Genomic DNA, 57,671 nt, shown 5'->3' on the forward strand with positions numbered 1-57,671 from the left:
CAATTATAAGATAAACCATATTAAGCAGTTTGTCAATTTCTTTATCCGTTTTTTAAGAGTTATTAGAATTAAGATTTATTATACCTAAATAACTTCAAGTTTTTAATTATTAGCCTGTTAATAAAGTGCAAAACTTGTAGGTTTCTTAATCCTTCCACTAACCTTAAGGTATTTTTAAAATTTCTCCTCAAGATTATGAAGCAATTTAAAAATCATTACTCGTTCGCCTGTACGGGAGCTTATATCCGTATGAAAGCTTTTCACTTTTTCTCCAGTTAATTCTAGTATAATCTCTTTCAGATCATCAATTCCAGATTCAACTAGCTCCGAACGATTTTTCTTTATCGTTAGCATACCGTCTTTTGTTTCGCAAACCGTATATTCAGCCGGCGTTAAAACACCTTGTAAATTTACGATAATCATATCCCGTAATATATCTGTCTTAACGGATATAGACCCGCGTCCTAGGTAGTCCTTTTCCCAGTGAGTAATTGCTTTGCTTATCTCTGATTCAATAGAGCCTTTTGAGTTTTTCATCTTTGTATCCTCCTTCAATAAAATGTAATTACAATAACAATATAATAATCTGGATTGATTTTATTTTCAATTATTGAGAAGAATTTATAGGAATCGTTGTCATGTATCCTTTAGTATTAAAGTGAATTTTTATATTGCAATATACGTTTTTTTGATTATCTCCAACATAATACTCTTACTATAAAGACTCTGTTGCATACATTTCTAAAAAGGACATTCCGGAGAAAATAAGAAAACTCTTGTAACGTAATATACAAACGAAAAATCCTACACTTATAAGTAGGATTTTTCTCTTTTTATATTAGTCAAAAAACTAAAAGTATACCTGTCCTCCAAACATATTAACGATTGGGTTTATGCATATTTCCTTCGAATTTTGCCAACCACCAATAACAGTAAAGGAATCCCTAGCTCATAAACGGGAAATGCAATTGGAATTACGAAAAATATGTAGTAATAATGGGTAAATGTCTGGATATTTTTAACTGACACAGCTATGATGAACGAAATAGGAGCAAGAACTAACGCTACTTTTCGCCAATCCTTCAAATGAAATATTTGCGCTGTTCCATAACAAGCGATGAACATGTATAACGCCAATTTCACAAAAATACTAAAAAACCAAATAATAACTATCAAAATATCCACATTTTGAATGAACTCCATGACAGATATGTATCGGCTCAAATCGTAAACCGGATACAAAAAACTTGAAGATAAATTCGGACCGAATGTTAAAATGACCGCTAATGTTCCGATCGTTACCATGAAAACGGCTAATCCTACCCCCAACATCGCCCTTGATGACGCTTGCTCTGGTTTATCCATAAAGAAAACGAACATCATCATCATAACAGCCTCTCCAAAAAATGCGGCTACAGGAGTATAGGAACCTTTAAGTATGGGAAGCCAACCAGAATCGTGATAAATAGGCTGCATATAATCCCAATTCATATTGCCAACATTCAAAATGATTACAAACGTTATCATTAAAAGTACAATTGGCCCTATGATTTCACTTAAACGTCCAACACCTTCCACCCCTCCTTGGTAAATGATAAAAATGAGCAATAATATCGCAGTAAAGACAATGACCCACAAAGGTGTATTATGAAACAAAGCGATAATAATGAACTCACCAAATTCACGGACGGTTATCCAAATTATCATGTACCACCCAAAGAAGTAAGGAATCATCAGCAGCTTTCCTAGCCATTTACCAAGAATAGTTTGACTAAATTCAATGAGAGTTTGTTTCGGATAAAGCGAACCAAGTGTAGTTGCCAAAAAAGTAAGAGCAACCCCTATCGCTCCTGCAATCAAAATCGAGATCCACGCATCTTGTTTGACCGTACGAATCGTCGCTGGAATAACTAGAAGAAGGGATTGTCCCACTTCAAATGTGAACATCATCCAAAAGATTTGCCTCCCAGAGATTTTCATCGAATTTCTCACACTCTATATCCCTCCTTATTTTTTCATTTCATTTTTCTTCAACTGAAACGGTGGTCCAGTCAGTCCTACTCGCCGAATAGTAAGCTTTGTACGAACAGAAACCTCCACTTTTCGAAATTGTTTACTCCAATTCTTTTTTAACCCTTTCCATTCGGATGGATATTTTTGATGAATGGCTTCTCCAAATCCAAAGATATCGGTTCCGTATTGTTTTTGAACCTTTTTAATAGTTTGGAGAGCTTCCTTTTCGGACTGTTTTTCCAATACTTGTTCTAAAAGAGTAAGATTTTTTGGCTGCGAAAGATCTAAATTCGTATTGTTCTCCTGAATTGTTCCTTCACCAGAAAAAACAATGTCACACTTAATTGTGTCCCCTTGTATAGTAGGCATGATTTTTCTATTGATCTTTGTCATATATAAACTTGCACTACCATTTCCTTTAGAGGCCGTTGCTGTAACTGTCTGTTTACTTAAACGATTCACTACCCAAAGAGTAGTTAACCATTCCTGCATGTTTAAGTATCCTACCAATTTGAAATCGTTGTTAAATATAGCACCGCCTACAATTTGAAACCCTTTGACCTCGGTTTTACCTTTTTTATGAGACATATTTAGTTTAATAACGGGCAAAATCGGGGTGATTCCATGACTCGTACCAGCAATAAGAAAATTTAACAAAGACATATCTCCCGCTGCCTCTATTTGCATATGCTCTTTAAGTGCCCCAAGTGCCGGGATAGACTCTAAAGGGATGGACGCTTTCAGAAAATCTTTTGCAGTATTCCCTTTTATGACGAACACACCTACTCGTAATCGAATATCAGGATCGCGGCTATATGCATCTAAAACTGGAGCAAGACCACTTTTAGCCATTTTTTCTCCAATCAATATTACACGCTGGTGCCCTCGAAAAATTTCTCTCGACATTTTTGTTTGCATCATTTGTATAGCTTCATGTGTATCCTTTCCCGTTCCCGATTCTGTAAAAAACGCTTTTCCTGCATTACTTCTTCCGCTCTGTCCCATTCCCATTTTTGATGGAATAATAAACTGAGCACTAATTTCAATCTTATTATTCTTGGCTTGATCAAGTCCCCATCCTAATTCTATTGCCAAATCATTTAATTCTGTCCGATCCCAACATCCCGTCAAGAAGCATAAAGAAATGACCAGTATCATACAGAGTGCCTTGTGCAGACTCATTCTGTTTCCCCTCCCCGTTTCTCATCTGGCTTTTGTCCACCTGGAAAACGGACTTTCTCTTCACCAGATACCATTATTGGGCGGTGGGTCATATTCCAACGAGGTGTTCGGAGAAAAACATCCTTTAAATCACGAGGAGTCTGAGGTGCAACTGGACTTAAATACGGAATGCCAAAAGAACGAATGTTAGTTAAATGAATCAAAATCGCAAGGGTACTTATTGCAACACCGTATAGCCCGAGCATTCCTGCCAATAACAGCATAGGAAAGCGTAACATCCGGTAAGCTGTTCCTAAGTTGTAGCGCGGGAACGCAAATGACGCAATACCGGTCGTCGCCACAACAATGACCAAAGGTGCCGAAATAATACCTGCTTGCACAGCAGCTTGCCCGATAACAAGTGCTCCGACAATACTAACTGCGGATCCAACAGGTTTTGGTAACCGAACCCCCGCTTCCCTCAAACCTTCAAATAAAAACTCCATCATTAGCGCTTCTATGACAGCCGGGAAAGGAATGCCTTCTCGCGCAGCTGCAATACTAATAAGCAAATTTGTCGGAATTAATTTAGGATGAAAGGTTGTAATAGCAACATAGAGAGAAGGAAGAAATAATGAAATATTAATTAATATTAAACGAATCCATCGAACAAAAGTTGTGTAGATGGAGCGTTCATAATAATCCTCCGCTGCTTGCAGACCTGTCCAAAATGTCATAGGAACGATCAAAACGAAAGGTGTGTTATCTACTAAAATGGCGACTTTCCCCTCTAATAAACTTGCACAAACCGCATCTGGCCGCTCAGTATTTTGAATTTGTGGAAAGGGAGAAAAGGGTTGGTCCTCAATAAACTCTTCAATGAAAGCTGACTCCAACACTCCATCAATTTGAATTCGCTTTACCCTTTGGCGAACTTCATCCAAAACCGAATCAGGTGCAATTCCCTCAATATAGGCAATTACCACATCTGTCTGTGACAATTCCCCAATCGAATAAGGTTCCATTTTTAGTTTTTGGCTTCGAATTCTTCGGCGAATCAGGCTCGTATTGACCCTTATTGTTTCCGTAAACCCGTCCCGAGGGCCACGAACAGAGATCTCGGCAGCCGGCTCTTCAATACCTCGTTTTTCAAAACCTTTTAAATCAGCGACTAGAGCTTGACTCTCTCCTTCTGTTAAAATGACGATATTCGCTTTCAATACTGCTTCTATAACCTCACGAACTTTAGAGATTGTCTTTACTTGAGAAACCGCAATTAGCTGATTTTGTATAATTTCTCCTACCGAATCCACACTCTTTACTCCACTAGGCAGACCTTCGAACATCATTGGTTTCAAAACAACTTGTTCCACAACTTTAGTGTCGACTAATCCATCTATATAAATAAAAAGAATTTCATTTTGACTATCTATGATTATTGGACGAAAAACAATATCGGAACAATTTTCAAAAACTTGTCTCAAAACTTCTTCATTCGCAGATACATTCTGCTTGAGTTCACACTCTTGATTATTATGGAGCAGCATACTTGCACTCTCAAGTTCCTGAATATCTTTTCTCAAACGCTTTCTACTAAGTTTTTTCATCATACTACCCCATTTATCGAGTGGTTTATGTTTTTATACTTGAACTTTAGTGTTAGGATTTCTTGACAGACAAGCTTTAGAAACCGTTCCACTATAATGTTTTGGGTAAGTAATCATTTATCTAGAAAACAAAAGGAAAATATCCCCTCTATATCCTTCTTAAAATCTCCTTACACATGAAAATTATTCAATTTTTTCTATAAGTTAGTTATTCTAAAATGAGGTATCCATAAAGTAACTTGTAACTGATGCTTTGTTAAATTGGTACTAATGAGCTTATAGAAACAAGCAAAAAAAGCATGTCCTGAAGAAAGATGAATCAGAACATGCTCTTAATTTATTTATTTGATACTATAGACGTTGATCTTTCTGGAAGTTTAGTTGAAAATGATCCGCTTCATTGTATACCCCGAATTCATATCCTTTTTCCTTATAAAATTTAATAATTTCAGGAAGCGCTTGTAATGTTTGTGGTTTTTCATGCATTAGAACTACTTCCACATCTTCTGTTGTTGTACGCTTTACATTCTCTATAATTTGCTGTGGATTACCTTTTAATTTCCAATCATTTGAATCTATCGTCCAATCCCAAACTTTTATTCCTGCTTCTACAATTTGGTTACGAATTTCCTCGCCCTTTAATCCTGGTGCAGATCCATATGGCGGACGAACTAGTTTAGGAGTTGTACCCGTAATATTATGGATAAGAGCTAACGTTTCTTTCATCTCCGGTACAAATTGTCCTTTTTTGTATAACTTATCACTATTATGTGTCATACTATGAGCACCAATATAATGTCCTTCTTTTACTGCTCGCTTTACGTTTTCCTGAAAAGCGGTATTCTGTAAATTGCTACCTTGCATAAAAAATGTCGAAGCAACATGTTGCTCTTTTAGTACATCTAAAAATTTCCCAGTTAATTCGCTAGGACCGTCATCGAATGTTAAATAAACAACCTTTCCTACCGGTTTTCCATCAGGTCTTTTCTGTTTTGCTGGTGGTGTTTCCTTTTTCTTTTCTTGTTGTTGCGTATTAACTTGATTACTACTTTCATTAGCTACTCCCTTCGCTGGGATAGAGTTCCATTTCCCAATTAAAAAGAATGTGAAAAAGGTCGTTGCTAAAACAACCCCTAGAGATAGTATTGCCTTAGTTCCTACATTTGTTTTTTTCTTATTTTGTGATTCTTTCATTATGTTTCGATCCTTTCCCTACTAATTTTCATATTCATTATTTATACAGCTAAGCATTAACTCCAGTTGATATTTACAATAAATAGATTAATAGAGGAAGGTGAAGATAAAATGCAGATAATGTCGAAATTAGTTAAAGAATAGCGTACTGCATCCACTCTTTAGAAAAATATTGTTTTCTCTAATACAGTTAAATTTGAAAACTGGATATACATCCAAAATAAAAAATACTACTCTTTCTAAACAAAATTTTTATATCAAGATAATAGTATACTGTTATAAAGATAAAATACTGAGTTAGCCATACTATTGAAATTCTATTATAATTTTGTAATTGGAATTAATTTGAATCAAATAAAGAACTAGAAGAAATATTATTATGTGGAGGTGCTCCGATGAATCTTTTAATTAGAGAGTTAGAAAAAAATGATTTAGACAATTTCCCGAAGATCGATGACAGTTTTATAGTGAATGCTCGGTTAATTCTTTCTCTTTCCAAAGTAAATAGACGCATAGAATATACAGTAGAAGACGTTCCAAGTTATGAAAAAAGTTATTTACAAAATCAAGATGATAATGAAGAACTGGCTTACAATGAATATATAAATAAACCTAATCAAGTCATTTACATAGCACTGTTACATAACCAAATCATTGGATTAATGGTATTGAAAAAGAATTGGAATCACTATGCTTACATAGAAGATATAACGGTGGATAAAAAATATCGTACACTCGGAGTTGGTAAAAGATTGGTTGATCAGGCAAAGCGATGGGCAAAAGAAGGCAACATGCCCGGGATCATGCTTGAAACGCAAAATAATAATGTCGCAGCATGTAAATTTTATGAAAAATGTGGATTTGTAATTGGTGGGTTTGATTTTCTTGTTTATAAAGGTTTAGATATTGAAAATGATGAAGTTGCAATTTATTGGTATTTATATTTCAAATGAAACTGTTTTTAGCATTAAACAAAGTCAAAATAAAAACCCCAATTTCTCCATATTAAAATTGAGAAATTGGGGTTAAGTTATTTAACAAGATTTTTTATCTAAAACAGATAACTAATTAATAATCCTGCCGATAATAAGAAGCCAAAAATCGTATTTGTCATTGCTGTTGATTTCATTGCGATGCGCATATACCCAGGGTCCTTTGCTCCTTTTTGGAAACTTTGAATAGCAGAGATTGGCTTTCTCAAACCTAGGAACATAACTAATGCCCAAGGGCTTATATAACCCATCAATACAATCACCGCAATCCATAAATAAGCAATGAAAAAGGCTACAGCTAGTGTTACTATTGCTTTTTCTCTCCCAAGGAGGATTACCAACGTCTTTCTTCCACCTTTAATATCTTCTTCGATATCTCGGATGTTATTCGACATGTTGATTGCACCTACTAAAATCCCAATTGGAATGGAAATCAATACACTTTCAATCGTTATCGTATTTGTTTGAATAAAGAAAGCAATAAGTACAAAACATGTCCCCATTAACAATCCAGAAACTAATTCTCCAAACGGAGTGTACGCAATTGGTAATGGACCACCTGTATATAAATAGCCAACCGCCATTCCAATTAAACCAATAACCACTAACCACCAACTACTATTCATACAAATATAAATGCCAATAAAAGCTGCTACGACATATAATAAAAGCGCAACTGTTAACACATTTTTTGGCTTCAATCCATGACGGACAATTCCGCCACCGATGCCAACGGATTCAGCAGTGTCTAATCCACGTTTGAAATCATAGTACTCATTAAATAAATTCGTTGCGATTTGCAATGCTAAACATGCAAGCATCATCGCAATAAATAAAAGCCAATCAATTTTGGCAACATAAAGTGATGCCACTGTTCCTAAAATTACAGGAGAAAACGTCGCCGTTAATGTATGTGGGCGCGTCATCTTCCATATTAATTTAGCGGAACTAATTTCTTTTTCATTCCCCATAACTCTGTTCAATCTCCCTACATTTTAAGTATAAATTACTAGCAGTATCTTTCTATCTATTTCCTGCCACGCATCCATTCATTATATCAATAAATGATTATCCTTTCTAACAAATCTACTTTTAATAAAGTAAAAATTATAAAATGAAACTTTAATTAGTAGAAGTTTTGTCACCCCCACTGATTATTAGTACATATTCAGTGGGATTTTACGGGCAGCCCTCCCTCCCATTCGCTGAATTTTTAAGGAGGAAATCTTATCCGCCCGCAAATATTGGGATAAATAAAAGAGCCAACTCATATGAGCTAGCTCTTTCATCTCTTATTTTATAAAAATTCAATAGTTACGCTACATTGAAAAACAGATAAATCCTACTTTTGTAGCCCATTAATAATGGTATCTATATTCCATTTCATCATTTTTAAGTAAGTATCTCCATCCTCACCTGATTTACCTAGTGAGTCTGTAAAAATTGTCCCTGCAATTGGCACGTTTGTTTCTTTTGAAACAGTTTCCATACTACGTCGATCTACACTTGTTTCAACAAATAAAGCTGGCACTTTGTTTGTTTGAATTAAACTTACAACATCTCTAATTTGATCTGGCGTACCTTGATTCTCTGAGTTAATTTCCCAAATGTATCCCGTCTTAATGTCATATGCTTTTCCAAAGTATTTAAAAGCACCTTCGCTAGAGATTAAGAAACGTTTTTCTTCAGGAATTTGATGAATTCTGTTTACTGTCTCATCGTGTAACTTTTGAAGTTCTGCTACATACTCATCAGCATTTTTAGTATAGAACTCTTTATTTTTAGGATCTTCTTTAATTAATGCCTGCTTCACATTTTCAGCGTATAAAATACCATTTTTAATATTCATCCAAGCATGTGGGTCTGGTTCTTTTTCTAATCCTTTTGTTTCTAAGTAAATAGCTTCTACACCTTCACTTACTTTATAAACCGGTGCATCTTTCGCTGATTTATTTGCCGTTTTTAATAGCTTTTTAAACCACGCTCCACCTTCTTCTAGGTTTAGCCCATTGTAAAATACCATATCTGCATCTGTCATTTTCATAACATCTTTTGGTAGTGGATCATATTCATGCGGGTTAGCTCCGATTGGAACAAGACTATGAATCTCAACTTTATCTCCACCAATTTGCTTCACCATATCATATATAATGGAGTATGTAGTTACAACTTTTAATTTTCCATTACCCTCTTCTTTTCCATTTGTGTTACTCGAACACGCTGTTAATGCAAATACAAAAATACAAATTACCGATAATACAACATTTTTAAATTTCATCATTATCCTCCAATCAATTATGACAACTCTGCTCTATTTTTTCTAATTTTGATAGCTCTCCAAAACAAACCTTGTGACGGTGAGAAAAAGAATGCCAATCCGAACAAGAATGTTGCGACAAGAACAATTGTTGCACCTGAAGCAAGATTATAAGAGAAACTAAAATATAACCCTACTACAGATGAAAGCGCACCAATGCCTGCTGCTAAATAAATCATGACCCATAAACGGTTTGTTAATAAATACGCTGTAGCCGCTGGTGTAATAAGCATCGCAACGACTAGAATAATTCCAACAGTTTGAAGTGAAGCTACTGTAACCATTGTAAGGAGAATCATTAAGCCATAATGAATCCATTTATTCGGTAATCCATAGCTTTGCGCCATCGTTGGATCAAACGTGGATACGAGTAATTCTTTGTAAAACAACATTACAAGACCAATAATGACCACTCCAATAATCAGTGTCATCCACATATCAGAAGAACGAACGGATAAGACATTCCCGAATAAAATATGATACAAATCAGAACTACTCTTCATAAAGGTAATTAAAATAATCCCTACAGCGAAAACAGATGTAAACATAATTCCTATCGCCATATCATGTTTAATACGACTATTTTGACTTACAAATCCGATTCCTACTGCAGTAATAACACCTGTTAAAACCGCTCCTATAAAATAGTTCATTCCAATCATATAAGAAAGCGCTACTCCTGGAAGAACAGCATGTGAAATGGCATCACCCATTAATGCCATACCTCGTAAAATAATAAAACATCCAATGACACCACAGATAATTCCTACCATAACGGAAGTTAATAACGCCTTCTGCAGAAAACTATACTGCGTTAATGCATCTATAAATTCTACAATCTTCATGATGAATGTACCTCCGCTGCATTATTAAACAATATTCCTTGATTCACATACGCTTTTGACATAACAGTTGGTTCTAATACTTGGCGTACTTCTCCGTAATGAATTAAACTTTTATTCATTAATAGTAATGTATCAAAATACGATTCTGCTTTACTTAAATCATGATGGACAACGACAATCGTTTTTCCTTCTTTACGTAGTTCCCTAAGAATTTTAATGATTGTCTCTTCACTTGTTACATCAATTCCGACAAACGGCTCATCTAAGAAGAATATTTCCGCCTTTTGCGCTAAAGCTCTCGCCAAAAAGACACGTTGTTGTTGTCCACCTGACAACTCACCGATTTGGCGATTTTTAAACTCTTCCATTCCGACTTTTTTTAAGCAATCAAACGCCCAATCCCGATGCTCTTTCTTCGGTCTTTTCATCATACCTAAAGATGGATACGTTCCAATTAGCACGACATCTAAAACTGTAATCGGAAAGTCCCAATCTATATCACTTCTTTGCGGTACATATGCAACACTCTTTCTAACGCTTCGAATATCCTCTCCAAGAATTTGGACATATCCCTTATCATTTGGGATTAAATCTAATACAGCTTTCATTAAAGTAGATTTCCCCGCTCCATTTGGACCAATAATTCCAACGAGCTTCCCTTTTTCAATATCGAAGGAGACATTTTGAACTACTTGATTCCCTTGATACGATACAAACAAATCTTTAACAATTATAGCCTCACCCATTTTTTATGCATTCCCCTTTCTTTTTTTCGTGTATATAATTATTTTGCGCAAAGGCAACTTTTAAGCAAAAAAATATAAAGCGAATGTAAACCCGCGCTTAAGTTTCCTTAAGGAAACTTTTTTATATGAGTCAAATTATATAAGCTATATGAAAATTTGTAAACTAAATTTTACTAATTTATAAATATATAAAGAAAATAATTAGAAATGTGGAACAAAATATATTATCTATTTTATGATTTTTTGAAAAAGATATTACTGTGAAAAAATAAGCAATATAGTATATAAATGAAAGAACCTACTCGTATGAGTTGGCTCTTTCTCTTTTACAATATTTGATACGCTCTGCAGCAAAAAATATAATTAAATTACTTCCAAACAACACCTCGCCTCTCATATTCCATTCTATATTCAACAGCAGCTGCAATTTTAGAACTTGCGAACTTTTCCGTAATCCAAAGAGCTAAATCAGTTCCTGAAGTAACTCCTCTTGCAGTAATAATATCGCCTTGATCTACAATTCGGTAATAAAGAAGTTCTGCCCCATATTTACTCATTTCACCCTGTGCCAAATGGTGCATCGTCGCCTTTTTACCATTCAATATACCTGAGGCTGCTAGTAGCATACCTCCTGTACAAACTCCCGCAACAATCGTTCCTTCATTATGCATCTCTCTAATCGTTTCTGTCAGTGTTCCAAGCTCTGCTTGCTTTCGTGCCCCATGTTCAGCTTTATGATTCCAGCCACCACCAGGTACAATTAACAAATCTGGGCGATTATCCATTCGTAAAAAATCATGTAGTGTAACCGTAACTCCAAACGAGGTAGTAACTTCTTGTTTTCGTTCACTTGATACGAGTTCAACTGTAAACGGAGCCCCTTCTTCTATTGCTCTTTTCAGTACTTCAAACGGCGCGAAAGAGACAAGTTCTCCGAAGCCATCAAACAATACAATTTGTATTTTCATTTTCGGACACCCCATATAGTTTCTTTTTTGAATCGTAAATTAGGACAATAAATGTTATCTACAAATTAACAATGAAGATAGTCTTTCTCCTCTCACTCTATAAACTTCAAAATGTTCCTCTAGCTGCCCCGCATCTTCTAATACATTTAGCGTTTTCTTCACAAAATTCCAATTCAAACTACCAGATAACCATAATAATGAAGACAGTCTTTTATAATCGTTTGAGGTTAAAATATTATTAGCCTTATATCCTTCTAAAAATGAACTAGCAACACTTGAACATACTTCATGCGAGTGTATTCCTTCTGTTCGAGAATACCACTTTATTAAAAAGGCTAACCCTTCAACGCGGTCAACATAACTAATAGATTCAAAATCCACAATTCCTTTTACCTTTTGACTTGATCCCCATAAAACATTCAAAGGATTTAAATCGGTTTGTACAATAAACTCCAAATTATTCGTATATACACATTCTATATGACACTTAGCGAGCTCTATATACCCCCGCAATTCCTTACATGTACCACCTTTATTTTCTAATAGCTTTATAAACTCACCATATCCATCTAAATGCGATTTCTTTTGAAAAGTCGAGCTTTGAAATGTACTAGAAATATCATGTATATTTCTTGCTTCCTTTCCAAAAATCTCTGCCATTGTTTCTGTACAATGAGTAACATGCTCCCCTTCAATCCAAGTAGACAATACAAACCGGTACTGTTCATCATTCCAAGTAACAAATGTAAATGACCCTCCCGCCTGATTCTCCTTAATCTGCATAAATGGGATTCCATGCTCTCGTAAATAATACGTAAATCGTACTTGCTCTTTCAATTGTTCATTTGATAACGGCCCAAAAGCTGGATTGATTGTTCGATCGCTATTGATAAACCGTGCGGAATACCGATCTCCATTTACGATAATTTTATAGTGTAGATCGGTATGCCAACTGTTCTTATGTAATTCTTCTTCCACTATTAGTGAATGAATTTCTTTAAAATAATTTATTACTACATTTCTTATTATACGTTTCACCCTATTCCCCTTTCATGCAAAAATTCATTCTTGTACTTCCGAATAAAAACCTTTTAAAGTGAGGATTTTTAAGATACACCTAATGTATTCAAATAAAGAATTCTATCCTACTGTGGAGTAATAATAAAGTTATGTAATTTTGTCGCCAAAATTACAATAGCCTTCTATCTATGTAGATGAAAGAAGGCTACTAAATCTTTTTAAAAATCTAGTTATTTCATAGTGAATGTATTATTGATTAAATAATACATTTGTTTAATACAAGTACTAAATAAGAAAAAATAACCGTTATAATGCAATTAACAAATTGAGGATTTTCATTTAAACTTTATAAAACTCAAATGTATTTTTTTCTATACATATTGTTTCATCAGAGGTTTTGATAATGATATCAAAACGCTGACTATACGAATGCATAAATACTTCATATTGAATCCGGCGTTCTTCATGAGACTGCCTTAAATAATTTATATCGGCTCCCCTTTCAGCTATATCCCGGCTTGATCTTCTTATTAGTTCCGTTTCGCCATCTGTATAAAAATAAATTTTCAAATCAAATAAATCAGGATTAATAAATGCGGCGCTCATTCCTTCCACAATCGTTACTTTATTTTCCGAAGAAATCAACTTACTTTTCATATAATGCGTATCTATCGTATAAAAATCTATCCCAGCTCTAACCATATGAATATCTCTTTCTAAAGCTGCCAAATGGTGCGCAGCTGGATGACAAGCTGTCATTTTATAACGATGATTTTCATTTTGATATGTATAGTGAATCACTGCATGCTTACGGATATCCGAACTAACAATGTAAGGATCTGTATTAATATAATTTACTTCATTTTGATTTAGTAGGTTTACGAGTCTATTAGTAAACGTTGTTTTTCCAGCTGCACCATGTCCTGAAATACCGATAACAATTTGTTCATCTCTCATCTTTAACCAATTTATGATTTCTTGTAACAACTTATCCATCATTATCCCCCTTGCGCTAATATACTACCCTTTATTTCAATATCCAAAAATCCCTTTATTTAATTATACATAAAAAGGGAAAGATAGTGTGATTATTCATCATACCACCTCTAATTCTAAGCAACTTTATTATCTTTTATATGACTTTATTATTTATGAACACCTACATGATTAAATACATTTCTAACTTTATAAACCCAACAGAATATCCTCTGCTTTTCGGTAATTTATGCGAACCAATGCAGTCATAACTATGTACAATAAAAAAAGAGCCAATCATACAATAGAAGATTGACTCTTTCCTTTATTTACTCCCCTGTTTCAGAAAATCTCTTTATACGTTTTCCAATTTCATCGCGAACACGTTGAAATTCAGACCACCCTTTTCCTGCCGGGTCATCAAATCCCCAGTGAACACGATTTACGTGCGGAGGTGTCGAAGGACAAACCGAATCCGCATGACTACAAAGGGTAACAACTAAATCAGCGTTATTTAAAATATTTACATCAATTATATCTGATGTTTGATTCGTTATGTCAATATTAACTTCTTTCATCGCTTTAATAGCATTTGGATTTACTCCATGTGCTTCAATACCTGCAGAATATACATTCCACTTATCCCCTACATATTGTTTGCCCCATGCTTCTGCCATTTGGCTTCGGCATGAATTTCCTGTGCATAAGAAATAAATTGTCTTTTTATTTTCCATGTTGTTTTCCGCCTTTGTTTTTAATTATACTGGTTGATTATTAAAATATTTACGCTTAAACCAAAAAGCGACGTTTACAAGTGCAATCATTACAGGTACTTCCACTAACGGTCCGATAACAGCTGCAAATGCTGCGCCCGAATGAATACCAAACACACCAACTGCTACAGCAATTGCTAACTCAAAGTTATTACTACCTGCTGTAAATGCTAACGTTGTAGTTACCGGATAGTTGGCACCAATTTTCCTTCCCATAAAGAAAGATACAAAAAACATTACAATAAAATAAATGAGTAACGGAATCGCTATTCTTACCACATCTAGTGGCACACTAACAATCATCTCCCCTTTTAAGGAGAACATGATGATGATTGTAAATAGTAATGCAAGTAATGTAAGTGGACTAATCTTCGGTATAAATACCTTTTCATACCACTGTCTACCTTTTAACTTAACGAGTACAAATCGCGTCAACATACCTGCTATAAAAGGAATTCCCAAATAGATAAACACGGATTTCGCTACTTCTACCATTGTAATATCGACAATAGCCCCTTCAATTCCTAACCATTCTGGAATGACTGTTACAAACACGTATGCATAAACGGAGAAGAATAGCATTTGGAATACTGAGTTAAAAGCCACTAAACCTGCTGCATACTCTTTATCCCCATCTGCAAGATCGTTCCAAACGATTACCATGGCAATACAGCGTGCTAAACCAATCATAATGAGCCCGACCATGTATTCTGGCTTATCAGGAAGAAAAATAATTGCTAAAACAAACATAAGTACAGGTCCGATAATCCAGTTTTGTACTAAAGATAAAACCAATACTTTTACGTCTTTAAATACTCGGCCCATTTCCTCGTAACGAACCTTTGCTAATGGTGGATACATCATGACAATTAAACCAGCAGCAAGCGGAATAGACGTCGTTCCAACTTGTAATGTATTCAGTCCATCTACTACACTAGGAAACACAAACCCTAAACCAATTCCAACTGCCATAGCTAGAAAAATCCATAGTGTTAAATATCGATCTAGAAAAGATAAACGTTTCATTTTATCCCCCTTCTTCTATGAAAAACCAAAATATATTTCATAGATAATTTCTCTCTTTTATATGTAATTAATCAATTTTTTTTGATTAATAGAATAAAATTTTAACAGCAGCTACCTTTGCCTGTTTTTCTAAAGATACAGCATAATTCTTCTGATAATAAATTATTTACTTCCGCATCATTTAAATCATAATAACTCCACGTACCTTTTGTTTCTTTTACAATTAAACCTGCATCTAATAAGATTTTTAAATGATAGGACAACTTGGATTGCGTCATTTCAAAAACTTCAGTTAAATCACATACACACGTCTGACCTCGCTGACAAAGCTCATACATAATTTCTAAACGTTTCTGATCCGCCAACGCTTTAAATTTTTTCTCATAGAGCTGAAAATCTTGTGCCATTTTAGTTCACTCTCCCTTCATCAATTTTTTTTGATATTTATAGTATATATGTAGTTTAGCTCTTTATGCAACTAATTAATCAATTTTTTTTGATTAATATATTCTTCTCTTCTTTCTCTTAACAGAACTTTTAAGTTATTAAATTACAAAATGCCCTGCATAACAGGGCTATTTTGTAGAATTATGCATGTTTGTATTTGAAATCATACGAAATACTTTCACATAGAAAACTGCACTAACAAGGGTACAAAGCAATATAATTCCGAACACAACAATTGGAGATAGCCATGTAGAAAATACAATCATTATTGGTGCAATAAAACGCCCAATGGTAAATTGTAAATTAGATGCTGCCATATACTGTCCTCTAGAATTTTCAGGTGCATATTTACTGACAAAACTATGTACAACTGGCGAACGAATCAATTCCCCAATAGTTAATATTGCCATAAAGCCAAATAGTAGCCATATATTCGTTGTTAACCCTATTAGAAACATACCCATTCCAAATAATATATTAGAGACAATTAAAACGTTTCGGTCGCTCCAATTCTCAAAATATTTTGCAACAGGTAAAGAACATAAAACAAACAAAATGCCATTTAACCCCATCATCCATCCGAAAATTTCAGTATTACTCAAAGAGAATGAACCAATATTCCATGAGAAAAGAGATTGAGTTGGTACAAATTCCTTTACATATAATGCAAGATAAAGATCTAGCTGCATGAAAGCTATCATAATCAAAACTCCCGCAAATATGTAAAGAGAGAAAATTTTATCACTAAAAATTTTCATATAATTATTCCATTGTTCTTTAAAGATTTTTGATATTGGATTGTTATCTCCATCATTTTTAGAAGCTTCGGGCAGCGTTTCTCTAATTATGAAATAGATTGCTATAAAATAAATAAATGTAACAATTGTACAAGTCCATAACAATTCACTTCGATAATGAAAGAAGAAAAATGAACCTAACACTGGTCCAAATACAGCACCAATATTATTTGCTGTAACAAAAGTGGCAAAGACCACCCTTCTATCCTTTTCTGGCACTATATCAGCTATCATTGCAGAACTTGCTGGACTGTATATTGCCCCGCTAATTCCAATACCGATATAGGCTAAATAATTAATCCAATGTGAATGAGATAAAGCAAAAACTGCAAACATTGCTACTTGTATGATTGTGCCTAATAGCATGACAGGTCGACGCCCTAATCGATCAGCTAAATATCCACCTAACAAATTACCTATTATGCCTACAAGAGGTATAATTGCCATTAAAATTCCGCCAATTGCTTTACCAAAAGCATCGCTATAGTATATTGCCATAAACGGAAAATACATCCAAAACAATGTATTGAACATAGTTTCGCCAATCAATCTAGTTTTTAAATTTCTGTCCCAAGATAACCATTTCAACGTAATACATCCCCTATTTCAACTTTTCAAATATTCACTATACATTTTATAAACTGTCAGTCCAAGGGAAATATAATAACATAAAGTGAATTTATTTTACAAATTAATATAGAAATATAAATTTTAATTACAACACATTCTCTAGTTATTATCCTTTAATGCAATTCGAACTCACAGATCACCGTTACTATTAAACTAGACTAGACCAGATCCAAGATATCACTAAAGAAATTCATCCTCAAAATTAATGAAGAAACAAATGATTCATAAATAGAAAAGAACATTGATTTTTTTCAATGTTCTTTTCTATTATTTCTGCATATGAATTAGATTTATATTCGAAAAAGTGCCTTACCCCTGATTCCTCTGTGCCTCTCTAAACTCCTCCTTCACCTTCTCTAACAACCCTTCTTCCGTAATTAATCGATACGCCGTATTTGCTAATGCTTTTGCCGATGTAATTAATGCCTTATCTCCAAGTTCTGAACGTGCTGCTTCTCTAAATTCATTCGTATGTGCAATTAAGTCATCTGGTCCGATTTTAATGTACGGATGAATTGTCGGTACGACTTGACTTACGTTTCCTGCGTCGGTTGAACCGATCCCTACTCTTTCTTTACGATTTACCTCTTCACCTAATAGTTCTAATTCTTCCGCTACGATATCGTTATATGTTTTTGTTACGAGTAATTCATCGATTTCATTTTGGAATTGATGAATTTTTACTTTTGCACCTGTTGCTAACGCTGCTCCCTCAGCAATGTTTCTTACTTTTTCTGTTACTTCTGCACATCTTTTTCGCGTTGCTGCGCGGATGAAGAACCTTGCCGCGGCGTAGTCAGGAATAATGTTAGGTGCTTTTCCGCCTTCTGTAATAACGCCATGAATTTTCACGTCTGACGGAAGTTGTTGGCGAAGTGCGTTAATACTGTTATAAAGCTGAATAACCGCATCTAATGCATTAATCCCTTCTTCTGGTGAGGCTGCAGCGTGAGCTGTTTTTCCGTAAAAATGAAAATCAAGTGGATCGACTGCTAATGAAGGACTCGTTGTCGCTGTCTTTGCGCTCGGATGAATCATAAGCGCCGCATCAATGTCTTTAAATAAACCTGCCTTTACATAACTTGATTTCGCGCTACCATTTGGCCCGCCTTCTTCTGCTGGTGTACCAAACACGACAACTTCCCCGCCAATTTCTTCAAGCGTTTCTGATAATGCGATTGCTGCTGCAACGCTAATTGTGCCAATTAAATTGTGACCACACGCATGACCTAGTCCTGGTAAAGCGTCATACTCCGCTAAAAATGCAATGACTGGTCCTTGTTTTCCTGAACTTTTTCGCGCGATAAAACCTGTTTCATGTCCAGCTATATTGTGTTGCAGCTGAAATCCTGCACTACCTAGTAATAAGCTTAACGTTCTGGATGCGTAAAACTCTTGGTTTCCAATCTCCGGATTCGCATGAATATCATGACTTGTTTCTATGTACTTTTCCTTATTTCTTTCGATACTCTCTTCAATTGTTTTTCTTTGTGACGTTACTCCTGTCGCTCCCATTGTTCTTCCTCCTTTTATTTTCACGTAAAAAAGCCTCTTTCTAAAAGATAGAAAGAGGCTTCTGTATATACAATCAAAATGAGCTTCTTTCTTATCTTTCAAGTTACCTTGCTGGAATTGGCACAGTATTCATAACGAATCCGCTGCCGAGGTATCATAGGGCCAGTCCCTCCACCTCTCGTGATAAGAATTTTCATAAAATTATATTAAATTACATTCATTCTAAGTTCATTCCAAATAAAAGTCAAGGAATTCCTATCCGAATTTACCGAATATCTAAAAATCCTTTTAATACACCAATTGTTTCTGGCGCTTGCAGTCTGGCACATACGTACGGAAATTCTGTACTACCTTCAAACATCATTTGAGATGTAAGCGGTGCGCCTGCCCAGAAGATTTCATCATCAATTACGATAAACGGGAATGCTTTATTTTGTCTTTGTAACTTTACATTTTTCAGTGGAACTGGTCCATCACTATAAACTGTTATCTGTGCATTTGTACGCATTAACGCTTGCCATACTCGCTTATCCACTTGTTTTGTACTTGGAAGTGAAATAATAATTTTTCGTTTTGCGGCTAAAATATCTTTTAATAACCCTTTCGGCTCTTCAAGATTCATTTCCATAAACCAGCGTAAACGTTTCGAAATTTTCCGTTCCCACAATTGTCTTGATGTCGTGCGATCATACACATCTCCATGACGTTCTATATGAGCTGTTAATTGTGATAACGCTTGTTTTCTCGAAAGGTTTTTACGCATATAATGGCAATCTGATAATTGAATGAACTTCCCTCTCGCTCTTGTCACTGCTACATTGACGAGGCGATGGTTTTTGTGATCAAAGAATAATACGCCAGGTCGTTCTTGCGGATAACTGTCAACCGTATCAAAGATCATCATATCTCTTTCAGAACCTTGGAACTTATGAACTGTCGCCGCTAAAACTGGTATGTTTTGATATTTCGTTCTCTGCAACATTTCTCTAATACACGTTGATAAAAAGCGTGACTGCGCCCTGTAAGGTGTCACAACACCAATCGACTGAACACCGTCTAACAATCCGATTAACATCATTTGCATCGCTACTAAACCAGACATAATGTTAAAACGTGAACCAGAAGCCGCATCTTTTAACGAAAAAGCTCCCATTTGGCTCGTATCAAATAAAACACTCGCTTCATTTGCGAACGGCTGCAATTGCGCAAGTTCTTTACGCTCTGAAACAGAAGGATGATCGTATACTCTATTTTTATAAATAAACGAATTCGTAAACTTCGATATATCCGCATGCATACGTCTTTGTTCCTGCAACATAAATAGGTTCGGATGTGCTTCTGATTTATTAACAGACTCAACAATCCCAGCATGGTAAAACATATCTTCCCCAAGCCATTTGCGAACAAGTTCATGGTTCGCCATCGCAATTGGAGGTAATTGTAAAAAGTCGCCACAAACAACGATACGTTTTCCAAGTGAAGCAGCTAATGCGATTTGCGGAACGAACGCCATACTCACTTCATCTACGACAACTAAATCAAATGTACGCTCATAAATTAGCGCATCAATTGCACATTTTGATAGAGTTGCACCAATTACTTTCGCATTTTCAATATATTCTTTTTCTACTTCTTTAATTTTCGCTTTTTGCTTTCGAAGATCACTTTCAATCTCTTGTATACGCTTCTTATCAGCAGAAGTCGCTTTATATGATAAAATCTTTTCACGAAGATCTTGTCGTGTTTCTTCTAAATAGAGTCTTTCTTCTCCCCAAGATCCGTTCGTCGTTTCAACTAGCTTCGACGTAAGTAATGTTTCATGATTTCGTATATGTTCATGTTGACTATAACCGTAACGAACAATTTCGCCAGGTGTCCATTTCTTTTTCTTCTCAATTTGTTTCGTTACTTCGCTCATTAATACGTCCACTGCCGCATTACTATGAGCTAACACAAGTACCGATTTTCCTTTTTGGTAATGAGCCGAAATAATACGTGATAAATTGTACGACTTCCCTGTTCCAGGCGGTCCCCATACGTACGTTGTCGGATTGTAAAACGAACGATATGCTAGTTCATTTTTCGGATTTTTCATCTTCTCAATATGCTTCGGACTGCTCGTCCCATCAACGAGACGCTTTATACGATTACGTTTTAGCTTATCTTTACGTGCTTCTTTCAATCGCTCTTGCAGTTGCTCTAAAAGTTGCCACGGTTCACTGTATAAAACCGCTTCTCTTATTTCACCTTGTATATAATCATTTAATTTCAATTCTATTTCTAATCCATGTACAGATAATACTTCTCCTGTCGCTTCCTCACCATCGAACTCAATTCGAATTGGTGAACCTTCAGGTAAACTTACTTCCGAAATAAGCTGAAATACATACACTGTATTCTCATAATCTGTATATAAAAAACGACCGTTCATGATAGAAATTTTACTACCACCTATCGTTTTCCAATGTTTAATTTCATATGCTAATGCATAATGCCACTCTTTCATCGTTTCCGATAATGAAGGAGTTTGAGTAGGTATATTCATCGTATAATCTCCTTCCTTCTCCCCAAACATACTTTCTCACTATACCATACAACACGCTTAAATTTGTAAGGTTTTTATCTTGCTTATTTTCTTAATTTTCAATAATATATTGTATATAATTTTCAGAAAGAAGGAATCTACATGCCAGTTAGAAGAATTGAACACGTAGGACTTATGGTTGCAAACTTAGAAACATCTATTACTTTTTATGAAAAAGTAGTTGGCTTACAGCTCATTAAGCGAATGGGACACCCAAACCCAGACTTAAAACTCGCTTTTTTAGGTGTAGAAGAATCGAAGGAAACGATACTTGAATTAATTGAAGGCTACAATTCTTCTCTTCCGGCAGAAGGAAAAGTACATCACATTTGCTTTAAGGTAGATTCATTAGAAGAAGAAATCACAAGACTAAAGAAACACACAGTAACCTTTTTACTAGGAGAAGAAGTCGAAACATTACCAGATGGAACACGTTACATATTCTTCGCTGGTCCTGATGGAGAGTGGATTGAGTTTTTTGAGACGGAGAGATAAAGCAAACCTTTATTTTGCGGGATAGAAAAGGAGCCGGAATTACGGTCCTTGTTTTTAACCAGTAACAATGAAACATACCTCCAACCTAAGAATTTACCAAGATTAAAAATACAATCATTTTGTTAGGAGGAGAGAATGGGAAATACAGTCTTTATTATTGTTTTTTGGATACTGATACTATTTCCAATCCTTTATGTAATCAAGATAAAGGATTGGAATATAAAAACAGCTGCCTTATTTGTTGGAAGGATTCTATTAAGTATTGTCTATTTTATAAATGGAATGGTATTAGGTCTGCAACGAAATTGGGTAGAACCTCCCTATGAAACAGAATGGGATTTCTTTGTAAAGTCTTTACTAAACGGAAAAACTGATGCACTTATACACTTGTTACTTCTAATTATTATCATTACTTTGGATCTATTCATTACATTTTATTATATCAATAAAAAGAAATAGGATATTCTCTCCTATTTCTTTTTTATGAGTAGCGCCATATCGTTATCAAACTAAGGTTTTATGTTGCCCCTAAACAATAATTTTTTACATTTTTACTCTGGAGATGTCAATTTTACTATATTTTAGGTATTTATTTTTACTAGCTTGATGGACATGGGGGTGATTTATTTTCTTAGGCTGATAGGCATGTGGTGCTATCCCATTGCTATTAAGCTAAGAATTTAATTGTAATATCATTTAAGGTAATACTTAAGATACAAATAAAATATCTTTTCCATGTCGCACTGTTTTATTGAAGTCTATCCCGAGTTGTAGCTAGTTCAATGCGACTGTAAATTCGGAGTTCGGTGCGCCAGCAAATACAACCGTTCCGTTCTCTGGTAGTTTCACTTTGTTATTATCACTAACGACGGTAAAATTGACGCATACTCCATTCTCATCATACACCGCGAATGAACTTCCTGATGGCAACTCCACATTCATCGTTTTCCCTGCTGCCTCTTGCGGGACCGTAAACCATTTCGCATGCCCATTTTTTTGCAATGTAACTTTCGATAATTGACCTGTATCAAGGGGTGTTACGTTAGATTCACTGACGTATAAAAAGCTGGACATCTCCATATATTCAGTACCATCCTCTGTATAGAAATGGGCTTCCTTTGTATCCCGCCCATTCATCACAGGAATTTGAATTTGATGCGTCGCCATATTCGGACCTGTAATTTTTTTGCCGTCCCAATATCCATCCTTGATCGTAATTTGTGTGTTAAGAGGCATTAGTTGCCCTAGATAGTTCATAGAATTAAATTTTTCGTTAACGAGATAGAACTTGCCACCCTCGCGCTTCGCCCATGCAGCAGCTGTTTTCTTCGGTAACACATTGTTTTCTAATTTCTGGGCTAAATAGTGAGTCAGCACATTTTGCCCCAATCCCGGTGATAATTCATATGTGCTCTCTCTCAAATAAACTTTTCCATTCTTCTCTGTGACGAAGTTAAGCTTGGAAGTACCCTTCTCATTTATAAAGCTTCCATCCGCCGTATATACATATTTTTCTTCCGGTTTAGTTGGTAAAACCAGTTCTCCCTTCTTCGTAATTTCTATTTTGAAATGGCTATAGCTATTTCCATAAAATCCTGCTTTTTTTACCACGTCTTGAGGTACTTTAGCCTTGACGGGCTTGCCGAAGGATTTATCTGGCTTTATATCCTTAATTGTCCCTTTCTCTTTAAGCCTAGCTAGCAGTAATTTATTTGCCAACAGTTGATTTGTCATGCTGCTGCCGCCGGAGGACAATACAGCTGCTGCCATCTTCTGTTCTGGAAGCACGACCAATGTAGCATGTTGCAGTATCGTATCCCCACCCTTAGTCAACGCTTTTATCCCATATTCACTGAATGGGTATAGTTTCACACTATCCCAGCCAAGTCCATAGTTGAACACATTTCCGCTATCTCCCGGCCACATTCCTTTTTTATATTCTTCTTGTTCCATCGCCTTGACTGCTTTATTAGAGAGAATTTCTTTTCCCTGTCCCATAAATATTTGTGAGAATCGCACCACATCTTCTGCAGTAGAAGAGATTCCTCCCGTACCAATTAGATTCACCATTTCACTTGGTAGCTGTCCCTGGTATGTCGGAGAATACAGTCCAGCCCGCTTTTCGTCTTCCCATTTGTCTTGCGATGTTATCGTATGATTCAGTTTTAATGGCTCTGTAAACTTTTGATGTAGAAATTCAGTAAAACTCATACCGCTGACTCTTTCTACCAAGATCTCAGCCAGTGTAAAACCGTCATTACAGTATACTGAGAACGCACCAGGATCTGCCTTCAAGTTTTGGTTGGACAATTGTTGCAATAATATATCATGGGCATAAGCATCATTATCTTTAAATAAAAATGCATTATTGAACGTCGAACCTTGCAAACCCGAGGAGTGATTCAACAGCATACGCGGTGTAATACGCTTATATCGTTTATCTTTCATTTTGAAATCAGGAATATAGCGGGCAACAGGAGCATCCAAATCAACTTTTCCTTCGTCTACCAGTTTCATAACAGCCGCAGCTGTATATACTTTACTGGTTGAACCAATTCCGTATAGAGTATCTTTGGTTAGTGGCTCTTTCCCTTCTATGTCGTTCTTACCTGTCTGCCCCGACAAAATAAGTTTACCATTATCAATCAGCGCATACTGTACACTAGTCGTCTCATAGGACTTCGTGAGCAGTGCAGCGTTCTCTGCAGCAATCTTCTCCAAATCTTTGCTAGCAACTTCTTGGCTAGATACAACCGGAGTCTTACTGCTAGAAGACGCTATCGCTCCTGTTGGTAGACTCATCGTTAGAGCTAAGGTAGCGGCTAACAATCCAGATAATTTATTTTCCATAAGAAAAATTCCTCCTTAGATAAATGATCGATTTCATCTTTTATTTGTTCAATTACAAACATCACATAAACTATTATTCTGGCTTTATCCCTACTGTCTATATTCAACAAGTAAAATACTTTTAAAAAGACCAGTATTCTCGGCTCTACCCATACTGTTCAAATTGCCGTCAACATATGCCCCTCCAGCAAAAGTATCAAATCCTAGAATAACATCTGTATGTTCCCATATCGGGACACCGCTAGGAAATATAATTTCATAGATTCCTAGACCATATCCATTGATTCTTCCCTTTCCTGTAGGAACTGTAGTGAGTATTCTGTTCTTTCAGTAATTGCCACCAATAGAATGCTCTTATTACTAGTTTGTTTTTCGTATAAATGTATCCTATTTACCCTCCCTCTTTTACGCTTCTCTATATTTGTATCCTACACAATAAAAATTTCTTTTTTCTTATCCATTTCTTACAATTTCCTTACGTTCAAATCACTTCTATAATTAGATAGGTTTTATTTTAAAATCTCCAGGATAATAAGTACATATATAATCCCACGATTTTATAGAAGATGGATTAATAACCTTTCATGCACATCTCTAATATTCCCTTAGATTCCACCCTCAACCTTTACCACAGTTCCAACTGGCATCAACACTTCTTCACATTCTTATAAGTGGAAGTCATTATTTCATATTCATCATTGTAAAAAGATAAAACGAGAACTGAAACACCCCCTAATATAATTGACGTTGTATGAGCTTTGATTGATAGCGACGGGGTACCGCCAGTATTTCGGAAAAAACCACACTAAGGGTATACAAGGTTTTATACAGTTTTTCAGTTAATCCAATAACAGACAAGAACCCTAAAACCGCACCAGGATAGGAAAGTATAAAAAATGCATAGATCCATAGAACAAAAAAAAGACGATTCCCTTGTAAAATTAGGGAACCGTCTTTTTCTTCGCTATCGATAACAAAAATCAAGTACGTAATATTTTATTTGTCGATATTTTTTCAATCTTCATTATCGATTTCTATTGTACCCGTTCTAGCACTAACCTTTAAAATATTTAACAGATTATCAGGTGTCTTAATTTCCACTTCATATTCAAATTTTGATTGTGCTAAGTTGTCATCTTCTAATTCGAATTCTTTTTTCACATTAATAATTTCTCCATTTGTATGAGCTAAAGAAATTTCACGAACTTGTTTCTCTGTGTAGTTTTCATTCTTTTTTGCATAATTGTAACCCATACCATAATATCCACCAACAATAGCAATACCACTTACTAAAATAGTAATTACACTTATAATTATTTTCTTTTTATGTTTTAACATTTTCATCCACTCCTTATAGATTAATCCTCTATTCCAAATCTTGCTTCAAGTGCATTTTCTACTTGCTCTAATTGATCTTCCAGTATATCGTGTTCTTTTTCTTGCGTTTGATATTGTTCAACAGTTATCGTTCCAGCGTGATAATCTGCTTCTAGCTGATTATCAGATAGATCTATCTTGTCATCCAATTGGTCAATTTCTTTTTTTGCTGCTAAGTACGTATTTAAGTTTTCTTCTTTTGCTCCAACTGGTTTCGTGTTACTTGCTTTTTCTACAATAGATGTGACTTCGTTTTTGAAATCTTGTGTTTGCTTCATATCATTCGTAGCAGGCTCTGTTTTGTTTGGTTCTTGTTGTAGTTGAGCAACTTCTTTTTGTAATTTATCATTTTCCACTTTCAGTTGTTGTACTTCTGTATTGTTAACAGCTTGAGTAGAACAAGCTGTTAACAATAAACAAGATATCGCTCCAATCAGCATCCATTTTCGCATTCTGTTTTCCTCCCTTTACATGTGCACCTTATCCTTGCCTTTATATTACTGAACAAACATTAAAGGAAGATTAATGTATAAAAAAATAAAGTGAAGACTTTTACCGGTAGCCCGACTTCCCCTAACTCCCTCGCATTCGCCGAATTTTGAAGGAGGAGTCTTACTGCCCGTTAATGCTGGATAAAATGATATAATTAAATCGTTTCTAATCTTGCTTTAATGTTTTGGAATTATAGTGATACATATTAATAAGAAGAAAAGGAGAATGTTAATGCGAGTTCTTATTGTCGAAGATGAACAAGACTTACAAAATATATTGGTAAAACGATTAAATGCAGAACATTATAGTGTCGATGCATGTAGGAATGGAGAAGATGCCCTGGATTATATAAACATGGCTACCTACGATTTGATTGTCCTTGACATTATGATTCCCGGAATAGATGGTTTACAAGTATTACAAAGATTACGCGCGGACAATAATACAACTCCTGTCTTGCTTCTTACAGCTAAAGATACAATTGATGATCGTGTAACAGGACTCGACTTAGGTGCGGATGATTATTTAGTAAAGCCGTTTGCTTTTGACGAACTGTTAGCAAGAATTCGAGTGTTAATGCGAAGAAAAACAGGAAATACATCTAATGTGTTTGAAATCGCTGACCTAGTGGTAGATTGCAATATGCATAAAGTAACACGAGGAGACCAAGTTATCACTCTTTCCAGTAAGGAATTTGCTATTTTAGAATATATGATTCGTAATAAAGAAGTTGTGTTGACACGAGATAAAATTGAGCAACATGTGTGGAATTACGATTATGAAGGTGGCTCGAATATTATTGATGTTTACGTCCGCTATCTTCGTAAAAAAATTGATAGCCAGTTTGAAACGAAGTTAATTCATACAGTGCGAGGAACTGGTTACGTATTGCGAGTAGAATCATGAAAAGACTATCAATAAAAATGAGAGTAACCCTGTGGTATACGGGGCTAATTGTAATTATTATGGCACTCGTGTTAGCTTTTATTTTAACTTCTTCAGATAAAGTTTTGCTTTTTAATATGAAAGATAAATTGAAGAGCACAGTAAAAGAAAGCATGGAAGATATCGAATATAAGCATGGACAATTAAAGATGGACGATGATTTTGAAGCCTTAGAAGATGGCGTAAATATAAGTATTTATAATAAACAAGGTGAGCTGCTAGCAGGAAATAGTCCTACAAGCTTTAATAAAAATATATTGCTTAAATCTGATGAAATACAAACCATTAAAGACGGTAATAAAGAATGGATAGTATATGATTTTCTCCATAATGCAGGCGGCGATGAGCAAATCTGGGTTCGTGGAATAATGACTATGAACCAATTATCATCAACGATGAATACGCTTATCGTGGTAACAATCATCTCATTCCCATTACTTATTCTCATTGCGGCAGTCGGAGGATATTTTATTACGCAAAGAGCGTTTCGACCTGTGCAACAAATGAGTGATTCAGCTAGTAAAATTGGTGATGGTAAAGACCTTTCGAAAAGAATTAATTTACAAGGTTCACCAAAAGATGAAATGTATCATTTAGCACAAACCTTTGACAAAATGTTCGAGCGATTGGAGACATCATTTGAAAGTGAAAAACAATTTACATCTGACGCATCTCATGAATTAAGAACACCAACATCTGTTATTATTTCGCAATGCGAATACGCTTTATCACAGAGGAATAATCCGAAAGAAACGGAAGAATCGTTAGAAGTAATTTTAAGGCAATCACGTAAAATGTCCACTCTAATCTCACAACTCTTATTATTGGCAAGAGCTGACCAAGGGAAACATAATACTTTCCAATTTGAATGTATCAATATGAGTGAATTAACGGAAATCGTCGTAGAAGAGCTCTCATTAATGGTGCAAGAGGCTTCGATTGATATAACAACTAATATAGAGGAAGACCTCTTTATTAAAGCAGATCAAACATTGATGATGCGTTTATTAATGAATTTACTAACGAATGCAATTGCATATAGCAAAGCGAGTGGAACTGTGAATATGCAACTATTCCGTGATGAAACCAACATAATAGGTAAAGTCTCTGATAATGGTATAGGCATCAGCGAGCAACATATTACTAAAATATGGGACCGCTTCTATCGAGTTGACGCAGCACGAACATCTTCAAACATCGGAAACACAGGTTTAGGATTGTCTATGGTAAAATGGATTGTCGAACTACACGGAGGAGAAATTACAGTTGAAAGTGAATTAGGAGAAGGCAGTACTTTTACATTTAAACTACCAATTGAAAAACAAGCATAATTTATGCGCATCTGTCGCTTCAAAATAAAGATTGATATTTAAAGGCTCTCTACAATCCTTATGTAAAAATAACTGACGCATTTTAAACATCATCGATTTTATCATTTTGGACAACCTATTCTGTTAAATTGATATACATGCGAAAAAACTATCGAAATAAAACCCCAGAAATCCAACGGTCTCTGGGGCTCCATTATATATTTAGCTCTTTTTGCTTTTTGTTTTGTTTATGTCTATACAGCAATTTTCGACTTATTAGAGAAATCACTAATAAGGTCAGAATTAATAAGATAAGTTGCATAAATGATAAATCAAAATATTTAGCACCTGTAACGATTAAAAGTGTAGAAATTGTGCCTTTTACAACGAAAAAAATAATAACCCATAATCCGCCTTTTTTCCAGTTCATTTTATATTACCCTTTCCTACGTTTAAATTCTTAAAAGATTTAATGATAGTTCTTACATGTGACAACTTAATAGAAATCTATTATATTAACAAAAAATTCATGTCTAATTAAATACGACGATTCTATATTAAGTGAAAATGATATTCATTGTCAATTTTATTGACTATTTGAATACTTATTCTTAATCTCTTCCTACTTTGTTTCTTATAAGCAATACACTCTTGTATTCAAACAAAAACACCTCCATTGCATTTGCACACTTAGTATGCGAATGCAAGAGGTGTTTTTTTCATATACCATCAGGTAAGATTTCCTGCTTTGTTTATTTCTTGATACGTAGCTATTTTTTAGTACACGATAACTGGATCATAAGTGTTCAAACTATCATATACAGTTTTTGCAACATTAGGAAGAAGGTTCACACACCCACCTGATCCTCCTGTTAAATAAGCATTATTTGCCCAGTCTTTTCGCCAACCGGCATCGTGGAACCCTTGACCGCTATTTGTGAATGGGACCCAGTAATCTACTTTAACTGCATAATCAGCTTTACCTACTGCGCTGCCTCTGAGCGTGTATGGTGTTCGTTTATATAGGACGTACCAAACACCTGGTGATGTATCTTCACCCGTGCTATGTTTACCAGTTACTACATTTGTTGTAACAACTAATTTTCCATCTTTATAAATCCAAATTTGTTGCTCTGCAATTGAAACTTCTGCATATGTGTCTCCGATGCCATTATTCGATGTTGTTTTATAACCGATACCTTCCTTCTCCCAACCATTTCCATGAATATTAGAAGCAGAAAGCGATTTTTCGCCTTTCTCAAAGGCTTGTTGAACTTGTTTAGTTTCTTTTTCAACATCTAGTGCCCAGCCGTAGCCTTGCCCTTTTACTGATATGATTGAACCGGAATGCGTTTTAAATGAGAAATCTTTATTTAATGTTGATTTGGCATTATTAATTTCAATAATTTTCTTCTTAATGTCGCTCGCGTCAATTGTAACTTTCATATCCTTTGACATAGAGGCATTTTGAATTAAATCTTTCGCTTTTAAAGGATAAACTTCATTCTGCACTTTATACTCAACAGACTGCCCAAGAAGATTCTGTAGTGCTTTCTCCTCTTTTTTGACAATTGGATCGTCTTCTTTAATAGGTTTTATGTATGCAGACTTCAGGTGAATTTCGCTTTTATATTTTTGCTTATCGTAATCTTTTAGTAGACTAGTAACGTCATACTGTTTTCCTTCAACACTTTTCGAAATAACTATTTTTCCTTGTTCTAGCTTCGCCATAGCATCTTGAGGCGCTTTTAATTTTGCATTCATAGAGATGAGCTTTTCTTCTACAAGTTTTTTCATCGTTTCACTACGATACTGATCTGCCTTCTCTGGTAGCAATGAATAATTTTCTCCCTTTGAGGTAGGGAAAAATGTCCACTGACTTTTTAATAGTTTCTTAACTTGAGGCAAATCTTTTTCCGTAAGTTCCGTTTTTGTATCTTTTTCATCTAAAATTTGTTGTTGATCAACATAGACTTTGTTTGCTAGTCCAGATGTCTTTAATTTCTGTATTGCCTGATCAGCGCTCAGACCACCAACTTTTGTGTCATTAATTGTAACATTCGAATTGAAGTGAGTTGCCTGATAATAACTCATTCCCCCAATAAGAAGTGCAATTACACCAATACCCACTGCGATAAACTTCCAATTTGTATAACGTTTTTTTGATCTTACTCGTTTTTGATCAATTTCTTCAACTGATTCATTTGTTGTATTGTTGTTCATCAATCTTTCCCCCGTATGCATTAACGTCAAACGATTTTCAACTAAAATCATAGACTAGTGTACCTTATTTTTCCTAAAATTTCATTATTTCCGACCACATTTTATCGCAATTCATCGATTAAATTTAGATTTTTTAATGGTACGATGCATTGAACAGCCCTTTACAAGTCATAAAGTGAAATTTCAATCAATCGTTATACATCAAGAAAATTAGCTAAATCTTATTCGGAAAATTTTTCCTCTTTACGTAAAATACGAATTATATTCTCCATTTTATGAACATCACCCCCTAATTTTGTCAAAAAAATAAACGATAGTCCTTCTACATCTTAGATAGAAAGAATACCGTTTTTTCAGTTAGAGTATTTGTATAATCGCTTAACTTTTTACTTCCTGAAGGTCAAACGTGATGAAGATGATGAAATTTCATCTCATAGCCTTAAAATGAAAACATTATGTTTTTTATGGCAACCAACTTTATTTTCTTAGCTTGATGACGATGGGGTATCACCACATGTCCAACAGCCTAAGATTAAGTAAGAGTCCGTTCAACTAGATTTTTTCTAATATTTTTAGGAGCATCTTATTTCTCCTTGGCATATTGCACCAATTTTATTTAAAACACATCCGTATGCTATTTAGTAAAATTTACGATTCGAGACATAATTATTGCAGTAGCCAAGATAATAATAGCGGTTATCAAGCCAGATTCTCCAATCCAAATCTCAGTTTGATATCCTGTACTTGCACGTGCAAAAGGTCCTTGAATAATGGCATTCCAAGTAGTATGGATGATAACCGAAGGCCAAACGCTACCTGTGATAAGTCGTAAATAAGCTGTAATGTAACTGAATGGCACAATACAAAAATAGATGCCAAGTACTGAAAGAAAGACAGATGTTCCCTCTACATATAGACCAGCGATAACAATTGGAACATGCCACGTTGCCCAAATCAATCCACTAATAAGGATAGGCCGTGAAAACTCTGCATCGATTAGCCTTGTGAGCATATAACCTCGCCAGCCCATTTCTTCTCCTAAAACTGGGATTAAGTTAAGCAAGCTTCCTAAAACGCCGCTCAATACTACTAGATAAATGAAACTGATTGGTTCCGGTAGATACTGAAGTCCAAGTATATTGTAGATCGGTTCTAACATACCACCTTCGGGATGCTGAAACCCCGCAATTCCGCTCAACCAGGAGATAGAATAAGTAATTCCACAAATAATCATAGGTATTAGCAGAGCAAACCCAATCCCCTTCCATATCTTTAAGTTACCGAGACTAAAAGATACATCTTTAAACCCTTCTTTCAGTATTATGCGAGTCAAAATAGAAGAAAATGCTGGGGTAAACATATATACCACAATAAGCGGCATACTTTTAGTAATTATTACTACTACATTTAAGATAATAGAAGTAATGATTAAGATACTCAGAAAGAGTTGAAGTCCTATTTTAGCACGTTGGATTTTATCTTTATTGTGAAACGATTTTGCGTGTAATATCATTGTAATCCGCCCTTCCCCTTTCATTCACTTGTTTATCGAATTTAATTCTTCTCATTTCCACAGACACAACTTAGCATAAAAATATTTTGGCATACAGATTCATTCATCTTTAAAATCCCTCCCAAATTTATAATCTAGTCTTACTTGCGACTCATCAATGTAATTATTATTTATAAGTTGTCATAGCCGATAGTACAAAAGTGTAATGATTAGTCTATGACCTGTGTCAATTAACCTTATGACAATATGTAACTAGAAAATATGATATGGGATAGATAACAATTGAATTAAGGCAATTGATACGTGCAAGTACATGAATCAATCTTGCTTTTAAAAATAATTCAATTGGGGTGAAAAAAATGAATAAGAAAAGAATAATTACAATGGTTAGTACAGCTTTATTAGTCACAGGATGTGGGGAAGTAGGAAACGCTCAAACGGTAGCAGTCGAAAATTCAGGTCAATCAATCCAAAAAAATATAGTTAAATCAATACAATCACAGGCTAACCCATTAAAAACGATAGATCCGTCAAAACCATTTGAGGATTTAAAACCACTTAAGAAAATGATTGGGAGCGCGCAATATGTGGGGTTAGGAGAGAATACTCATGGAAGCTCTGAAATTTTCACTATGAAATTTCGCCTTGTGAAATATTTGGTTACTGAGATGGGTTTTACAAATTTCGCAATGGAAGAAGATTGGGGAAACGGCTTAAAGCTAAATGAATATATCCAAACAGGAAAAGGAAACCCTAGGGAGTTTTTAAACTTGTTATATCCTACTGATGAAATTATAGCCATGATTGAGTGGATGAAAGATTATAATGCCGATCCATCCAATAAAAAAAAGATCCAATTTATTGGGCTCGACTTAAAGGAATTGGACCAAGGTTGCTTTAATAAAGTAATTGATTATGTAAGGCTGCATCGACCAAATTTGCTGGCAGAAGTAGAAGAAAATTATAAAGAATTGTCGGCTTTTAATGGAAGTACACAGGAATATATGGACCTTGCTCCTGAAATAAAAGAAAAGTTCAAAGCAAACGCTGAGAGAGTAGCTCGATTACTAAAAGATGAGAATAAACAAGCCAACACAGAAATAGTTTCACCCGAGTACATCTGGGCGAAAGCAACGGCAAGTGCAATAGAGAAATTTACCACAATGCTAATTCCTAACGACTATCCAAGTATGTTAAAGCTACATGAGCAATACTTGGCCGATCATGCAATGTGGGCACAAGAAACATTTGGTGGTAAAACGATGGTATGGGGACACAATATTCATATTGCTAAAGGAATTATCGATGAGAAATTATACCCTTATGTTGCGGGGCAATTTTTGAAGGAACGTTTAGACAATAATTATGTCACAATTGGTAGTACAACTACGAAGGGGAATTTCACCTTATACAGCGAATATGATCCTTCTACTGGAGGTAAGATTACAACGCGTGCGATTCCACAAAATGTAAATAGTTTTAACTATACCCTCGGAAAAGTACCATATAACATGTTTTTATTGGATAACCGTCACCTTAAAGGACAAGCAGAGAAATGGGTTAAAGCCAAAAGACCATTACTAAGTATAGGGGGACAAATATTCCCAAACGAATCGACATACTTTGATAAATCATTGCTTGAGCAATTTGATATTATTTTTCACATTCGAAAAACAAGTCCATCTCATATTAAATAAAAGTACAAAACAATCCCGTTCTTGCAAATGCAAAAACGGGATTGTTTTGTGGAGGATTAATAAAGTGAAACTTTATTCAGTAGGGGTTTTGTTCATCCCCACTGATTATCAACCCTCACCAATCGGGCTTTTACGGACAGCCCGACCCCCACCTAACTTCTTTGCTTCCACCTGAATTTTGAGGTGGGGGTCTTACTGCCCGGCAAATAGCGGGATATAAGCATCTTTTTAACCAGCAGTAGGCTGCTCTCCCCTTTTTAGCATCATTTAGAAATGTCATATGACACTTTTACACTAGTGAGAATGACAAAAAAAGCAGTATGATTCGGTTATTACATAGATAGGAGCGATGAACTTTATGAAATCAAAATTCATCCAGAATGGTTATTTTTTATTGCTAACTTTCGTTACAGGATTGTTTTATTTTTGTTTTTATCTAATAGCTCTGCTATTTAGTTTCACCCTTTCATTTACTGTTGTTGGGATTCCATTAATTATGCGCGTACTACAGACTACCACACACTTTATCCAATTCGAGCGCATACAGACGAAAATTTATACAGATATTTCAACAGACTCTTACGATAGAAATATAACAATGGATACATCGAACTGGGCTCAGGTGAAATTAGTACTTACAGATCGTCGCACTTGGTCTGCTGTCTATTGGTTAATGCAGAAATTTGTGATTGGCATTTTCAGTCTTATTAGTGCAATCATTTTTTATGTAATGCCACTTATGTTCCTGTTGGCACCACTACTGTATCGATACATCGATATGAATATTATATTCATACAGATAGATACGTTTGCCAAGTCACTCTTTGTAATGTTTATGGGTATAGTATTTACCGCCATAAGTATTAGAATAGTAGAAGGTTTGACACAGAAAATTGGGGGCTATACACGTAGTATGATTCAGCAACTAAATCAATAGAAGTTTGCAATCTGTGAGTAGTATCGCAGTTTTAAATTTAAAAGTATAATAGGCATGAAGGATTAAATTATAATATATGAAGTAAAAAGGTAGGCTACTTAGGGGGTAAATGACTTGTTAGATATGGTTAAGTATTGGTTTTGGTACGATTGGATTATGTTAGGAGTCCGTATACTTGTTAGTGTCTCTATCGCCATAACCACATTCGATTTTCAGGATAGTTTAACATTGCCACTTTGGATTGTTATTTTTTGGGAGGTTGTTGCCTTCTCGATTCCATGGGTAGCCTTACTGTTCAATTACAAATATTACTTGTTCACAGAAATACTGCTATATGGTGGACTGTGTATATATTTAACCTCTTTATTTCCGGAAGCTAACGTTACATTTCTGATATCGGCTTTTCTAATTGCTGCGAATAGTAAGCATTTGTCCTATTATTGGACAGCTCCAACAACAGTTTTTATAACAACTGGAATTCTCTATGCGGTTGCGCCAAGTAATAGCTATTGGATTTTAGTTACCTACTATGGACTTGCTTATGTAATGGGCTTCGCTTTCCATTTATTAATCGTCAATCATAAGCAAAATGAAGCGATTCGTAAACAAAACGCGGTACTTGAGCAATATATGTCTCAGATTGAACGCATTACACTGGCGGAAGAACGAAACAGACTGTCGAGTGAGCTTCATGATACAGTTGGTCACGCTTATACTTCTATTATTATGGGGATGGAAACGTTGCGTACCGAAATTGCTACTGAAATGGGTATACAGAGGCTAGATTCTCTGCTTGAAATGGGACGTAAAAGCATCGAAGATGTGAGAGGTTACTTACATCAAATGGAGTCTCCGTGTCAATCGCCTTCCTTGATTCAATCTCTACAAAATCTTGGGGTCGAATTTCAGGAGCACGCTCAGGTAAATGTAAGTTTTAGGACATTCGGAGAGGAATATCCACTGTCTCGGCAAGCGAAGATCGCATTCATTCGTTGTTTACAAGAGTCCCTTACGAATGCAGTACGTCATGGTCAGGGAACTGAAATTATAGTTTCATTGCAGTTTGAACAACAATATACGAGATTAGAAGTTCAAGATAATGGAAAAGGAAATGTAGAATGGCAGGAAGGCTTCGGTCTGAATGCGATGAAAGAACGAGCAATGAATTTACAAGGGCAATTGTCTGTATATACAAAGCCAGAGGAAGGAATGCTTGTTACATGTACCATACCGCGACAAACTGAAATAAAAGATGGACTTATTCGTTTGTTAATTGTAGACGATCAACCATTTGTTCGGGAAAGTTTGAGGACACTACTCGATAGATATGAAGATTTAAATGTAGTCGGTTTAGCTGAGGATGGCAATCAAGCCATCGATTTGTGTGGGCGCCTTCAACCCCATGTTATACTTATGGATTTAGATATGCAGCACATGGATGGAGTTGAAGCAACCAAAAAGATTAAGCAACAATGGCCACATATCCGCGTATTGATTTTCACAACTTTTCAGGATACCGAACAGGCGTTGGAATCACTTCGCAACGGTGCGGATGGTTTTTTACTCAAATCTATTGAAACATTGGAGCTAGCTAATACGATCCGACTTATTCACAAAGGTGGGACACTGATTGATCAGGGAATGTCTCACAAAATATTTGAGAAGTTTGATGAGCAAAAAGAGACACCACAATCAAAAGCAACCGCTTATGAGCTAACAGCTAGGGAGATAGAAATATTGCAGCTAGTGGCAAAGGGACTTCGATACACTACCATAGCATCAAGGTTATATTTATCGAATGGTACGGTCAGAAATTATGCTTCCACAGCTTATACAAAGCTAGGAGTCCGCAACAAAGAAGAAGCTGTTCAAAAGGTTCTAGAAATTGGAATTATTGAATAAGAAAAATGTTTTTTGTTTCTCTACAGCAAGGTAAAATGTAGTTACAAGATACAGTAAAGGATAAAGTGAAACTTTAATCAGTGGGAGTTTTGTTCATCCCCCACTGATTATCAGCCCTCACCAATCGGGCTTTTACGGGCAGCCCGCCCCACCTCACTTCTTTGCTCTCGCTGAATTTTGAGGTGGGGGTCTCACTGTCCGTTAATGCGGGATAAACTTATGAATTTAATTGAATATTATTTTTGATAGGTAATTTTTTTGAAAAATTTAACCCTGTTTTAAAAAATTTAAATAGCGTTACTACATATTGAATGTAGCAACGCTATTGTTTTCTATATTAGAAATTAAACATCTTTATTATCGCTATACGGAAGACAGTTTCAGGTCTTTTCATGTGGGGATTCCTCTAAACCAGTCCCCCCTAATTCACTTGTTGTCTCTGAAAATAGTCATTTAAAAATATAGTTGCTAATTTCATTTCACTCTTCCTTGCACCCAAGTGGCAATATCATTTATAACATACTCTGGGATATTAGCAGGACTATACTATTCATCCGATTGACTTAATTCTCCTTCTCCTTCTGTAAAGAAGTGATTTAACTTTTGATACAGTCAATAATCAATGTTATCTCTCTCTTTTAATTGTTATTTCCAAAAAGGATTATCTATCATTCTTTATAAATTGCAAAATTTAAGGTCGGCAAAGGATTTCTATTTTTTATAAACAGGTGGAATGCTTTGTGGAAAATTGAAAATATCTTCTGGATCGTATTTAGCTTTCACTTGAGTCAATCGTTTAAAGTTTTCACCATAATATAAATCCGACCAATCTTTCATTGAGAGGTCAGGTGTGTTAACATAGACACCTTTCGTAAAAGGAATTAACGCGTGACGAAAAGCTTCTACCCAACGAATCCCTTGTGCAGCTCCCTCAGGTTTGTCCCAAGTGGAAAATAACACCATATTCATTAGAGCTTTTCGATAAAAATAAGCAGTTGCTTCCTCGGGTACTGCAGAAACAGTCCCCCCTAAGCCCTGAAAAAATATAGAAACAGTAGAATTAGGTGGAGATTGACTCATAAAATGTTGAATCGTAGCAATACCTTCTTCAGGTAATAAAGAATCCATAAAAGGTGCTACGCTTTTAAATGGAAAAGGAGTTGTAGGCTGATGATTGGATATTAACGTTATAGCTTCTAAATAAGAGAGTTCTTTTATGTCTACCTTTATAGGTGATCCAATTTTGAGAAGTGGTTGTATCAATTTCTGTAAGTCTGTAACTGATCCATGAAAAATCCCATGCATCAACACAGGAGCTGTCTTTTCTGAAGACAATAATAATGTAGGAGTAAAGCGTTTATCAGAAGTAGGTAGAGTATACTTTTGCCATTCCTGTATAACGGCTTTTAAATCTTGATGCCTCCAACTAACTTCAACAAAACCAACAGTCTTAATTTCCTGAGTACGAAAGCGAAAAGATGTACAAATACCGAAACTTCCGCCTCCACCACGTAAAGCCCAAAATAGATCAGGATGCTCCTGATCATTAACCTGCAATACACAGCCGTTAGCATCAACCATTTCTATTTCTACGACATGATCAAGTAGTAGTCCTAATGGTCGAGAAAGAATACCTTGCCCACCACCTAGCGCTATTCCTGCGATAGCTGGTTTAGGACAGACCCCATTAGGAATAGCTAATCCCTCTTTCCCAAGAAGCTCAGCTAGATGGAGATTTTTACAACCAGCTCCTACTGTAACAGTTTTTGATGTTGGATCTATTTTTATTTGATTTATCTCACTGACATCAATTACAATACCACCATCTAAAACTGACAAGCCTTCATAATTGTGCCCTCCTGAACGTACTCGGATAGGTACGTTATTATGTAACGACCATCGTACTGCATTCACAACGTCTTGAGTATTTTGTGCAAAGACAATAACAAAAGGGAATCTATTAAAAAATGTGTTGAACGCTTGACGTGCTGAATCATATTGCGCTTCACCAGGCGATACAATACGTCCTGTTAAACTTATATTTTCATCATAGAGCATATAGAAACCTCTCTCTCCGTACAAAAATTTTTAATGCTATCATGCTAATAATATGTATGTAAAAAAAAGTAAGAACCGCCAATTATATTGGTGATTCTTACTTTTTTTCATAAAATTAAACAAATCCGTGCAGCTTTTAAATCGACAAAAGCCGTTTTTGAGCCTTTATTTTTACTATATGGCGTAGTGACGCATACCTATCAACCTTGCTTGATGGTGATAGGACACGGCAACAATCCTTTCTCTTTCGGGCTACTCATTATAAATAATAGATTTTCAGGGTGAAACTTTAACTTATGAGATTATAGCATTACAAGCTTTAAAGAAAACTCATACAAATTAATCCTATTAAATAAAACTTGCCAATGGCCCCTAAAAGTAGTAATCGTTGCCGCGCCCCTTCTTAGATAAAAGATAAATTTTTAATTTAAAATCTAAAATAAATAGTTTATGGACCGTAGTGCTAGTCCACCTATTATTTCTAAATTTCTTGTACCCATTCAAAATAATCAATAACACGAGGTCCGATTATGTCTATACTTCGTATAAATAACATCATTACATTAATCTTTTTTCGGGAGTACAATCCCTTTATATAATTGAACTGTAATCAAGTAATAAATCGAGTAAATTACTACAAAAATAACAAGTGGTAACCAAATACGAAAGTACGGATCGATTAAAAGCGATCCAAACATGTTCATACCAACTAATATGTGAGTAATCCCCACAATTGCTGGGAATAAGAATATGAAGAATAACTCTTTATAGATTGATTTTGTTAATAATTCTCGGCGAACACCAATTTTACGAAGCATTTGATAACGTGCTACATCTTTTGATGCTCCCGACAGAACTTTAAACATTAAGCAACTTGCCATCATTGCTAAAAATGCAACTCCAACGAAAAAGCCCATAAACATTAGTCCGCTGGAAAAATCATGACTCGTAATATATTTTTGATACTTACTATCCAATTCTTCCGCTTTCACATTTTTATATTTTGCTATCTGTAATTCATCAAGTTTTTTCCATTCTTTTATGTATGATCCAAAATCATCTGTTTTCCCTATAAATACAGTACTTTCTTTACCCTTCAACCCATCGTATATGTTTTGTTCTACAATTTTGATTTCATAATCAGGATACATATAATTTGGCTGGATCGTTCTGAAAGCCTGAATCCATTGTTTTGTGTCGATCTCTCCTTTAACCCATTTTATTGAAAATGCACCAATTGGTATTTCCTCTGAAACTTTCTCTATTTTCATACCTTGCAAGAAAGGACGATTTTTTTCTACATCTTCTTTAAGATAATAAACATACCTATCATCAACTTTGTAATGGTATTCAAATTTTTCTTGAAATAAGATACCACCCAAAATTGTCTTTTCTTCCGCAGTTGGATTATGAATGACTGAATCGTAAATTCGCATTTGATCTGTCATGTTTATAATGTTGTTTTTAAATGCCATACCACAAGCAATTCCACCAGCACCAAGAGCCACTAAAATTGCTACTGTTGCAAGCACATTTGTTAGACTATTAATGCGGAAATTTAATTGTGCAAAAGTAAAAGCATTGAGGCCTTTTTCACTACGTTTTTTATTACTCTTTAGCTTGTTAATCATAACTGGAAGAAGGGATCCAAATATAAGGTAAGTACCAACGGTTGCTGAGATTAATCCGACGGCCATTAATCCCAAAGCAATTAGCGGATTTGCATATGACATATAGATCAGTGATGCATAACCAATACCTAATAAAAGAATACCAAGGAATGCAATTACAACTGTCATTTTTCCTTTTATGGCAACACGTTCTGTTTGTGCATCTGCATGTACAAGTTGCAGTACAGAAATACGCGATAATTTAATACTATTCATAATTGCAGATAATACAAATAGTGCAAAGAAGAAGACGCAAGTAGTAGCTATTGATGGCAGATAAAATGCTTTATAACCTTCACCAGCAAACTCGAGTTGTTTCATTAATAACTGACCGATTCCTTCTGCAAGTCCTACACCAACTGTAATACCAATCGCAAGAGACGCAGCGCCTAATACGATTGTTTCGATAAACATAAGTAATGTAACTTTATGCTTTTTTGCTCCTAACATCATATACATACCAAATTCTTTTTGACGAAGAGCTGATAAGAAAGAGTTTGCATATAAAATATAAAAAAATGTGATAACCGCTAACAAAAAGGAACCAATTTTAAAGACAGCCACAATATCCCTAATAGAAGAGTTAGATTCAAGGAACGTTTTATTGGATGCTAGCGTTTGAAACATATAAAAAGTTGAAATAGAGACAATAAGACCAACAAGTAAAACAATGTAATCTTGCAACTTACTTTTTAGGCCTGACATAGAAAGCTTAAATAACATGATTGAACTTCCTTCCTTACGCTTTTTGTGTGCCTAAGTTTGCAAGCACGTCTAAAATTTCTTTATAGAATTCTTCACGGGTACCACCGCGATGAATTTCTTTATATAACTCACCATCTTGAATGAATAAAATACGCTGACAGTAACTTGCGCTATAAGGATCATGCGTAACCATCATAATGGATACACCTTGCTCTTTATTTAAGCTTGTCATGGCATTAAGTAAACTCGTTGCATTTTTAGAATCTAGAGCTCCAGTCGGCTCGTCTCCCAAAATAATTGCTGGTTCATGAACTAACGCACGTGCTGCTGCAGAACGTTGCTTTTGTCCACCAGATACTTCAGAAGGATATTTTTGAAGTATAGCTGTAATACCTAACATATCAGCTACTTTTTCTACTTTCTTTCCAATATTACGAGATGAAACACCTTGAAGTGAAAGTGGGATTGCGATATTTTCATAGATAGATAAATTTTCTAATAAGTTAAAGTCTTGGAAAATGAACCCTAACTTTTGTGAACGAAAATCAGAAAGTTCACCTTGCTTCATTCTCGTAATATCCGTTCCTGCAATTTCAACAATGCCGCCTGTCGCTTTATCTAACGTTGAAATTACATTTAATAATGTTGTTTTACCAGAACCAGAAGGCCCCATAATACCGACAAACTCCCCCTCTTGAATTGAGAATGATACACCTTTTAATGCATGTGATTGATTCTCACCTTTTTTACCGTACAATTTTTGAATGTTTTTTACATCTACAACTGGCTTTATCATTTATATCCTCCTACATTTTTTATTTCATTACAATAAGCTACTACGTTTGTTTACTACTAATAAAATACTCATGTTGCATTCACCCTAAAGCTACAATGAAGTCTTTCCTTTTTTCTTCTTTGCTCACCTCATCACTTTGAATACACCCATGATAAACTATGAAAATTAGGAAACACCCTGTAAAATCCTTAAGAATTCTTAAGTTTTATAAAAAAAGCTTATGGAACCTGTAATTCCATAAGCCGGTCTATTTGATTGGATGTTCAACAATAAAGGACATCCAGCCATCTTCATATTCTGCATGTATATTACCATCATGAAGTTCAACAATTCTTTTTGAGATAGCAAGTCCCAGTCCATTTCCTTGATTATTTTTTCTTGCCTTATCACCCCTGAAAAACCTTTCAAACAATTTATTTGGATCGCTAACAGGCGGTCTCTCGACTTTATTTGATACTTTTAAAATTGCTTTGTTATCCATTAATTCAAGACATATGAATAATTGGGATGGTTTCATGCTGTACTTTATCGCATTCATAAACAGATTTTCATATACACGTACCATTTTTTCTGCATCTATGAAGATAGGTATTATTTCTTGTGTAATTGATTTTTGAACGATTAAACTTTCCTTTTCAAATATAGGAATGTATTCTCCAACTATTTGCTCCAACAGACCTGATAAATCAACTTCATTAAGATTTAACTTAGCATCTATGCCTGATAAACGAGTATATTCAAACAGCTCATCAATTAAATATTTCAGTCTCTGTGACTTTGAATAAGTGGTTTCAAGGTATTCCTGTAATTGTGTGTTATTGTTGTATTGCCCTCTTTTTAATAAATCTAAATAACCAATAATAGATGTCAACGGTGTGCGTAAGTCATGAGATACGTTAGTTATGAGTTCATTTTTTGTACGTTCTAATCGTCTTTCTTGTTCAAATGTATTTTCCAATTCCTTAGACATATAGTTGATATTTTTAGCAAGTTGGGTCAATTCGTCCTTCCCCTTAATCCCAATTATTAGACCTAGTTTTCCATTGGCAATATCATTCACGTTATCAGAAATAAGCTTCAAATATACTATTTTCTTTCGAACCAATATCAAAAAAAGTATAATAAAGGTAAAGATTGCGAACGCGAATAAGAACAACATTGCGACATTGAATTCAAACATACCAAATTCTTCGTGTTTTATAAATAATGGATCTATGACGTATGCCAAAATGAGGATTGTTAAACCAAATGAAATAAAAAAACTAATTGCAACAGCACCAAGAAGTTTTATAATGATCTTATTTCTGAAACTAACATTCTTCATATTTTATACCCAATTCCCCAAACAGTTTTAATGTAAATGGGATGTTTAGAATCCTCTTCAATTTTGTCTCTTATTTTTGTAATATGCACCATGACGGTATTGTCTGATTTATAAAAAACCTCTTTCCAAACTGCTTCATATATTTTTGCTACACTCAGGACAATCCCTTTGTTGCGGGCAAGTAGTTCGAGAATAGCAAACTCTTTTGGAGTTAACCTTGTTTCTTTTCCTCTTACCCATACTTGACGTGTATCTGTATTTACGGTTAAGTCACCAATTTCTAGAATGCTTTTATTATGTTCTACGGACGTATTGTATTTTTTAAATCTTCTTAATTGGGATTTCACTCTAGCGATTAATTCTAATGGGTTAAACGGTTTTGATAAATAATCGTCTGCACCAGAGGCTAGGCCCTGAATTTTGTCTATATCCTCAGATTTTGCAGATAGCATAATGATAGGCATATTGCGATCTTCCCTAATTTTCATACATGCTTCAATGCCATCCATATTCGGCATCATAATATCTAAAATAACCAAATCAAATTCCTTTTCTTCTAACAGTTGTAAAGCTTGTATAGCATCTTCTGCCTTTTGAGTTTTTAGGCCTTCATTTTCTAGATATACAGAGATAAGATTTCTAATCTCTTTATCATCATCAACAATAAGAATTTTTGACTCCATATTATTCCTCCACATTAAATGCAATAAGTATACAATAAAGCATATATTTGTTGTTACTTAATTAATAAACTTACTAGAGATAGTTTCTATCTTTTTTTCTTTAATTAAGACGATTCTTTGTAAAATACACAAAAAGACCGTCACAGTATTGTGACGGAAAAACAGGAAAATTTCAATAACTAATACTATTATTATTTATTTTTAGCTTTTAAGACACCCAGCGCTATTTTGGTTGCTTCTGCAATAAGCTTATCATCGTATTTAGCATCCTCTTTATCATGATTAGAAAGTATCGCAAGAACAATTGGCTTTTTATTTGGTGGCCAAATAATTGCGATATCATTTCTGGTTCCATAAGATCCCGAGCCCGTCTTATCAGCTACTTCCCATCCTCCTGGAACTCCAGCACGAATTAAGTTGTCTCCGGTAGTATTCCTTTTCATCCAATCTATTAATAAATCCCGTTTCTCAGTTGAAAGTACATCTCCTAACGCAAAAGCCTGAAGACTAGTAGCTAATGCCTTTGGGGTACTAGTATCATGTACGTCTCCTGGATGCACTTCGTTTAACTCTGGTTCAAAACGTTCAGGATTTGTAACGGTATCTCCTATTTCTCTCAGTGATTTTTTGAATTCGCTAGGTCCACCTAATTGTTTAAGAATAAGATTTTGTGCAGTATTATCACTATATCGAAGGGAAGCATCTGCAAGCTCTTTCAGAGTCATCCCCCTATCAACATACTTTTCTGTAATTGGATTGTAATTAACAAGATCTTCACGAGTATACAAAACTCTTTGATTTAGATCTTCTATTGATTTCTTTTGTAAAAGTACTCCCACAGCTAAAGCTTTGTGGGTAGATGCGTATGCAAACCGTTTATCTGATTGATACGTAACGGTTTGATTCGTATCAGTGTCCAATGCATAAATACCAAGTTTAGCATCAAATTCTTTTTCAAGTTTAGCAAAAGAATCATTACCAGTAGTTTCTTGTTTGATTTGATTTGTTTGTTTCGTTTGTTTAAGTGATTCAGATTGAGTATTACCATCGGAACAGCCTATAAGCGTTGCACATGAAAGAAATACTACAGGTACCATCTTTTTGTAATGTAAAATGTTAAAAAACTTGTTTAAGACTATCATACATTTTCAACCTCTTTCAAGAATATATAGTTTTTCTAGGTGTTATACATACCGACACAATGAAAAAGTCTATCGGATATCACTCTTCTTGCATCTCACTTTTCATAAAGTGAAATGCAAGAAGCCCTCACCAATCGGGCTTTTACGGGTAAATAGCGGGATAAAATGAGCGAATTATCATGAACACCTGTTTTATACGTATACTTAATAGACAACTTAAGTAACAAGTTTGTTCCATTTTTATCAGTAGTCGTATCTAGAAACCTAAAAAAGTCCATTTAGAAGATCTAAATGGACTTTTTCACTCATATAATCCTATCTATAGTTAAACGAATAAGATTAAATAAATTTAAATTTTCTTGCTTTATCTACTAAACTGTTTAGGCATTTCTTTAACGTGCTTATCATCATCACGCCAATCATAGGTTTCTTTCTGTGAAATATCTAAAGTTTGATCTCCAATTCTAACAATATTCTTATTTACCCATTCAATATATGGATCGGTATCTGGATAATTCCAATATATATTTTTCTCTGAATCTGTATCAAGGTTAACTAATTCACCCCTAACAGCATCCGCACTTAATGATCCTGCATTATGAAAATAAGTCTTGATGAGATATTTTCCATCTGGAGATTTCACTGTTCGAATTAATTCCCCTTTTGGAACACCTTGCAAACTAAAAAATTTCCAATATCCAAACCCAATTATAATTACTAACATAGTAATTATAGTTAGTAATACTTTTCTTTTTGTTTTTTTAATTTCACCTTTTGTATTTATAATACTCATTCAACTCCATTCCATAGAACCAATACCATATTATACCATTAAATAAATAGTATAATATATCAAAAATAAAAATCCTCCCGTAATAGTATTATAAAAAGGGCATGTGATGGTCTCCCTATTTATAAAGTGAAACTTTAATCCCACTCACCAATCGGGCTACCCGTTAATGCGGGATAAACATGAAAATTCCCCTTTAAGAAAAATATAAAAAATCAGACAGTATACTTGAATTGCTCTTCGCAAGAGAATATACTAATAAAGCAGGCTATGACGTTCCTTCCTTCTAACTTCTTTGGCGAAATAGGGATGTTACTTTCCTGCTAAACACATAGGCTATGACAATTCTTCCTTCTTTTCCAGAAATTTCAAATTGTTTTAGAGTTGTCAATTTCCTATGAAAATAATTAGACTATAAAACCTCTTTCTTCTTTGGGATTGAATAAACTTTAGTTTATCAACCATTGATGTAGAGGTTTTCTTTTCTTAATTAACAAATTACCACTTAACAACTAAATGTTATACCCCTAATTTTCCACTAAAAAATAGCTATGTACCCTCAGTGCATTTCTCTATAATTAGTGTGTTTATGCATGTAAAAATAAAAATCTACCACTGAAAGGAGGACAGTCAGACTATTCCCCTCTTTTATAAGGAGTGAATAGCTGGCGTTCTCATGAAAAATTCTATTTACATAAGAAGAAGTTTGAAAGTAATTATAAAAAGAGAAGAAAATAAACTACCGAACATTTATTTAGCCACTGTTTTAAAAAACTTGGAAAGTTTAGGATTTACTTTTTCCGAGCCTTTAATAGAAGAGTTGCAAACACTTTCGGTTGATACATTCACATCGTTTTACAAAGAGTTGGTAAAACATTTAAAAGAAATGGTTGGTGCACATATTCAGTTTGCTCCTATGTATCCAAACTTTCCGCAACAAATGATGGATTTAAGTGACGCTGATTTATACATTAATGCTATTATTCATTATGTGACGTTGCGCCTACCTGTATCAAAAGTAGAAGAACGACTTCCTCTTTTAGATAGCGTTGATTTGAAAGTTATTAACTTAGGAAGTGAAGAAGATTTCAATCAAATGATTTCTCAATTGATTAGTGCAAACAGCTCTATTTCCTCAACTGATAAGACAGATGTAGAATGGGCTATTACACACACTGAAGATGTTTCCTGTTTTCTACCTAATGTAATTCCTCATAAGGAAAATATGTCTTTTATAATTGGAGTTTTATTAATAAATAGAAAAATATCAGCCGATGCTGCTGCAAAGTATTTTAAAACAGCAACTGATGTTCTTCGCCTTGCAGTTGCTTTATCTGAAGGCGATGTGAGTTTAGCATCTTCCGTTCGATTCAAGAAGTTTAACCGAGCAGAAAGACGCTTCCTTTTAGGATTGTTAGAGCAATGCGGAAACATTACCGAAGATATGCTTCGATACAAAAAACGTTGGATTCGTCTAGGTGAAATTCTTCATCCAGCAGAATATCATACTCGTTTCCCAAAAACCCACCGAGCATTTGAGATTCTTCGCAACAACATTAAAGTTGAAACATTTAATGGAAAAATAGAAGCAGCTTTGTTGAATCGTGATATCATGACAGCGAAAAATCTTTTAAAAACTCGCCCTGGGGAATTTGCCAGACGCTTGGATCATTTAATCCGTTTATGTAGTGATAAGTCAACAGATGTTTTCCATATTCTCGAAGAGTTTCTAAGTATAATAGGAGACGTTTCTACTCCTGTATTACTTCAACTCACAGCTCATTTTAAGCATCGAAATGATAAAAATGAATTTCGTACCTTTTTTCCAAAGGGAAATGTAGCAAAAGCTATAGGTATTGAAAATACACTTCCATTTATCTCAGAGGATATTTGTTTAATGATTGTAAAAATGTGTGAAGATACTTTAAAAAATCGCTTCGCAAAACTTCCAAGTCTCGGAAAAGTATTTTTGGATGAACAGTTAAAAAATCACTTAGTCCCCTTCTCTCAACGTTCAGCCAGCAAAGCGCTTCGCACATTATCTCGAGGAAGTAAAGTAGATTTGCCAGAAGGAGATACGATTCGTTTTTTCCTATGGTGGAAAGAAGGCTATGTGAATGGACAACATACAGGACGCGTTGACATTGATTTGTCTGCTGCAATGTACGACGAAGATTGGCAATACAAAGAACATGTATCCTTCACGAACTTACGTTCAAAAAATTTCAAAGCCTACCATAGCGGAGACATTACTTCTGCACCAAAGGGGGCATCTGAATTCATTGATTTCGATATTCCGTCTGTGCTGAAATATGGTGGACGCTATGTAGTCATGACTTTGCTTTCTTACACAGACCAACCATATAAAGATTTACCAGAATGCTTTACTGGTTGGATGGTTCGTCAATATCCTGGTTCAGGTGAAATATTTGAACCTTCTACTGTTCAAGATAAAGTGGATATTACTGCCGACACCCAAATCTCTATTCCAGTTATCTTAGACTTAAAGGAACGAAAATTGATTTGGACAGATTTATCTCTTACAAGAGATCTAACTTATGATAATACCATCGAGGCTAATCAAAAAGGTATGATACTAGTTGGAAAGGCTTTAACTAATTTAGTTAAACCGAATTTATATGACTTGTTCCGATTACATATTGAAGCTAGAGGTGAACTCGTTCAAGACATCGAAGAAGCAGAAACTATTTTCACTTTGGATAAAGGGATTACTCCTTTCGATATTGAAAAAATAATATCTGATTTTATAGCTGACCCACAAGGCTAACTACATTACAAACATTGATAATGTGTGGAAAATATCCATGTATAATGTCTATGTGAAACAGGACCTGATAGATGCATATCAGGTCTTGTTTTTTATTTAGTAGATACTAAATAGTCCGGTTAATCATTATTCAGCTAAATACACGATACTAATAAAGTGAAATTTATTCGAAAGAAGTTCATTAGTTACTACGTATCTAATTAAGAAACATTCATATACCAGCCCAAACATCTTTTCCATATCGCCCTTCATCTTGCACACGATCCAACCAATTCCTTGCTTCTTGTTCACTGACTTCATGAATTTCTTGATATGCTTGACAAAGGGTATCTTCTACATCCGGAGCCATTTTACTGCCATCACCACATATATAAAGATGAGCTCCATTATCTAATAACGAAATTAAATTGATACTATCTTGTTTTATTAAATGCTGTACATATGTTTTGGGATGTCCCTCTAGACGAGAAAAAGCTGTGTGTAAAGAGATTAATCCATCTCTTTCATCATTTTCTAGTTCTGTACGATAGAGATAATCTTTTTCAGGATGACGACAACCAAAATATAGATGCGCTTGTCCTAAATTAATACCTTTTTGCTTTTGAACACGACGCGCTTGCAAGAATCCACGGAATGGTGCAATTCCAGTACCTGGCCCAACCATAATAATTGGTGTTTCTGGATCTTTAGGTAATTCAAAGTTTGATTGTGGCGTTCGAATGAAACAAATAATCTCATCTTTATTATGACGCTGAGCTAAATAATTAGAAGCGACTCCTTCATATGTCCCTTCTCCACTCCATGCAGGCGCATTAACAACACCAACCGTAATGCTCAGACGATTCTGTGCAACAAGTGGAGAGCTTGAAATAGAATAGTAACGCGGTTTGAGCGCAGGAAGCAGTTCTAAAAAGCGTTCAAATCGGATTTCACAAGCCTCATACTTTTCAAGAAGATCCAACATTGAAATACGTTTCTTTAGTATTTGTTCATGATAGACCCCTTCTTCTAATAATGCTTCCAATTCTTTTTTATGAGGAGGGCATGCTGTGAATGTTACCATTTCTCGTATTTGTGCACGAGTGGCTGCTTCTTGAACTTCGACACTATAACTAAGAAGGTCCAATAAACTAACAGGACTGTCTAAAGGTATGTGATTTATACTTCGTCCACTTGCACTCAGTATGACTTGATCCTTTCCGTTTAATCCAAAGCGTTTTAAAATTCGATTAACATTCTTCTCGCTATTAATTGGCAGCACTCCAAGGTGGTCTCCTTCTTGATATGTAGCGCCTTCTGGCAAGGATACCTCGATATGTCGTGTACTTCTATCGCTGCTGGATGATTGGAGTTCACGATTTTCTAGTATAGTTGCATAAACTGCTTCATATGTTCGTGCAAGAGGAGATCCTCCAAGACGACTGACAAATTGCAGACTCAAAGTACTACGCTCTTTCTCCATATTTTTGTTAAATTCCAATCCAAATGCCTTCATCGCATCAGACCACATGCCTTGTTTCCATTGCTCGAGCTGTTCCTCAAAATCACCACTTGCATCTGCTTCTCCGCGTTTAGAAAACCTTGTTGCTCCTTTTTGAGCCATCTGCTCATCAATGTATCTTGGAATCCGTTGATAGGTACTAGCCCAATTATGATCTCCACAACCAAAAACTGCGTATTGAACACCTTTTAGCTCATCTGGTTTTAGTTCCTCCAACCATTGCACAAACTGTCCTGCATTACTTGGCGGTTTTCCATTATAAGAAGAAGTTACAATAAGAACCGCTCCTTCTTTCGGTAGACTTCCAATTCGATCGTTAAGAGCTACCACTTCCGTTTGAACCCCTTCTAAACTAGCTGTATCTGCTAATTCTCTTGCAATACCTTCTGCTACACCTGTATCCGAGCCGTACAGAACAAGAAGTGAAAGATTATCAGCCCCAATAATAGAAGGTGTCTTCTGAACGTGCTGCTTAATTTCATGGTTTTTCAGCTTGTCCTCTGTAGGTGCAAGAACAGTAGGATGACTAATAGTTTGTTTTCGGGGTAGAATCCTAATCTTAAAATCACCGGGCTTTAGCGTTAATGTTTGTTTTACGTCCAGCTGATAGTTTTGATAATCGATTAATTCAAAATGTTGAAGAAGCATTCCCATTACAAGAGTGGCTTCATGAAGTGCAAATTGCATACCGATACATGCTCTCTGGCCATTTCCAAATGGCTTATAAGCATGATGAGGAACCTTATCCAGCTCTTCAAATCGTTCAGGTTGGAATTCTTCCACATTGTCTCCCCATGCATCTTTATCCCTATGCAGCTGTGGAATAAGAACAGAAATACGATCTTCTCCTTTCTTAATTGGGTATTTCCCGCCAATCACTGTATCTTCTTTTGCATAGAGACTGAATGCTGGAGCGGTAGGCCATAGACGTAGCGATTCATTTAAAATCATCCGTATATACTTCAGTTTCATAACTTGTTGGTATGTTGGAGTAGGATCTGTCAAAATACGGTCTACTTCTTCATAGGCTTTTTTTAACTTATCCGGATTCTTTAATAAAAAGTAAATTGCAAAAGATAACAATCCACTTGTTGTCTCATGCCCAGCTATTAAAAAAGTGATAATTTGGAAACGAATGTTTTCATCATCTAATTTTTCACCAGTTTCCGGATCCTGTACATTTAACATACGGGAAAGTAAATCATTTTCTTCCTGATCTCCACTACTTTTACGTTCAGCAATAATATTATCTACTAAAGAAAACATAGATTGGATATCATGCTGAAATTGACGTTTCGTTCTCCACATGAGTTTGTCTTCTATATCCAGCCGCTGCAATTGGTGCATTGCCTCATCTAGAGCACGGCTCATGCTAGTGATAAAAGGATGAGGGGTCTCACGATAAAAGCTATTAAATCGGTAATTAAAACCACATAGACCAATTGTATCTAACGTAAGGCGAGTCATATCCTCCGGAACATCTACGTCTTCATTCGGATTAAGCCGTGCCCATTTTTGAACGAGTTGTACAGCAAGATCGACCATCATGGCATGGTAATCTTTCATTGCCCGTTGGCTAAATGTAGGCATCAAAATATTATGAGCTTTTTTCCAGTTAGGCTCGTGAGTCTCGCTAGTAAATAATCCGTCTCCAGCAAAGGCACGAACCTTTGCCAAAGCACCCTCTATGCTTTTATCGAACCGCGTTTCGTCACAAACTTCTGCTACCAGTTCATGTCCAGAAACGACAATTATGGCATCACTTAAAGTTTGAATTCGAAAAATGGGACCATACTCTTCCGCCAGCTTAATAAACGATAGAGTCGGTTTATCTTTATCGATTAATGGGAGATTACCCAGCGGTCCATATGTTTTCGGCTGGGGAATGGCAGATACTTTTTTTTCCATTTAAAACACCCTTTCAAAAAAGCATGAAATAGCATATCCCATTTAATAAAGAGGAAATAGCAACTAATTGCCTGGGATACAGATATGTAATTGATTACCTTATTTTATCTTTTCCCTAACTATTCATGATTATGATATTGCGTATAAGCTTGGCAATTAGATTTATAAATTGTAGAAAAATACTAAATTAAAATGAAGCGAATAAATATAATTGGATCCTTTTAATATTGGTGTTAAAAGATAAGCTAAAATTATAATGTTTATGAGAATTTGCAAACGGATCTCATCTCTTGCATTTGTTTATAAAACGATCATTTTGATTTATTTTCTTCTAAAACACCCCAAAATAGAGAAGTTGACGAGCTTAAGATTGTAGTATTCGAAAAATCAGTAGTTTAGTTAAACCAATACGATAAGCAAGTATACCGTGTTACTAATGAAAGAGGACCTGATATGAACGTCAGGTCCTCTTTCACTATATATAATTATTTCACTGCTTCTTTCAGCTCTTTTCCAGCTTTAAATATCGGCGCCTTAGCAGCAAAAAAACTTGTAGGAATCATTATCTAGCGTTTTATTCTTCTCTACCGATTTAACTTCTCGACAGCTTCCGCACTTGTATCTACACGTTTAACGAAAAAAACTAATAGTAGTGCAACAACATTCATGCCAAGCGCTACATAGAATGAATATTGAATTCCGGATAATAAAGCCTTCTGAGTTACTATTGCCTTCGTAGCCTCTGTGAAGGTTGTTGGATCTATATCAGACATTAAACTTTCAGCTTTTGTTTTTGTTACAGAGTTCATAATCGTAACAAGAATAGCAGTACCAATCGAACCGGACACTTGTTGAGCTGTATTATTAACAGCTGTACCGTGCGGATTTAAGCGCGTTGGCAATTGATTGAGGCCATTTGTCATAAGTGGCATCATCACCATCGCCATCCCAAACATCCGCAATGTGTAAATAAGAATAATATGTGTGTGACTAGAATCGAGTTGCAGATTTGCCAGCATATAAGTTGAAACGGCTGTAATGGAAAGTCCTACTATACCAAGAATCCGAGGGCCATATTTATCAAATAGTTTACCTGTAATTGGTGACATAATCCCCATTATTACCGCACCTGGAAGCATCATCAGCCCAGAGCTCAGCGGCGAAATACCGCGGACGTTTTGTACATAAGCTGGTGTTAAAATCATCCCCGAAAACATGGCCACTGCGTTGACAATTGCAATTACAGACGCAAGTGCAAACATTGGGTACTTGTAAACACGTAAATCCAATAACGGCTCATCCATTTTTAATTGACGGATAATAAAAGCAATTAGGGCAATAGCGCCTATGATTAAGGTTGTTAAGACAACTTTATTTGTCCAACCATCGGAGCTTGCAGAACTGAATCCATATAACAAACCGCCAAAACCGACAGAAGATAATAGTAATGAGAGATAATCAAGTTTTGCATTTTTGTTTTGTTTCATGACATTCTCAGATTTCCAAATCCCTAACAGTAAGCTAATGATTGCTAACGGTAAAATCATTTCAAAAAGCAAACGCCAGTCATAATACTCTACAATATAACCTGATAGTGTCGGTCCAATTGCTGGAGCTGTAATCATAACTAGTCCAAAAATCCCCATTGCTGTTCCCCTTTTTTCTCTTGGAAAGCTTACTAGCATAATATTCATTAACAAAGGCCCCATAACTGAAGAGCCTGCCGCTTGAACCATCCGACCAGTAAGTAATAAACCAAAATTCGGCGCTACAGCCGCTAAGGCAGTACCAAGAATAAAAATCACCATAGATGTAATAAATAGGCTTCTATTCGAGAAACGTGTTATTAAAAACGCTGATGCCGGAATTAATATACCACTTACAAGCATATACCCTGTAGAAAGCCACTGGATCGTTGAATAATCTTGAATGTCTAAATCTTTCATTATTGATGGCAAGGCTACATTTAAAAGGGAGTTATTTAGAAATGAAACAAATGCCCCAATAAAAAGGATTACAAGCATTAAATATGGTGGTTTTCTTTTATGTAATGTTTCACTCATATATTTAATTGCCCCTTCATTATAAATTTCATTGATTCGTTTAAATCGTTTACATATTTGCACAAGAAAACATTACCCTTGCAGTATTTTGCCAAACTCTTCGAATGGATATTCTCTTTTTAGCAATTCCACTTGCCCAACATAACATTTTAAAATCTTTTTGTTGATTAAACCTTTATAAAAACGTTTGTTAACGGAATTTAAATTAGGCTGAAATATATAAAAGAAGCGACTGAAAATACCCTTCTAAAATAAAGTGAAACTTTAAATCAACAAGGCCACACACCCATTCCTTTAAATACAGGCTTGTAGATCTAGTTATGTAACCATCCATAAAAAGGAATATTACATAGGCTAAGTCTAACATTACATTTTTAAAGTGAGGAGAATAAGCGTATGCACCAATATTGGTATTTGAATTCAAAGGGAAACGGGGAACAATATACTAACCAAATTTCATTATATTCACAGCCCGAAATAACTAAATCTGAGGTAATGAATGATTTGAAGATTCCTGAGAATTGGAGTTACCGAGTCTATCCAGTTAGTTGGGATTCATCAGCCAATTATACGGGATTCACTCCCCAACCCCCTCCCTTCTCTTGGGGGGAACCAATCAATTATGCAGGGATAATGCCACAAGGTCACCCTACTAATTGGCCTCCATTACCAGGTCATGCAGGTTTTAATTTTCAAAAACCTCCCTTCCCCTGGGCCCAACCATTCAATCATACAGGGATGTTCGCACAAGGTCATCTTGCCGCTTTATTATCGCCGCCAGCTAAGCCTTTTCATATCAATACCAATAACTCGGGTGTTTTTGGAAACCCTCCAGGATGGGGTAGTCCGTGGGCCCCAATGGGATGGGGAAATAACGGAGGTAACGGTCAGCTAGGAATGCTTGGAAACTTATTTACAGCAGGAAAAGGCACCATGAGTGGAATAGGAATGATCAGTAGTCTAATCGGGATGGGGAAGTTCTTCTTTTAGTTAATTAGAACAGGAGAATGTGGCTGTAGCTTTAATCAACCACATTTAAGGACAGTAATCTCCCACCTAACTTCCTAGCATAGCATTCGCGGAAATTTTAGGTGGATATGTATTGTTATAAGTTACTGTTTTACTTTGAGTGCTCCTTTACTTTCTTATCAAGTGCCTTACTATAAGCATCTTTGTTTTCCTGCGATAACTCATAAATTGCTTTTTTCCAATGCTCTCCGTCTACACCTGATAAAAATTCAGTACCTTTCATTGTAGCTTCTTGAACCTTCTGTTTATCTTCTTTACCAGCATCCTTAATTAACTTCGTTGCTTTTCTTGCCTCTGTTACCCCTTCTTGTATGGATTTGTGAATGTCTTTGTATGTATCAGGTACTTTTATGTGTTCCATATTGTCTAAAATTTTATCTATCTCGTTTGATGTTTTTAAAACAGCTTTTGCTTTTTCTTTGTCCTTTAAGGATTCTCCTAAGTTTAGTAATAGTTCATCCTTCTTAAATTGGAACTCTACCACTTGCTCACATATGTAGTACGGATACTGTTGTTCGGAAAGTACTGTTTTCGTTATTGCTTTACTAGTTTGCTCAGTCTTATGAGTAGAATCTTTATCTCCTGCCTCGCATCCGACTAACAGCATAAATGGAACTGCTAACGTTACTAGTTTCTTTGCTCTCATTATGTATTCTCCTTGTAGAAATTATTGTAAGTAATTAACATATCAAACTATAACATACATTACATTATGGTTCACTTCCATTACGCTTTTAAAATGCAAAATAAGAATACACCCCATAAGCCGCAAATAAGATTAATAGAATAGAAATGCCGAGTACTGTATATAATCCATTTTAAATTTGAATTCATATCATCCTCCTACCTCTCAATAATTCCAGTATATAACAAAAAAGCATTGGATACCCAATGCTTTTACACTTACGCAAATAAAGACGTATTCGCATATAAAGCTGGTGAACCACCTGAATGTACGAATAAAATGTTGTCTTCTTTATTAAATGTACCTTTTTTAATTAAGTCGATTAATCCCGCTACCGCTTTACCTGTATACACTGGATCAAGTAAAATACCTTCTGTTTTCGCAAGTAACTGAACTGCCTCTACCATTTCCGGCGTTGGTAACGCATATCCTGGCCCTACATATTCATCAAAGCACGTAACAGCGTCACGCGGGATAAAGTTTGGAATACCAACGTGTGCTGAAGTTTCATCTACAAGTTTTGCTACTTTCTCTTCTTGCTCAGCTTTTCCTCTACTTACGTTGATTCCAATTACAGGAATGTGGCTTTGTGTTCCAGCAAAACCAGTAATTAAACCAGCGTGCATACCAGCGCTACCGCTTACGCAAACGACTGTACTGAAATCAATTCCTTGGTCAAATGATTGTGCCATAATTTCTTGCGCACAAGCAACGTATCCCATTGCACCAGTAGGATTTGATCCACCAACTGGTATGACATATGGTGTATTACCTTTTTCACTAACTTCTTTCGCTACTTTATGCATCTCTTCCATAAGATCTGCCCCGTTTGGTACAACAATTACATTTTCAGCACCTAGTAAATGATATAAGAAATAGTTTCCGTTAAAGTCTGGCTTCTCTTCTGGTTCAAGCCCTTCTTCTAATACAAGGATACATTTCATTTTTTCTTTTACCGCAGCTGCCAGTGTTAGACGGCAATGGTTTGACTGAATACCACCAGCTGTAATTAACGTATCTGCACCTTTTGCCTCTGCATCCGCAACTAGAAACTCTAACTTTCTCGTCTTATTACCACCAGCTGTTAAACCAAGTAAATCATCTCGTTTAAAATAAATAGTCGGCCCACCAAGTGCTTCAGAAAAGTTGTTTAACTTTTCAATTGGTGTATATGATTC

The 57,671-nt window shown here is 35.3% G+C and carries 45 protein-coding genes, 1 pseudogene and 1 riboswitch (1 of these 47 running past the window's edge); of the genes and pseudogenes, 10 read left to right on the forward strand and 36 right to left on the reverse strand.

Going from position 1 to position 57,671, the window contains the following annotated elements:
- Positions 1-174: 174 nt before the first annotated feature.
- The 5 genes from DN403_RS15165 to DN403_RS15185 form a co-directional block, all read right to left on the reverse strand.
- A complete protein-coding gene (locus DN403_RS15165) occupies positions 175-537 on the reverse strand; it encodes a Na-translocating system protein MpsC family protein (RefSeq protein WP_000798170.1) in 363 nt (120 codons plus the stop codon).
- A 354-nt stretch (positions 538-891) separates the two neighbouring features.
- Positions 892-1,980, reverse strand: coding sequence for a GerAB/ArcD/ProY family transporter (locus DN403_RS15170; protein WP_033689334.1), 1,089 nt, complete (start codon positions 1,978-1,980; stop codon positions 892-894).
- Between the two features lie 27 nt (positions 1,981-2,007).
- Positions 2,008-3,195, reverse strand: a complete 1,188-nt coding sequence (locus DN403_RS15175; protein WP_149185560.1) for a Ger(x)C family spore germination protein — start codon at positions 3,193-3,195, stop codon at positions 2,008-2,010.
- Complete coding sequence (locus tag DN403_RS15180; protein WP_002082521.1) at positions 3,192-4,784, reverse strand: spore germination protein; 1,593 nt, start codon at positions 4,782-4,784, stop codon at positions 3,192-3,194. The genes DN403_RS15175 and DN403_RS15180 overlap by 4 nt, the downstream gene beginning before the upstream one ends.
- A gap of 348 nt (positions 4,785-5,132) precedes the next feature.
- Positions 5,133-5,975, reverse strand: coding sequence for a polysaccharide deacetylase family protein (locus tag DN403_RS15185; RefSeq protein ID WP_000665156.1), 843 nt, complete (start codon positions 5,973-5,975; stop codon positions 5,133-5,135).
- A gap of 395 nt (positions 5,976-6,370) precedes the next feature.
- Here DN403_RS15185 and satA point away from each other — a divergent pair, with 395 nt between their 5' ends.
- Positions 6,371-6,928, forward strand: a complete 558-nt coding sequence (gene satA, locus DN403_RS15195) for a streptothricin N-acetyltransferase SatA (protein WP_001050464.1) — start codon at positions 6,371-6,373, stop codon at positions 6,926-6,928.
- Positions 6,929-7,026: 98 nt separating this feature from the next.
- On the opposite strand, the gene menA is transcribed toward satA, so the two are convergent.
- From menA to DN403_RS15265, 13 genes are all read right to left on the reverse strand, one after another.
- A complete protein-coding gene (gene menA, locus DN403_RS15200; protein ID WP_000526088.1) occupies positions 7,027-7,938 on the reverse strand; it encodes a 1,4-dihydroxy-2-naphthoate polyprenyltransferase in 912 nt (303 codons plus the stop codon).
- 371 nt (positions 7,939-8,309) lie between these two features.
- Positions 8,310-9,245 (reverse strand): manganese ABC transporter substrate-binding protein/adhesin MntA, encoded by a 936-nt coding sequence (gene mntA, locus DN403_RS15205; protein ID WP_000669597.1) that lies wholly within the window; start codon positions 9,243-9,245, stop codon positions 8,310-8,312.
- 17 nt (positions 9,246-9,262) lie between these two features.
- Entirely contained in the window at positions 9,263-10,129 is an 867-nt protein-coding gene (locus DN403_RS15210) for a metal ABC transporter permease (protein ID WP_000706183.1), read from the reverse strand.
- On the reverse strand, positions 10,126-10,875 hold the full coding sequence (locus DN403_RS15215; RefSeq protein ID WP_000503232.1) for a metal ABC transporter ATP-binding protein: 750 nt from the start codon (positions 10,873-10,875) through the stop codon (positions 10,126-10,128). The genes DN403_RS15210 and DN403_RS15215 overlap by 4 nt, the downstream gene beginning before the upstream one ends.
- A 368-nt stretch (positions 10,876-11,243) precedes the next feature.
- Positions 11,244-11,843, reverse strand: a complete 600-nt coding sequence (locus tag DN403_RS15220) for a DJ-1/PfpI family protein (RefSeq protein WP_000701571.1) — start codon at positions 11,841-11,843, stop codon at positions 11,244-11,246.
- A 54-nt stretch (positions 11,844-11,897) separates the two neighbouring features.
- Positions 11,898-12,881: a phosphotransferase gene (locus DN403_RS15230; protein ID WP_000821336.1), complete on the reverse strand. Its 984-nt coding sequence runs from the start codon at positions 12,879-12,881 to the stop codon at positions 11,898-11,900.
- 321 nt (positions 12,882-13,202) lie between these two features.
- The gene (locus DN403_RS15235) at positions 13,203-13,859 is read right to left on the reverse strand and encodes a uridine kinase family protein (protein WP_000359529.1); all 657 of its coding nucleotides are present in this window, start codon (positions 13,857-13,859) and stop codon (positions 13,203-13,205) included.
- A gap of 308 nt (positions 13,860-14,167) precedes the next feature.
- A complete protein-coding gene (gene arsC / locus DN403_RS15240) occupies positions 14,168-14,572 on the reverse strand; it encodes an arsenate reductase (thioredoxin) (protein ID WP_000428371.1) in 405 nt (134 codons plus the stop codon).
- Positions 14,573-14,596: 24 nt separating this feature from the next.
- Positions 14,597-15,637 carry an ACR3 family arsenite efflux transporter gene (gene arsB, locus DN403_RS15245; RefSeq protein ID WP_000826541.1) on the reverse strand — a complete coding sequence of 347 codons (1,041 nt, stop codon included), beginning with the start codon at positions 15,635-15,637 and terminating at the stop codon, positions 14,597-14,599.
- Between the two features lie 101 nt (positions 15,638-15,738).
- Positions 15,739-16,044, reverse strand: a complete 306-nt coding sequence (arsR, locus tag DN403_RS15250; protein ID WP_000046018.1) for an arsenical resistance operon transcriptional regulator ArsR — start codon at positions 16,042-16,044, stop codon at positions 15,739-15,741.
- Positions 16,045-16,212: 168 nt separating this feature from the next.
- Complete coding sequence (locus DN403_RS15255; RefSeq protein ID WP_000871750.1) at positions 16,213-17,469, reverse strand: MDR family MFS transporter; 1,257 nt, start codon at positions 17,467-17,469, stop codon at positions 16,213-16,215.
- 351 nt (positions 17,470-17,820) lie between these two features.
- Entirely contained in the window at positions 17,821-19,026 is a 1,206-nt protein-coding gene (locus tag DN403_RS15260; RefSeq protein ID WP_000501375.1) for a M20 family metallopeptidase, read from the reverse strand.
- 88 nt (positions 19,027-19,114) lie between these two features.
- A riboswitch (SAM riboswitch) is annotated at positions 19,115-19,216 on the reverse strand.
- A gap of 75 nt (positions 19,217-19,291) precedes the next feature.
- The gene (locus DN403_RS15265; protein WP_002162750.1) at positions 19,292-21,601 is read right to left on the reverse strand and encodes an AAA domain-containing protein; all 2,310 of its coding nucleotides are present in this window, start codon (positions 21,599-21,601) and stop codon (positions 19,292-19,294) included.
- A gap of 111 nt (positions 21,602-21,712) precedes the next feature.
- On the opposite strand from DN403_RS15265, the gene DN403_RS15270 reads away from it, so the two are divergent.
- Entirely contained in the window at positions 21,713-22,105 is a 393-nt protein-coding gene (locus DN403_RS15270; protein WP_001145295.1) for a VOC family protein, read from the forward strand.
- 135 nt (positions 22,106-22,240) lie between these two features.
- Complete coding sequence (locus DN403_RS15275; RefSeq protein WP_000528636.1) at positions 22,241-22,564, forward strand: hypothetical protein; 324 nt, start codon at positions 22,241-22,243, stop codon at positions 22,562-22,564.
- A gap of 315 nt (positions 22,565-22,879) precedes the next feature.
- Here DN403_RS15275 and DN403_RS15280 read toward each other — a convergent pair whose 3' ends face one another.
- From DN403_RS15280 to DN403_RS15295, 3 genes are all read right to left on the reverse strand, one after another.
- Complete coding sequence (locus DN403_RS15280; protein ID WP_000428426.1) at positions 22,880-24,955, reverse strand: serine hydrolase domain-containing protein; 2,076 nt, start codon at positions 24,953-24,955, stop codon at positions 22,880-22,882.
- 1,014 nt (positions 24,956-25,969) lie between these two features.
- Positions 25,970-26,293, reverse strand: coding sequence for a PepSY domain-containing protein (locus tag DN403_RS15290; RefSeq protein ID WP_149185561.1), 324 nt, complete (start codon positions 26,291-26,293; stop codon positions 25,970-25,972).
- A gap of 20 nt (positions 26,294-26,313) precedes the next feature.
- Positions 26,314-26,784, reverse strand: coding sequence for a hypothetical protein (locus DN403_RS15295; protein ID WP_001233659.1), 471 nt, complete (start codon positions 26,782-26,784; stop codon positions 26,314-26,316).
- Positions 26,785-27,055: 271 nt separating this feature from the next.
- On the opposite strand from DN403_RS15295, the gene DN403_RS15300 reads away from it, so the two are divergent.
- The gene (locus DN403_RS15300) at positions 27,056-27,730 is read left to right on the forward strand and encodes a response regulator transcription factor (protein ID WP_001264535.1); all 675 of its coding nucleotides are present in this window, start codon (positions 27,056-27,058) and stop codon (positions 27,728-27,730) included.
- Entirely contained in the window at positions 27,727-29,100 is a 1,374-nt protein-coding gene (locus DN403_RS15305) for a sensor histidine kinase (RefSeq protein ID WP_016077493.1), read from the forward strand. Before DN403_RS15300 ends, DN403_RS15305 begins: the two co-directional genes overlap by 4 nt.
- Before the next feature lie 193 nt (positions 29,101-29,293).
- On the opposite strand, the gene DN403_RS15310 is transcribed toward DN403_RS15305, so the two are convergent.
- The 3 genes from DN403_RS15310 to DN403_RS15320 form a co-directional block, all read right to left on the reverse strand.
- Positions 29,294-29,509 carry a hypothetical protein gene (locus DN403_RS15310; protein WP_001104104.1) on the reverse strand — a complete coding sequence of 72 codons (216 nt, stop codon included), beginning with the start codon at positions 29,507-29,509 and terminating at the stop codon, positions 29,294-29,296.
- 347 nt (positions 29,510-29,856) lie between these two features.
- Positions 29,857-31,302 carry a L,D-transpeptidase family protein gene (locus tag DN403_RS15315; protein ID WP_001064075.1) on the reverse strand — a complete coding sequence of 482 codons (1,446 nt, stop codon included), beginning with the start codon at positions 31,300-31,302 and terminating at the stop codon, positions 29,857-29,859.
- 634 nt (positions 31,303-31,936) lie between these two features.
- A complete protein-coding gene (locus DN403_RS15320) occupies positions 31,937-32,815 on the reverse strand; it encodes a CPBP family intramembrane glutamic endopeptidase (protein WP_042598278.1) in 879 nt (292 codons plus the stop codon).
- Positions 32,816-33,174: 359 nt separating this feature from the next.
- Between DN403_RS15320 and DN403_RS15325 the strand changes: the two genes are divergently transcribed.
- The 3 genes from DN403_RS15325 (at position 33,175) to DN403_RS15335 (ending at position 37,351) form a co-directional block, all read left to right on the forward strand.
- Positions 33,175-34,512, forward strand: a complete 1,338-nt coding sequence (locus tag DN403_RS15325; RefSeq protein ID WP_016077491.1) for an erythromycin esterase family protein — start codon at positions 33,175-33,177, stop codon at positions 34,510-34,512.
- Between the two features lie 358 nt (positions 34,513-34,870).
- Positions 34,871-35,449: a sensor domain-containing protein gene (locus tag DN403_RS15330; protein WP_000836849.1), complete on the forward strand. Its 579-nt coding sequence runs from the start codon at positions 34,871-34,873 to the stop codon at positions 35,447-35,449.
- 114 nt (positions 35,450-35,563) lie between these two features.
- Positions 35,564-37,351: a helix-turn-helix transcriptional regulator gene (locus DN403_RS15335; protein WP_042598280.1), complete on the forward strand. Its 1,788-nt coding sequence runs from the start codon at positions 35,564-35,566 to the stop codon at positions 37,349-37,351.
- Positions 37,352-37,825: 474 nt separating this feature from the next.
- On the opposite strand, the pseudogene DN403_RS15340 reads toward DN403_RS15335, so the two are convergent.
- The 8 genes and pseudogenes from DN403_RS15340 to DN403_RS15385 all read right to left on the reverse strand — a co-directional run.
- Positions 37,826-38,020 (reverse strand): annotated as a pseudogene (locus DN403_RS15340) (alpha/beta hydrolase); the annotation flags it as partial.
- 42 nt (positions 38,021-38,062) lie between these two features.
- Complete coding sequence (locus DN403_RS15345) at positions 38,063-39,409, reverse strand: FAD-binding oxidoreductase (RefSeq protein ID WP_000964999.1); 1,347 nt, start codon at positions 39,407-39,409, stop codon at positions 38,063-38,065.
- A gap of 563 nt (positions 39,410-39,972) precedes the next feature.
- Positions 39,973-41,802: an FtsX-like permease family protein gene (locus DN403_RS15355; protein ID WP_086397831.1), complete on the reverse strand. Its 1,830-nt coding sequence runs from the start codon at positions 41,800-41,802 to the stop codon at positions 39,973-39,975.
- A gap of 16 nt (positions 41,803-41,818) precedes the next feature.
- On the reverse strand, positions 41,819-42,580 hold the full coding sequence (locus tag DN403_RS15360) for an ABC transporter ATP-binding protein (protein ID WP_086397830.1): 762 nt from the start codon (positions 42,578-42,580) through the stop codon (positions 41,819-41,821).
- Positions 42,581-42,827: 247 nt separating this feature from the next.
- Positions 42,828-43,904, reverse strand: a complete 1,077-nt coding sequence (locus DN403_RS15365) for a sensor histidine kinase (RefSeq protein ID WP_086397829.1) — start codon at positions 43,902-43,904, stop codon at positions 42,828-42,830.
- Positions 43,901-44,587, reverse strand: coding sequence for a response regulator transcription factor (locus tag DN403_RS15370; protein WP_000444082.1), 687 nt, complete (start codon positions 44,585-44,587; stop codon positions 43,901-43,903). Before DN403_RS15370 ends, DN403_RS15365 begins: the two co-directional genes overlap by 4 nt.
- Before the next feature lie 191 nt (positions 44,588-44,778).
- On the reverse strand, positions 44,779-45,729 hold the full coding sequence (bla, locus tag DN403_RS15375) for a class A beta-lactamase (RefSeq protein WP_000636466.1): 951 nt from the start codon (positions 45,727-45,729) through the stop codon (positions 44,779-44,781).
- A 364-nt stretch (positions 45,730-46,093) separates the two neighbouring features.
- Positions 46,094-46,522 carry a DUF5412 domain-containing protein gene (locus DN403_RS15385; RefSeq protein ID WP_000022536.1) on the reverse strand — a complete coding sequence of 143 codons (429 nt, stop codon included), beginning with the start codon at positions 46,520-46,522 and terminating at the stop codon, positions 46,094-46,096.
- 673 nt (positions 46,523-47,195) lie between these two features.
- Here DN403_RS15385 and DN403_RS15390 point away from each other — a divergent pair.
- Positions 47,196-49,307, forward strand: a complete 2,112-nt coding sequence (locus DN403_RS15390; protein WP_033668790.1) for a TerD family protein — start codon at positions 47,196-47,198, stop codon at positions 49,305-49,307.
- 211 nt (positions 49,308-49,518) lie between these two features.
- Here the strand turns inward: DN403_RS15390 and cypD are convergent, their stop codons facing one another.
- Complete coding sequence (gene cypD, locus DN403_RS15395; RefSeq protein WP_016077483.1) at positions 49,519-52,716, reverse strand: bifunctional P-450/NADPH--P450 reductase; 3,198 nt, start codon at positions 52,714-52,716, stop codon at positions 49,519-49,521.
- A 584-nt stretch (positions 52,717-53,300) separates the two neighbouring features.
- On the reverse strand, positions 53,301-54,779 hold the full coding sequence (locus tag DN403_RS15400) for a DHA2 family efflux MFS transporter permease subunit (protein WP_137073838.1): 1,479 nt from the start codon (positions 54,777-54,779) through the stop codon (positions 53,301-53,303).
- A 396-nt stretch (positions 54,780-55,175) separates the two neighbouring features.
- Between DN403_RS15400 and DN403_RS15405 the strand changes: the two genes are divergently transcribed.
- Positions 55,176-55,769, forward strand: coding sequence for a hypothetical protein (locus tag DN403_RS15405; protein ID WP_000554429.1), 594 nt, complete (start codon positions 55,176-55,178; stop codon positions 55,767-55,769).
- A gap of 130 nt (positions 55,770-55,899) precedes the next feature.
- On the opposite strand, the gene DN403_RS15410 is transcribed toward DN403_RS15405, so the two are convergent.
- Together DN403_RS15410 and cuyA are read right to left on the reverse strand one after the other, a co-directional pair.
- A complete protein-coding gene (locus DN403_RS15410; RefSeq protein WP_001201794.1) occupies positions 55,900-56,454 on the reverse strand; it encodes a hypothetical protein in 555 nt (184 codons plus the stop codon).
- Positions 56,455-56,711: 257 nt separating this feature from the next.
- A protein-coding gene (cuyA, locus tag DN403_RS15415) for a D-cysteate sulfo-lyase (RefSeq protein WP_001046576.1) crosses the window boundary here: on the reverse strand, positions 56,712-57,671 show its 3' portion. The gene runs 36 nt beyond the window's last position; the window shows 960 of its 996 coding nt (coding positions 37-996); its start codon lies off the right edge, out of view — the gene reads right to left on this strand; the stop codon is at positions 56,712-56,714.

Origin of the sequence: Bacillus sp. AY2-1 (assembly GCF_008368965.1) — a bacterium.
GTDB classification, from domain to species: domain Bacteria; phylum Bacillota; class Bacilli; order Bacillales; family Bacillaceae_G; genus Bacillus_A; species Bacillus_A thuringiensis_S.

Excerpts from the sequence above, each read along its gene's own strand:
- mntA (WP_000669597.1), bottom strand. The coding sequence starts at position 9,245 with ATGAAATTTAAAAATGTTGTATTATCGGTAATTTGTATTTTTGTATTT.
- DN403_RS15210 (WP_000706183.1), bottom strand. The coding sequence starts at position 10,129 with ATGAAGATTGTAGAATTTATAGATGCATTAACGCAGTATAGTTTTCTG.
- DN403_RS15260 (WP_000501375.1), bottom strand. The coding sequence starts at position 19,026 with ATGGGAGCGACAGGAGTAACGTCACAAAGAAAAACAATTGAAGAGAGT.
- DN403_RS15265 (WP_002162750.1), bottom strand. The coding sequence starts at position 21,601 with ATGTTTGGGGAGAAGGAAGGAGATTATACGATGAATATACCTACTCAA.
- DN403_RS15315 (WP_001064075.1), bottom strand. The coding sequence starts at position 31,302 with ATGAACAACAATACAACAAATGAATCAGTTGAAGAAATTGATCAAAAA.
- arsR (WP_000046018.1), bottom strand. The coding sequence starts at position 16,044 with ATGGCACAAGATTTTCAGCTCTATGAGAAAAAATTTAAAGCGTTGGCG.
- DN403_RS15300 (WP_001264535.1), top strand. The coding sequence starts at position 27,056 with ATGCGAGTTCTTATTGTCGAAGATGAACAAGACTTACAAAATATATTG.
- DN403_RS15325 (WP_016077491.1), top strand. The coding sequence starts at position 33,175 with ATGAATAAGAAAAGAATAATTACAATGGTTAGTACAGCTTTATTAGTC.
- DN403_RS15280 (WP_000428426.1), bottom strand. The coding sequence starts at position 24,955 with ATGGAAAATAAATTATCTGGATTGTTAGCCGCTACCTTAGCTCTAACG.
- cypD (WP_016077483.1), bottom strand. The coding sequence starts at position 52,716 with ATGGAAAAAAAAGTATCTGCCATTCCCCAGCCGAAAACATATGGACCG.
- arsB (WP_000826541.1), bottom strand. The coding sequence starts at position 15,637 with ATGAAACGTTTATCTTTTCTAGATCGATATTTAACACTATGGATTTTT.
- DN403_RS15165 (WP_000798170.1), bottom strand. The coding sequence starts at position 537 with ATGAAAAACTCAAAAGGCTCTATTGAATCAGAGATAAGCAAAGCAATT.
- DN403_RS15405 (WP_000554429.1), top strand. The coding sequence starts at position 55,176 with ATGCACCAATATTGGTATTTGAATTCAAAGGGAAACGGGGAACAATAT.
- menA (WP_000526088.1), bottom strand. The coding sequence starts at position 7,938 with ATGGGGAATGAAAAAGAAATTAGTTCCGCTAAATTAATATGGAAGATG.
- DN403_RS15360 (WP_086397830.1), bottom strand. The coding sequence starts at position 42,580 with ATGATAAAGCCAGTTGTAGATGTAAAAAACATTCAAAAATTGTACGGT.
- DN403_RS15295 (WP_001233659.1), bottom strand. The coding sequence starts at position 26,784 with ATGCGAAAATGGATGCTGATTGGAGCGATATCTTGTTTATTGTTAACA.
- DN403_RS15175 (WP_149185560.1), bottom strand. The coding sequence starts at position 3,195 with ATGAGTCTGCACAAGGCACTCTGTATGATACTGGTCATTTCTTTATGC.
- DN403_RS15275 (WP_000528636.1), top strand. The coding sequence starts at position 22,241 with ATGGGAAATACAGTCTTTATTATTGTTTTTTGGATACTGATACTATTT.
- DN403_RS15400 (WP_137073838.1), bottom strand. The coding sequence starts at position 54,779 with ATGAGTGAAACATTACATAAAAGAAAACCACCATATTTAATGCTTGTA.
- DN403_RS15320 (WP_042598278.1), bottom strand. The coding sequence starts at position 32,815 with ATGATATTACACGCAAAATCGTTTCACAATAAAGATAAAATCCAACGT.
- DN403_RS15385 (WP_000022536.1), bottom strand. The coding sequence starts at position 46,522 with ATGAGTATTATAAATACAAAAGGTGAAATTAAAAAAACAAAAAGAAAA.
- DN403_RS15365 (WP_086397829.1), bottom strand. The coding sequence starts at position 43,904 with ATGAAGAATGTTAGTTTCAGAAATAAGATCATTATAAAACTTCTTGGT.
- satA (WP_001050464.1), top strand. The coding sequence starts at position 6,371 with ATGAATCTTTTAATTAGAGAGTTAGAAAAAAATGATTTAGACAATTTC.
- DN403_RS15330 (WP_000836849.1), top strand. The coding sequence starts at position 34,871 with ATGAAATCAAAATTCATCCAGAATGGTTATTTTTTATTGCTAACTTTC.
- DN403_RS15290 (WP_149185561.1), bottom strand. The coding sequence starts at position 26,293 with ATGTTAAAACATAAAAAGAAAATAATTATAAGTGTAATTACTATTTTA.
- DN403_RS15220 (WP_000701571.1), bottom strand. The coding sequence starts at position 11,843 with ATGAAAATACAAATTGTATTGTTTGATGGCTTCGGAGAACTTGTCTCT.
- DN403_RS15355 (WP_086397831.1), bottom strand. The coding sequence starts at position 41,802 with ATGTTATTTAAGCTTTCTATGTCAGGCCTAAAAAGTAAGTTGCAAGAT.
- DN403_RS15180 (WP_002082521.1), bottom strand. The coding sequence starts at position 4,784 with ATGATGAAAAAACTTAGTAGAAAGCGTTTGAGAAAAGATATTCAGGAA.
- DN403_RS15270 (WP_001145295.1), top strand. The coding sequence starts at position 21,713 with ATGCCAGTTAGAAGAATTGAACACGTAGGACTTATGGTTGCAAACTTA.
- DN403_RS15410 (WP_001201794.1), bottom strand. The coding sequence starts at position 56,454 with ATGAGAGCAAAGAAACTAGTAACGTTAGCAGTTCCATTTATGCTGTTA.
- arsC (WP_000428371.1), bottom strand. The coding sequence starts at position 14,572 with ATGGAAAATAAAAAGACAATTTATTTCTTATGCACAGGAAATTCATGC.
- DN403_RS15215 (WP_000503232.1), bottom strand. The coding sequence starts at position 10,875 with ATGGGTGAGGCTATAATTGTTAAAGATTTGTTTGTATCGTATCAAGGG.
- DN403_RS15345 (WP_000964999.1), bottom strand. The coding sequence starts at position 39,409 with ATGCTCTATGATGAAAATATAAGTTTAACAGGACGTATTGTATCGCCT.
- DN403_RS15185 (WP_000665156.1), bottom strand. The coding sequence starts at position 5,975 with ATGAAAGAATCACAAAATAAGAAAAAAACAAATGTAGGAACTAAGGCA.
- DN403_RS15390 (WP_033668790.1), top strand. The coding sequence starts at position 47,196 with ATGAAAAATTCTATTTACATAAGAAGAAGTTTGAAAGTAATTATAAAA.
- DN403_RS15305 (WP_016077493.1), top strand. The coding sequence starts at position 27,727 with ATGAAAAGACTATCAATAAAAATGAGAGTAACCCTGTGGTATACGGGG.
- DN403_RS15310 (WP_001104104.1), bottom strand. The coding sequence starts at position 29,509 with ATGAACTGGAAAAAAGGCGGATTATGGGTTATTATTTTTTTCGTTGTA.
- bla (WP_000636466.1), bottom strand. The coding sequence starts at position 45,729 with ATGATAGTCTTAAACAAGTTTTTTAACATTTTACATTACAAAAAGATG.
- DN403_RS15170 (WP_033689334.1), bottom strand. The coding sequence starts at position 1,980 with ATGAAAATCTCTGGGAGGCAAATCTTTTGGATGATGTTCACATTTGAA.
- DN403_RS15370 (WP_000444082.1), bottom strand. The coding sequence starts at position 44,587 with ATGGAGTCAAAAATTCTTATTGTTGATGATGATAAAGAGATTAGAAAT.
- DN403_RS15235 (WP_000359529.1), bottom strand. The coding sequence starts at position 13,859 with ATGGATAAGTTGTTACAAGAAATCATAAATTGGTTAAAGATGAGAGAT.